The 57,671-nt window shown below is 71.3% G+C and carries 45 protein-coding genes and 1 riboswitch (1 of these 46 running past the window's edge); of the genes, 27 read left to right on the forward strand and 18 right to left on the reverse strand.

From position 1 onward, the window contains the following. Positions 1-178 precede the first annotated feature (178 nt). From EAO73_RS09625 to EAO73_RS09635, 3 genes are all read right to left on the reverse strand, one after another. Positions 179-1,573: a maltokinase N-terminal cap-like domain-containing protein gene (locus tag EAO73_RS09625; protein ID WP_147970958.1), complete on the reverse strand. Its 1,395-nt coding sequence runs from the start codon at positions 1,571-1,573 to the stop codon at positions 179-181. A gap of 228 nt (positions 1,574-1,801) precedes the next feature. Beyond that, positions 1,802-3,508, reverse strand: coding sequence for a maltose alpha-D-glucosyltransferase (gene treS, locus EAO73_RS09630; protein WP_147970959.1), 1,707 nt, complete (start codon positions 3,506-3,508; stop codon positions 1,802-1,804). Then, positions 3,505-5,538 (reverse strand): alpha-1,4-glucan--maltose-1-phosphate maltosyltransferase, encoded by a 2,034-nt coding sequence (locus EAO73_RS09635; RefSeq protein ID WP_147970960.1) that lies wholly within the window; start codon positions 5,536-5,538, stop codon positions 3,505-3,507. The genes treS and EAO73_RS09635 overlap by 4 nt, the downstream gene beginning before the upstream one ends. A gap of 710 nt (positions 5,539-6,248) precedes the next feature. Here EAO73_RS09635 and glgP point away from each other — a divergent pair. Together glgP and EAO73_RS09645 are read left to right on the forward strand one after the other, a co-directional pair. Then, positions 6,249-8,852, forward strand: coding sequence for an alpha-glucan family phosphorylase (gene glgP / locus EAO73_RS09640; RefSeq protein ID WP_191133975.1), 2,604 nt, complete (start codon positions 6,249-6,251; stop codon positions 8,850-8,852). Positions 8,853-9,056: 204 nt separating this feature from the next. Next, positions 9,057-10,274, forward strand: coding sequence for an alginate lyase family protein (locus EAO73_RS09645; protein WP_147970961.1), 1,218 nt, complete (start codon positions 9,057-9,059; stop codon positions 10,272-10,274). Positions 10,275-10,375: 101 nt separating this feature from the next. Here the strand turns inward: EAO73_RS09645 and EAO73_RS09650 are convergent, their stop codons facing one another. The 3 genes from EAO73_RS09650 to EAO73_RS09660 form a co-directional block, all read right to left on the reverse strand. Further along, positions 10,376-12,424 (reverse strand): M4 family metallopeptidase, encoded by a 2,049-nt coding sequence (locus EAO73_RS09650; protein ID WP_147970962.1) that lies wholly within the window; start codon positions 12,422-12,424, stop codon positions 10,376-10,378. 392 nt (positions 12,425-12,816) lie between these two features. Next, complete coding sequence (locus EAO73_RS09655) at positions 12,817-14,748, reverse strand: ABC transporter ATP-binding protein (RefSeq protein ID WP_147970963.1); 1,932 nt, start codon at positions 14,746-14,748, stop codon at positions 12,817-12,819. Beyond that, entirely contained in the window at positions 14,745-16,598 is a 1,854-nt protein-coding gene (locus EAO73_RS09660) for an ABC transporter ATP-binding protein (protein ID WP_147970964.1), read from the reverse strand. The genes EAO73_RS09655 and EAO73_RS09660 overlap by 4 nt, the downstream gene beginning before the upstream one ends. Positions 16,599-16,769: 171 nt before the next feature. On the opposite strand from EAO73_RS09660, the gene EAO73_RS09665 reads away from it, so the two are divergent. The 4 genes from EAO73_RS09665 to EAO73_RS09680 are packed head-to-tail and all read left to right on the forward strand — an operon-like array spanning position 16,770 to position 20,470. After that, positions 16,770-17,699 (forward strand): ATP-binding cassette domain-containing protein, encoded by a 930-nt coding sequence (locus EAO73_RS09665; RefSeq protein ID WP_191133976.1) that lies wholly within the window; start codon positions 16,770-16,772, stop codon positions 17,697-17,699. 1 nt (position 17,700) lies between these two features. After that, on the forward strand, positions 17,701-18,489 hold the full coding sequence (locus EAO73_RS09670) for an ABC transporter permease (RefSeq protein ID WP_147970966.1): 789 nt from the start codon (positions 17,701-17,703) through the stop codon (positions 18,487-18,489). Positions 18,490-18,521: 32 nt separating this feature from the next. After that, on the forward strand, positions 18,522-19,787 hold the full coding sequence (locus EAO73_RS09675) for a sensor histidine kinase (protein WP_147970967.1): 1,266 nt from the start codon (positions 18,522-18,524) through the stop codon (positions 19,785-19,787). Between the two features lie 32 nt (positions 19,788-19,819). Beyond that, positions 19,820-20,470: a response regulator gene (locus EAO73_RS09680; RefSeq protein ID WP_147970968.1), complete on the forward strand. Its 651-nt coding sequence runs from the start codon at positions 19,820-19,822 to the stop codon at positions 20,468-20,470. A gap of 7 nt (positions 20,471-20,477) precedes the next feature. On the opposite strand, the gene glgX is transcribed toward EAO73_RS09680, so the two are convergent. Then, positions 20,478-22,724 carry a glycogen debranching protein GlgX gene (gene glgX / locus EAO73_RS09685; protein WP_191133977.1) on the reverse strand — a complete coding sequence of 749 codons (2,247 nt, stop codon included), beginning with the start codon at positions 22,722-22,724 and terminating at the stop codon, positions 20,478-20,480. Between the two features lie 153 nt (positions 22,725-22,877). Between glgX and EAO73_RS09690 the strand changes: the two genes are divergently transcribed. From EAO73_RS09690 to EAO73_RS09720, 7 genes are all read left to right on the forward strand, one after another. After that, complete coding sequence (locus tag EAO73_RS09690; RefSeq protein WP_147970970.1) at positions 22,878-24,098, forward strand: L,D-transpeptidase; 1,221 nt, start codon at positions 22,878-22,880, stop codon at positions 24,096-24,098. A 203-nt stretch (positions 24,099-24,301) separates the two neighbouring features. Further along, positions 24,302-25,552 (forward strand): L,D-transpeptidase, encoded by a 1,251-nt coding sequence (locus EAO73_RS09695; protein WP_191133978.1) that lies wholly within the window; start codon positions 24,302-24,304, stop codon positions 25,550-25,552. Between the two features lie 131 nt (positions 25,553-25,683). Continuing rightward, on the forward strand, positions 25,684-26,451 hold the full coding sequence (locus tag EAO73_RS09700) for an enoyl-CoA hydratase/isomerase family protein (RefSeq protein ID WP_147970972.1): 768 nt from the start codon (positions 25,684-25,686) through the stop codon (positions 26,449-26,451). 251 nt (positions 26,452-26,702) lie between these two features. Continuing rightward, on the forward strand, positions 26,703-27,218 hold the full coding sequence (locus EAO73_RS09705; RefSeq protein WP_147970973.1) for an ATP-binding protein: 516 nt from the start codon (positions 26,703-26,705) through the stop codon (positions 27,216-27,218). 391 nt (positions 27,219-27,609) lie between these two features. Beyond that, positions 27,610-28,410 (forward strand): polysaccharide deacetylase family protein, encoded by an 801-nt coding sequence (locus EAO73_RS09710; RefSeq protein ID WP_147970974.1) that lies wholly within the window; start codon positions 27,610-27,612, stop codon positions 28,408-28,410. Then, positions 28,410-29,606, forward strand: a complete 1,197-nt coding sequence (locus EAO73_RS09715; RefSeq protein ID WP_147971489.1) for a YncE family protein — start codon at positions 28,410-28,412, stop codon at positions 29,604-29,606. The genes EAO73_RS09710 and EAO73_RS09715 overlap by 1 nt, the downstream gene beginning before the upstream one ends. Before the next feature lie 93 nt (positions 29,607-29,699). Further along, positions 29,700-29,909, forward strand: a complete 210-nt coding sequence (locus EAO73_RS09720; protein ID WP_147970975.1) for an EF-hand domain-containing protein — start codon at positions 29,700-29,702, stop codon at positions 29,907-29,909. Positions 29,910-30,114: 205 nt separating this feature from the next. On the opposite strand, the gene EAO73_RS09725 is transcribed toward EAO73_RS09720, so the two are convergent. The 8 genes from EAO73_RS09725 to gcvT all read right to left on the reverse strand — a co-directional run bounded on the left by EAO73_RS09725 (position 30,115) and on the right by gcvT (position 41,230). Further along, a complete protein-coding gene (locus EAO73_RS09725; RefSeq protein ID WP_147970976.1) occupies positions 30,115-31,575 on the reverse strand; it encodes a carboxylesterase/lipase family protein in 1,461 nt (486 codons plus the stop codon). 263 nt (positions 31,576-31,838) lie between these two features. After that, the gene (locus EAO73_RS09730) at positions 31,839-32,723 is read right to left on the reverse strand and encodes a terpene synthase family protein (protein WP_412074572.1); all 885 of its coding nucleotides are present in this window, start codon (positions 32,721-32,723) and stop codon (positions 31,839-31,841) included. A 747-nt stretch (positions 32,724-33,470) separates the two neighbouring features. Continuing rightward, entirely contained in the window at positions 33,471-34,799 is a 1,329-nt protein-coding gene (locus EAO73_RS09735; RefSeq protein ID WP_147970977.1) for an SGNH/GDSL hydrolase family protein, read from the reverse strand. Positions 34,800-34,995: 196 nt separating this feature from the next. Further along, positions 34,996-36,702, reverse strand: coding sequence for a methionine--tRNA ligase (gene metG, locus EAO73_RS09740; protein WP_147970978.1), 1,707 nt, complete (start codon positions 36,700-36,702; stop codon positions 34,996-34,998). A gap of 101 nt (positions 36,703-36,803) precedes the next feature. Then, positions 36,804-38,186, reverse strand: coding sequence for an L-serine ammonia-lyase (locus EAO73_RS09745; RefSeq protein ID WP_147970979.1), 1,383 nt, complete (start codon positions 38,184-38,186; stop codon positions 36,804-36,806). A 167-nt stretch (positions 38,187-38,353) separates the two neighbouring features. Beyond that, a complete protein-coding gene (glyA, locus tag EAO73_RS09750; protein ID WP_147970980.1) occupies positions 38,354-39,613 on the reverse strand; it encodes a serine hydroxymethyltransferase in 1,260 nt (419 codons plus the stop codon). Positions 39,614-39,633: 20 nt separating this feature from the next. Beyond that, on the reverse strand, positions 39,634-40,011 hold the full coding sequence (gcvH, locus tag EAO73_RS09755; protein ID WP_147970981.1) for a glycine cleavage system protein GcvH: 378 nt from the start codon (positions 40,009-40,011) through the stop codon (positions 39,634-39,636). A gap of 103 nt (positions 40,012-40,114) precedes the next feature. Further along, positions 40,115-41,230, reverse strand: coding sequence for a glycine cleavage system aminomethyltransferase GcvT (gene gcvT, locus EAO73_RS09760; RefSeq protein ID WP_147970982.1), 1,116 nt, complete (start codon positions 41,228-41,230; stop codon positions 40,115-40,117). A 140-nt stretch (positions 41,231-41,370) separates the two neighbouring features. Next, positions 41,371-41,464: riboswitch (glycine riboswitch) on the reverse strand. Positions 41,465-41,649: 185 nt separating this feature from the next. On the opposite strand from gcvT, the gene EAO73_RS09765 reads away from it, so the two are divergent. The 10 genes from EAO73_RS09765 to EAO73_RS09810 all read left to right on the forward strand — a co-directional run bounded on the left by EAO73_RS09765 (position 41,650) and on the right by EAO73_RS09810 (position 52,558). Then, the gene (locus tag EAO73_RS09765) at positions 41,650-42,342 is read left to right on the forward strand and encodes an AAA family ATPase (protein ID WP_147971491.1); all 693 of its coding nucleotides are present in this window, start codon (positions 41,650-41,652) and stop codon (positions 42,340-42,342) included. Positions 42,343-42,453: 111 nt separating this feature from the next. Continuing rightward, entirely contained in the window at positions 42,454-43,233 is a 780-nt protein-coding gene (locus EAO73_RS09770; RefSeq protein ID WP_147970983.1) for an enhanced serine sensitivity protein SseB, read from the forward strand. Between the two features lie 167 nt (positions 43,234-43,400). Beyond that, the gene (locus EAO73_RS09775; protein ID WP_147970984.1) at positions 43,401-44,180 is read left to right on the forward strand and encodes an enhanced serine sensitivity protein SseB C-terminal domain-containing protein; all 780 of its coding nucleotides are present in this window, start codon (positions 43,401-43,403) and stop codon (positions 44,178-44,180) included. A 441-nt stretch (positions 44,181-44,621) separates the two neighbouring features. Continuing rightward, the gene (locus tag EAO73_RS09780) at positions 44,622-45,620 is read left to right on the forward strand and encodes an ABC transporter permease (protein WP_147970985.1); all 999 of its coding nucleotides are present in this window, start codon (positions 44,622-44,624) and stop codon (positions 45,618-45,620) included. Positions 45,621-45,738: 118 nt separating this feature from the next. Beyond that, a complete protein-coding gene (locus tag EAO73_RS09785; RefSeq protein ID WP_318153260.1) occupies positions 45,739-47,457 on the forward strand; it encodes an ABC transporter substrate-binding protein in 1,719 nt (572 codons plus the stop codon). A 140-nt stretch (positions 47,458-47,597) separates the two neighbouring features. Then, positions 47,598-48,608, forward strand: a complete 1,011-nt coding sequence (locus tag EAO73_RS09790) for an ABC transporter permease (protein ID WP_147970987.1) — start codon at positions 47,598-47,600, stop codon at positions 48,606-48,608. Continuing rightward, positions 48,605-49,693 (forward strand): ABC transporter ATP-binding protein, encoded by a 1,089-nt coding sequence (locus tag EAO73_RS09795; RefSeq protein WP_147970988.1) that lies wholly within the window; start codon positions 48,605-48,607, stop codon positions 49,691-49,693. Before EAO73_RS09790 ends, EAO73_RS09795 begins: the two co-directional genes overlap by 4 nt. Before the next feature lie 23 nt (positions 49,694-49,716). Continuing rightward, a complete protein-coding gene (locus tag EAO73_RS09800; RefSeq protein WP_412074573.1) occupies positions 49,717-50,985 on the forward strand; it encodes an ABC transporter ATP-binding protein in 1,269 nt (422 codons plus the stop codon). 18 nt (positions 50,986-51,003) lie between these two features. After that, a complete protein-coding gene (locus EAO73_RS09805; protein ID WP_147970989.1) occupies positions 51,004-51,663 on the forward strand; it encodes a trimeric intracellular cation channel family protein in 660 nt (219 codons plus the stop codon). Between the two features lie 58 nt (positions 51,664-51,721). Beyond that, positions 51,722-52,558 (forward strand): thioesterase family protein, encoded by an 837-nt coding sequence (locus EAO73_RS09810; RefSeq protein WP_147970990.1) that lies wholly within the window; start codon positions 51,722-51,724, stop codon positions 52,556-52,558. Positions 52,559-52,618: 60 nt separating this feature from the next. On the opposite strand, the gene EAO73_RS09815 is transcribed toward EAO73_RS09810, so the two are convergent. Continuing rightward, positions 52,619-53,254, reverse strand: a complete 636-nt coding sequence (locus EAO73_RS09815) for a TetR family transcriptional regulator (RefSeq protein WP_147970991.1) — start codon at positions 53,252-53,254, stop codon at positions 52,619-52,621. 65 nt (positions 53,255-53,319) lie between these two features. Here EAO73_RS09815 and EAO73_RS09820 point away from each other — a divergent pair, with 65 nt between their 5' ends. The 3 genes from EAO73_RS09820 (at position 53,320) to EAO73_RS09830 (ending at position 55,268) form a co-directional block, all read left to right on the forward strand. Next, complete coding sequence (locus tag EAO73_RS09820) at positions 53,320-53,532, forward strand: hypothetical protein (RefSeq protein WP_147970992.1); 213 nt, start codon at positions 53,320-53,322, stop codon at positions 53,530-53,532. 50 nt (positions 53,533-53,582) lie between these two features. Then, positions 53,583-54,011 (forward strand): DUF4190 domain-containing protein, encoded by a 429-nt coding sequence (locus EAO73_RS09825; protein ID WP_147970993.1) that lies wholly within the window; start codon positions 53,583-53,585, stop codon positions 54,009-54,011. An 87-nt stretch (positions 54,012-54,098) separates the two neighbouring features. Further along, the gene (locus EAO73_RS09830; protein WP_147970994.1) at positions 54,099-55,268 is read left to right on the forward strand and encodes a cysteine desulfurase family protein; all 1,170 of its coding nucleotides are present in this window, start codon (positions 54,099-54,101) and stop codon (positions 55,266-55,268) included. Here EAO73_RS09830 and EAO73_RS09835 read toward each other — a convergent pair. Beyond that, a complete protein-coding gene (locus tag EAO73_RS09835) occupies positions 55,265-55,957 on the reverse strand; it encodes an N-acetylmuramoyl-L-alanine amidase (protein WP_147970995.1) in 693 nt (230 codons plus the stop codon). The genes EAO73_RS09830 and EAO73_RS09835 overlap by 4 nt on opposite strands. A gap of 61 nt (positions 55,958-56,018) precedes the next feature. Between EAO73_RS09835 and mnmA the strand changes: the two genes are divergently transcribed. Continuing rightward, entirely contained in the window at positions 56,019-57,149 is a 1,131-nt protein-coding gene (gene mnmA / locus EAO73_RS09840; RefSeq protein ID WP_147970996.1) for a tRNA 2-thiouridine(34) synthase MnmA, read from the forward strand. Between the two features lie 98 nt (positions 57,150-57,247). Here mnmA and EAO73_RS09845 read toward each other — a convergent pair whose 3' ends face one another. Next, positions 57,248-57,671 carry the 3' portion of an alpha/beta fold hydrolase gene (locus EAO73_RS09845; protein WP_147970997.1) on the reverse strand. It continues 377 nt past the right edge of the window, so 424 of the gene's 801 nt are visible here — the last part of the coding sequence; the start codon falls outside the window, past its right edge; its stop codon occupies positions 57,248-57,250.

Raw genomic sequence — 57,671 nt, forward strand, 5'->3', positions numbered from 1 at the left:
TACCTGGGCTTCATGTGGGCCCATCCGGGCAAGCAACTGCTGTTCATGGGGCAGGAGTTCGCGCAGGGCGCGGCGGGCTCGGACTTGCGGGACGGCTTGCGGGCGGTCACAGGGACAGCCTCCTCGGAGGTGTTGGCGGGGTGGGCGGAATCGGGCGGTACGGGGGAGCGCGGCATCTTCAGCGGGCGGAACCGGAGGCCAGGCGGTGGATCGCGGCCATCGGGACCGGGAGCCAGTCGGGCCGGTGCCGTGCCTCGTACAGCACCTCGTACACCGCCTTGTCGGTCTCGTGGGCGCGCAGCAGCTCCGGTTCGGCGCGTGGGTCGGCGTCCGCCGCCTCGGCGTAGCCGTCGCAGTAGGCGTCCCGGCAGCGGGCCGCCCACTCGGGCTTCCAGGGCCGGTGCGTACGGGCCGCGTAGTCGAAGGAGCGGAGCATTCCGGCGACGTCGCGCACCGGAGGCTGCGGGCTGCGGCGCTCAGGGAGCGGCCGGGCCGGCTCGCCCTCGAAGTCGATCAGCGACCAGAATCCGTCGGTGCCGCGCAGGGTCTGGCCGAGATGGAGGTCGCCGTGCACCCGCTGCGCGGCCCAGCTGCGTCCCCGGTGCCCGAGCGCGGCCACCGCGTCGAAGGCGGTGCGCAGTCCGGGGACGTACGGCACCAGTTCCGGCACCGCGTGGGCGGCCGCCTCCAGCCGCTCCACCATGGCGGCGGCCAGTTCGTCGGTCTGCGAGCGGCGCAGCACCGGGGTGGGCAGGGCGGCGGCGAGCGCGGTGTGCACCTCGGCGGTGGCGCGGCCCAGCGCCCTCGCCTCGGTCAGGAAGTCGTGCCCGGTGGCGAGGGCGCGCAGGGCGAGCTGCCAGCCGTCCTGGGCGCCGCGCAGGAACGGCTGGAGCACCCCGAGCGTCAGCCGCTCCGGCGTCGCCGCCTCGAACCAGGCGACCGGTGCGGGAACCCGGCCGCAGCCCTCGCGAGAGAGCGCGAGCGGCAGTTCGAGGTCGGGGTTGGTGCCCGGGAAGACCCGGCGGAAGATCTTGAGGATGTACGCATTGCCGTACACCAGCGAGGAGTTGGACTGCTCGGTGTCCAGCACGCGGGGCGGCAGGTCCTCCGGGATCGGCTCCGCGCCCCGGTCGAAGCGCACGGCGCCGAGCCGGCCGGGGGTGCGCAATCGTTCCAGCAGCAGCGAGGCCAGGCGCGGGTCGTGCAGACCGTCGTAGACCGCGAGCCCGGACAGCGGTCCGTCCGGCACCCGGCCGATGGCGGCGGGCGCGAGGTGCTGGGGCAGCGCGGAGCGGACCCCGAGCAGCAACTGGTAGCAGTCGACGGGCGGCTGGGCGGGCATGGTGGGCTGATGGACCCGCACCAGCAGGTGCAGCAGCCCGGGGGCGGAGTCGTCGCGGCCGTCCACCGGCAGTATCTCGGTGGCCGAGACGAGCGAGAAGGCGGTGATGGCCCGTCCCTTGCCCGCGAACCACCGCTGCCGGGGCAGCCATTCGTGGAGCAGCGGTCCGAGAGACGGAAGCAGGGCTGTGCTGTTCGCCAGGGTGACCTGAGCGGATGCAGCCTCCGACATGGCATCGCGTCCTTTCCCCGGGCACACCACAGGATGCGAAGAGTGTCCCGGATTGCGGCATTGGCTGTCCGGCTGTGCGGGACGTGTCGGGTCAGGATGATCCGTACGGACTCGACATGAGGGGATAGAAACGCCAGGAGGATCCAGGAAGCTTCCTGAACCACCCGGTATGGGTGCGAGTGCCCCGTGCGGGGCGGTGGAAACCGCCCCGCCGGTGGCCTGGAGGTGTCAGCTCGGCGGCGCGTCCTTGCGCAGCCGGAACCAGTAGAAGCCGTGTCCCGCGAGAGTCAGCAGGTAGGGCCACTGACCGATGGCGGGGAAGCGCACCCCGCCGATCAGCTCCACCGGATGACGCCCGTTGAAGGACCTGAGGTCGAGCTCCGTCGGCTGCGCGAACCGCGAGAAGTTGTGGACGCACAGCACGAGGTCGTCGCCGTGCTCACGGGTGAAGGCGAGCACGGCCGGGTTGGAGGAGGGCAGTTCGTTGTAGGTGCCGAGGCCGAACGCCGGGTTCTGCTTGCGGATCTCGATCATCCGCCGCGTCCAGTGCAGCAGCGAGGACGGGGAGGCCATCGACGCCTCGACGTTGGTGACCTGGTAGCCGTAGACCGGGTCCATGATCGTGGGCAGGTACAGCCGCCCGGGATCGCTGGAGGAGAAGCCCGCGTTGCGGTCGGGCGTCCACTGCATCGGGGTGCGTACGGCGTCCCGGTCGCCCAGCCAGATGTTGTCGCCCATCCCGATCTCGTCCCCGTAGTAGAGGATCGGGGAGCCCGGCAGCGACAGGAGCAGCGCGGTGAACAGCTCGATCTGGTTGCGGTCGTTGTCCAGCAGTGGGGCCAGCCGGCGGCGGATGCCGATGTTGGCCCGCATCCGGGGGTCCTTGGCGTACTCCGCGTACATGTAGTCGCGTTCTTCGTCCGTCACCATTTCGAGGGTCAGCTCGTCGTGGTTGCGCAGGAAGATGCCCCACTGGCAGTTCTGCGGGATCGCCGGGGTCTTGGCCAGGATTTCCGAGACCGGGTAGCGGCTCTCGCGCCGTACGGCCATGAAGATCCGCGGCATCACGGGGAAGTGGAACGCCATGTGGCACTCGTCGCCGCCGCTCCCGTAGTCGCCGAAGTAGTCGACGACGTCCTCCGGCCACTGGTTGGCCTCGGCGAGCAGGACCGTGTCCGGGTAGTTGGCGTCGATCTCCTTGCGGACCCGCTTGAGGAAGTTGTGGGTCTCGGGGAGGTTCTCGCAGTTGGTGCCCTCGCGCTGGTAGAGGTAAGGCACGGCGTCGACCCGGAAGCCGTCGATGCCGAGGTCCAGCCAGAAGCGGAGGGCGGAGATGATCTCCTCCTGCACCGCCGGGTTCTCGTAGTTGAGGTCGGGCTGGTGCGAGAAGAACCGGTGCCAGTAGTACTGCTTGCGCACCGGGTCGAAGGTCCAGTTGGACGTCTCCGTGTCGACGAAGATGATCCGGGCGTCCTGGAACTGCTTGTCGTCGTCGGCCCAGACGTAGTAGTCGCCGTACGGCCCGTCGGGGTCGGTCCGGGACTGCTGGAACCACTCGTGCTGGTCGCTGGTGTGATTCATGACGAAGTCGATGATCACGCGCATGCCGCGCTGGTGGGCGGCGTCGACGAACTCCACGAAGTCGGCGAGGTCGCCGAACTCGGGCAGCACGGCGGTGTAGTCGGACACGTCGTAACCGCCGTCGCGCAGAGGCGACTTGAAGAACGGCGGCAGCCAGAGGCAGTCGACGCCCAGCCACTGGAGGTAGTCCAGCTTGGCGGTGATCCCCTTCAGGTCTCCGATGCCGTCGCCGTTGGAGTCCTGGAAGGACCGGACGAGGACCTCGTAGAACACGGCACGCTTGAACCAGTCGGGATCGCGGTCCTTGGCCGGGGTGTCCTCGAACGTGTCGTGGACGGGCTCATTGACGATCATGGTGTGGGTGACCCTCCGGTCGGCGGGGACGGTCGCAGGACGGCGATGTGCGCGGGCGTCACGCCCGGCTCAAGGCGCACATAGAACGTCCTGCCCCAGTGATAGGAAGTGCCGGTGAGCTCGTCGCGCACCGGCACGCTCTCGTGCCGGTCGAGGCCGAGTTGCGGCATGTCCAACGAGACGGTCGCCTCCTGGGTGTGGTGCGGGTCGAGGTTGACGACCACCAGAAGGATGTTCGAACCGGAGCGCTTGCTGTACACGATCAGGGCGTCGTTGTCGGACGCGTGGAAGTGCACGTCACGCAGCTGCTGCAGGGCCGGGTGGCGGCGCCTGATCCGGTTGAGCGAGGTGATGAGCGGGGCGAGCGAACGGCCCTCGCGCTCTGCGGCTTCCCAGTCCCTGGGCCGGATCTCGTATTTCTCCGAGTCGAGGTACTCCTCACTGCCGTGGTGGATCGGGGTGTTCTCGCACAGCTCGAACCCCGCGTACACCCCCCAGGAGGGGGAGAGGGTCGCCGCGAGCACCGCCCGTGCCTCGAAGGCGGGCCGGCCGCCCTTCTGAAGGTATCCGGGAAGGATGTCGGGGGTGTTCACGAAGAAATTCGGCCGCATGAACGCGGCGGTGTCATGGGCCAGTTCGTTCACGTAGTCCGTGATTTCCCGCCGGCTGTCGCGCCAGGTGAAATACGTGTACGACTGCTGGAAACCGATGGCGGCGAGGGTGCGCATCATCGCCGGCCGGGTGAATGCCTCGGCCAGGAAGATCACATCGGGATCGGTGCCGTTGATCTCCGCGATCACCTTCTCCCAGAAGATCACCGGCTTGGTGTGCGGATTGTCGACGCGGAAGATCCGTACGCCCCGGTCCATCCAGAACCGCAGGATGCGTACGCTCTCCGCGACGATGCCCTCAAGATCCCTGTCGAAGGCGATCGGGTAGATGTCCTGGTATTTCTTCGGCGGATTCTCCGCGTAGGCGATCGAGCCGTCCGCCCGGTGCTGGAACCACTCGGGATGCTTCTCCACCCACGGGTGGTCGGGCGAGCACTGGAGGGCGAAATCCAGGGCCACTTCCATCCGCAGATTGCGGGCGGTCTCCACAAAATGGGCGAAGTCCTCCAGCGTGCCCAGGTCCGGGTGGACCGCGTCGTGCCCGCCCTCCGGCGAACCGATCGCCCAGGGCACGCCCACGTCGTGCGCGTCGGGGGTCAGGGAGTTGTTCGGACCCTTGCGGTGGGTCGTGCCGATGGGGTGGACCGGCGGCAGGTACACCACGTCGAAGCCCATCGCGGCGACCGCCGGCAGCCGCTCGGCCGCCGTCCGGAAGGTGCCGCTCACCAGCCGGGGCGCCTGCGGGGCGGCGGACTTGGCGCCGCGCCCCTTGCGCGGCTTCGCGGCCTCGAAGCGGGCGCCCTCGGAGCGCGGGAACATCTCGTACCAGGAGCCGTACAGCGCGCGCCGGCGCTCGACGACCAGCGGGTGCGGGCGGGAGGCGGTGACCAGTTCGCGCAGGGGGTGGCGGGCCAGCGCGTCCCCGGCCTCGGGGGCCAGGGCCGCCGCGAGCCGGGCCTCGGCCGGCCGGGACTCGTCGCGCAGCGCGTCCACGGCCGCCAGCACCGCCTCGCGGCCGTCGCGCTTGGGTACGCCCTCGGCGGCCCGCTCGTACAGCTCGGCGCCCTCGGTGAGCATCAGCTCGGTGTCGATGCCGGCCGGGATCTTGATCAGCGCCGCGTGGCGCCAGGTGGCGACCGGGTCGCTCCACGCCTCGACCGTGTACGTCCAGCGGCCCTCGGCGTCCGGTGTCACCTCGGCGCCCCAGCGGTCGGTGCCCGGGGCCAGTTCGCGCATCGGCGTCCAGGGGCCCGGCCGGCCGCTCGGGCCGTGCAGCACGACATTGGCCGCCACCGCGTCGTGGCCCTCCCGGAAGACGGTCGCGGTGACCTGGAAGGTCTCACCGGAAACGGCCTTGGCGGGCCTTCTGCCGCAGTCGACGAGCGGATGGACGTCGAGAACGGGAATGCGACCGATCATGGAATCACCTGGGGACTGGAGCGCGGACTCGGCAAGGTGGGCAGCGGGCGCCGAAGGCTGAACGCGCGCGCCGCGAGGATGGGGTTGCGTCCTTTGTAGCCGCTCGGTGGATGACTGGTGGGGTCTGGGCATGGCCGCTCCTGTCCGCGTTCACTCGAATGGCAGTCCAAACAGGTCGTATACGAATCGGGGACCGATCACCGGCGGCCAGGGAATGAATCACGCGCGTGCCGGGGATGAACCGTCATCGCTGTCATCCGAATACATTCGTTCCGGGTACCCGGGAAACCCTCCCCCACATCGCGGTGGGCCAATCCGGTGATATGTCATCTGCTCGGGCGTATGGGGGACGTAGCGAATGCGCCGGGCTCCGCCGCGCGCACGCGGGATTGCGCGGAACCGGCGCACGCGGGTGGGAAAGGGCGCCACACGGCAGCTTTCCTTGTGCCGCGAAGGCCCACAAGGCCGCACGAGGGGAAGGAATCGGCCATAACGCCTGTGACATATGAGCCCGGTGACGCACAGGGAGATGTGCGGGGCGTACGGGACAGCGGCGCACGGGCGCCCGGAACGCCCCGGTCGCACACCGCGCGGAATTTTTGCGCCGTGTCCGGCGAGGGGGACACCCGGCTACCGTCGAGGGTGACGGAGCGGCGCACATGGTGGTGCGTCCCGCTCGGATTCGTACGTCCCCTGTAAAGGTGGAATGCGTGAAGGCCATTCGTCGATTCACCGTGCGTCCCGTCCTTCCGGACTCCCTCCAACCCCTCAGCGACCTGGCGCGCAACCTGCGCTGGTCCTGGCACACCGAGACCCGCGAGCTCTTCCGGTCCGTCGACCCGGCGGCTGGCCCGGCGGCGGAGTGCGACCCCGTCCGCCTGCTCGGTTCCGTCTCCGCGGGGCGGCTCGCGGAGCTGGCTCGCGACGAACCGTTCCTGCAGCGGCTCGCCGAGGCGTCCGCCGACCTCCGGGACTACCTCCGAGGGCCCCGCTGGTACCAGGAGCAGCGCGAGCGGGGCGCCGACCTGCCCGCCGCCATCGCCTACTTCTCACCCGAATTCGGGGTGACCGCCGCCCTGCCCCAGTACTCCGGCGGGCTCGGCATCCTCGCCGGTGACCACCTCAAGGCCGCCAGCGACCTGGGCGTGCCCCTCGTCGGCGTCGGCCTGCTCTACCGCCACGGCTACTTCCGGCAGAGCCTGTCCCGGGACGGCTGGCAGCAGGAGCACTACCCCGTCCTCGACCCCAACGAGCTGCCCCTCACCCTGATCCGCGAGGCCGACGGCACCCCGGCCCAGGTCGTCCTGGACCTGCCCGGCGGCCGCTCCCTGCACGCGCAGATCTGGCAGGCCCACGTCGGCCGGGTCCCGCTGCTCATGCTCGACTCCGACGTCGAGGAGAACGCCCCCGGTGAACGCGAGGTCACCGACCGGCTGTACGGCGGCGGCAGCGAGCACCGGCTGCTCCAGGAAATGCTGCTCGGCATCGGCGGCGTCCGTGCCGTGCGCGCCTACTGCCGGCTCACCGGCCACCCCGCCCCGGAGGTCTTCCACACCAACGAGGGCCACGCCGGCTTCCTCGGCCTGGAGCGCATCCGCGAGCTGGCCACGACCGGCCTGGACTTCGACTCCGCGGTGGAGTCCGTGCGCGCCGGCACCGTCTTCACCACCCACACCCCGGTCCCGGCCGGAATCGACCGGTTCGACCGCGAACTGGTCGCCCGCCACTTCGGCGAGGACGGCGAACTGCCCGGCGTCCCCGCCGAACGCGTCCTGGAACTCGGCACCGAGACCTACACCGGCGGCGACCCGGGCGTCTTCAACATGGCGGTGATGGGGCTGCGGCTCGCCCGGCGCGCCAACGGCGTCTCCACGCTGCACGGAGCGGTCAGCCGGGAGATGTTCGCCGGGCTCTGGCCGGGCTTCGACGCCCCGGAGGTGCCGATCACCTCCGTCACCAACGGCGTCCACGCGCCGACCTGGGTCGCCCCCGAGGTCCTGCGGCTGCGCGCCGAGACGGGGGGCACCCCGGGCCGCTGGGACTCCGTCGCCGACATCCCCGCCCGCCGGCTCTGGGAGCTGCGCCGCACCCTGCGCGAACAGCTGGTCGGCGAGGTCCGGCAGCGACTGCACGCCTCCTGGCGCCACCGGGGCGCCCAGCCCGCCGAACTCGGCTGGATCGACGGCGTCCTCGACCCGGACGTGCTGACGATCGGCTTCGCCCGCCGCGTCCCCTCGTACAAGCGGCTGACGCTGATGCTGCGCGACCGCGACCGGCTGCGGGGGCTGCTGCTGCACCCCGAGCGGCCGGTCCAGATCGTCGTCGCGGGCAAGGCGCACCCGGCCGACGACGGCGGGAAGCGGCTGGTCCAGGAGCTGGTGAGGTTCGCCGACGACGCCCGGGTCCGCCACCGCATCGTCTTCCTGCCCGACTACGGGATGGCGATGGCCCAGAAGCTCTACCCGGGCTGCGACGTGTGGCTGAACAACCCGCTGCGCCCGCTGGAGGCCTGCGGGACGAGCGGGATGAAGGCCGCGCTCAACGGCTGCCTCAACCTGTCCGTGCTGGACGGCTGGTGGGACGAGTGGTTCGAGCCGGACTTCGGCTGGGCGATCCCGACGGCGGAGGGGAGCGCGCTGGACGAGGACCGGCGCGACGACCTGGAGGCCAATGCCCTGTACGAGCTGATCGAGGACCGGGTGGCGCCGCACTTCTACGACCGCCGGGACGAGGGGCTGCCGGGGCGCTGGATCGAGATGGTCCGCCGCACGATGGGCACCCTGGGGCCCAAGGTGCTCGCCGACCGGATGGTCACGGAGTACGTGGAGCGGCTGTACGCCCCCGCCGCGCTCGACCAGCGGTCCATGGATGCGGCCAGGGCCCGGGAGCTGGCGGGATGGAAGGCGAAGATCCGGGCGGCCTGGCCGCGGGTGGCCGTCGACCATGTGGAGGCGGTGACGCCGACCGCCTCCGGTACGACGGCGGAGCTGGGCTCCACGCTGGCGCTGCGGGTCCGGATCTCGCTGGGCGCGCTGGCGCCGGACGACGTGGAGGTGCAGGCGGTGGCCGGGCGGGTGGACTCGTCCGACGCGATCTTCGACGCCCAGTCCTTCCCGCTGAAGCCGGCGGGCGGCCAGGACCTGGAGGGCCACTGGCTGTACGAGGGCCCGCTCGCCCTGGACCGGACGGGCCCGTACGGCTACACCGTGCGCGTGCTGCCGGCCCACCGGCTGCTGGGAAGCGGCGCCGAACTCGGCCTGGTCGCCCAGCCGACGGGGACCACGGGTGAGGGCGCGGGTCTGCTGATGCGCTGAGGGGGCGCGGCCCCAGGGGCCCGGTGCCGGGAGGGATCTCCCGGCACCGGGCCCTTCGCTTTCTGAACACAGAACCTTGACGTGTTCATGGAATGCCTTTAGGTTCCTCACTCATTGCAGCGTTCACAACCCGACCCACCGTTCATGTATGTGAATATCCAGGGTCGGGTGGTGGACCTCCTCCGCACCGGAAGGCACCCCCACATGCGCACCGGAACCATCGCGCGCGGCCTCGGCCTCGCCGCCGCCCTCGCCGCACTGACCACCGGCCTGTCCATGGCCCCGGCCTCCGCCGGCGGGCCGGCCGSCCCGCCCGCCCCGGCGCGGGCCGCCGCCCCCGCCGCCTTCACCCACCCCGGCGTACTCGTCAGCCGCCCCCAGCTCGACTTCGTACGTTCCAGGGTCCAGGCGGGCGCCCAGCCCTGGAAGAGTGCCTACGACCAGATGATGGGAAGCAAGTACGCCTCGCTGACCAGGGCCGCGAAGCCCCGCGCGGTCGTCGAGTGCGGCTCGTACTCCAACCCCAACTACGGCTGCACCGACGAGCGCGAGGACGCGATCGCCGCGTACACCCTGTCGCTGGCCTGGTACATCACCCAGGACAGCCGCTACGCGCAGAAGGCGATCGAGATCATGGACGCCTGGTCGTCCGTGATCAGGGACCACACCAACAGCAACGCCCCGCTGCAGACCGGCTGGGCGGGCTCCTCCTGGCCCAGGGCCGCCGAGATCATCAAGTACACGTACGGCTCCTGGCCGAACTCCGGCCGGTTCGCCACCATGCTGCGCGACGTCTACCTGCCCAAGGTCATCAACGGCTCGAACAGCAACGGCAACTGGGAGCTGAGCATGACCGAGGCCGCGATCGGCATCGCGGTCTTCCTGGAGGACCGGACCTCGTACGACAAGGCGGTCGCGAAGTTCCGCGGCCGGGTGCCCGCGTACATCTATGTGAGCGCGGACGGCGCGCTGCCGAAGACGGCGCCCGGCAGCGGACTGGACACCAAGGACAAGATCATCAAGTACTGGCAGGGGCAGTCCGTCTTCATGGACGGGCTCTCCCAGGAGACCTGCCGCGACCTCACGCACACCGGATACGGCCTGTCGGCCATCTCGCACATCGCCGAGACCAGCCGGATCCAGGGGCAGGACCTCTATCCGGAGATCGCCGAGCGGCTGCGCCACGCGCTCGGGCTGCACGCCAAGTACCAGGTGGGCAACCCCGTCCCGGGCAATCTCTGCGGCGGAAGCCTCAAGGACAGCCTCGGCCCGGTCACCGAGGTCGGGTTCAACGCGCTGCACAACCGGATGGGCATCGCGATGACCAACACCCAGACGCTCACCGAGCGGCAGCGGCCCGCCGGGTCCAACAACCTGTTCGTCGCCTGGGAGACCCTGACCCACGCGGACAACCCGAACTGAGCGCACACGGACGAGCAGCCGCCCGGGAGAGAGGGTCCTCTCCCGGGCGGCTGCGTCGCGTCAGCGACGGGTCATGCGGTGGGGGGTGTGGCGGGGGTGGTTCAGAAGGTCAGCTTGAAGCTGTTGATCTTCCCGGTGTCCCCGCTGTAGACGTCCTGGACCTTGAGCTTCCAGGTGCCGTTGGCCGTCTCCGACGAGGCGTTGACCGTGTAGGTCGTCTTGACGTTGTCCGCCGAGTCGCTGGAGGAGGAGTTCTTCAGACGGTAGGTGCTGCCGTCCGGCGCGACGAGGTCGATGACCAGGTCACCGCGGTAGGTGTGGGTGATGTCCACGCCGACCTTGAGGGCGCTCGGGGCTTTGCCGGTGCGGCCGGTGACGGTGACCGAGCTGGTGACGGCGGAGCCGCGGTCCGGGATGGAGACGGCGGTCTTGTTCTCGAAGACCGTGCCGTCACCGGGGTCCGGGTCGGTGCCGCCGGAGCGCGCACCGACGTTGATCCCGGCCCAGGCGTCCTGGACGGCCTTGTACTCGGCGCTGGTCGTGCCGTACAGCTCACCGGCCACCGCGAGCGTGCCGGTGCGGGCCCCCGCGTAGTTGGTGGTGGAGGTGAACTTGGTGCTGAGCGCCTTGAACCAGATCTGCTCGGCCTTCGCGCGGCCGATGCCGGTCACCGGCAGGCCGTCGGAGGTCGGGGAGTTGTAGCTGACGCCGTTGATGGTCTTCGCGCCGCTGCCCTCGGACAGCAGGTAGAAGAAGTGGTTGGCCGGACCCGACGAGTAGTGCACGTCGATGTTGCCGATGCCCGAGTACCAGGCGTCGGGGGACGTGCCGTCGCGGCTCGGCTTGTCCTGGTAGCGCAGCGGGGTGCCGTCGCCGTTGATGTCGATCTTCTCGCCGATGAGGTAGTCGCCGACATCGGTGGAGTTGTTGGCGTAGAACTCGACGGCGGAGCCGAAGATGTCGCTGGTCGCCTCGTTGAGGCCGCCGGACTCACCGCTGTAGTTCAGGCCGGCGGTGTTCGAGGTGACGCCGTGGCTCATCTCGTGGGCCGCCACGTCCAGCGCGGTCAGCGGGTGCGCGTTGCCGCTGCCGTCGCCGTACGTCATGCAGAAGCAGCTGTCGTCCCAGAAGGCGTTGACGTAGTTGTTGCCGTAGTGGACGCGGGAGTACGCGCCGACGCCGTCGCCCTTGATGCCGTTGCGGCCGTGGACGTTCTTGTAGTAGTCCCAGGTCTCGGCCGCGCCGTAGTGGGCGTCCGCCGCCGCGGTCTCCGGGCTGGTGCCGTTGCCGTCTCCCCAGACGTCGTCGGCGCCGGAGAAGAGGGTGCCCTTGCCGGACGTGCCGTGGTTCAGGTTGTACGTCTTGTGGCTGCCGCGCGCGGTGTCGGTCAGGTTGTACGAGCCGGAGGACCCGGAGGTGCCCAGGGTGACCTGGCCGCTGTACTCGGTGTTGCCGACGCCGTTCTCGATGGCCTGCCACTCGTAGAGCTTCGCTCCGGTGGAGGCGTCCGTGATGACGTGCAGCGCGTTCGGGGTGCCGTCCTCCTGGAGGCCACCGACCACGGTCTCGTACGCGAGCTGCGGGGTGCCCGAGGCCATCCAGACGACCTTGCGGGGAGCCTTGTCCGCCTTGGCCCTGTCGGAGCCGGCCGCCTTCGCCGCGCCGAGCGCCTGCTTGGAGGCCGCCGCCGGGGTGATGTCCGCGACGGTGTCCACGGCCTTGAGCTGGGAGGTGGTCGCGCGGGACGCCTTGACGACGCTCTCGGTCGCGCCGGCCTTCGACTCCTGGACGACCAGGTCGCCGCCGAGGACCGGGAGGCCGTCTAGGGTGCGCTCGTAACGGGTGTGCGTGGTGCCGTCGTTGTCCTGGACGACGTCCTTGACGACGAGCTTCTCCTGGGACCCGAGGCCGAGCTTCTTCGCGGTGGCCGCCGTGCTCGCGGTGGCCTCGCGGATCAGCTCGGCCCGCTGCGAGGGGGAGAGCTGCTTGGCAAGGGCGCCGGGGTTCGCCTTGGAGGCGGTGGCGGTCCTTGCGGTGCCGCTGTCCGGGGCGGCCGAGGCCGCTCCGGTCTGGACTCCTACGGCGAGGAGGGCAGCTGCGGCTATCAGAGCGCCGGTCGCGGTGGTACGACGGCTGTGCGTGGATCTCACGCGGACTCCTTCTGCGAGGGGGGTACCGGCGGCTGGGTGAGCCGTCCGGGCAGAGCAAGCAGTGCGCAGAACGGGGTGAAGAGTGTCAGGAGTCGGCCATCCCTGTCAGGACCGCGTCAACAACTTGGCCGGAATTCGTTCGTTGCCGGAATGGTCATGTTCGTTAAGCGGACGTTTCACCGATCTTCACGGGGTGACCCCGAGGGGTCCGCGGAGGGCATCGGGGGCCCGAAGGCGCAGGGCGCGTCGGGGTTTCGTGCACGCGAGCGGAGTGCGACGCGAATGTGAACAAGCGGAAAGTTCCCACCTGTCGAGACAGAGCGGGAGCGTGGCTCGATCCCGACCGTCCGTCCCGGGATGAATCGGGCGGACGGCCGGGCCGGGCCGGGGCGTCAGGCCAGGCTCTCCCGCCAGGCACGGTGCAGCCCGGCGAACCTGCCGGTACCGGCGATGAGTTCGGCCGGTGCGCCGTCCTCCACGACCCGCCCCCGCTCCATCACCAGCACCCGGTCCGCCACCTCCACGGTCGACAGCCGGTGCGCGATCACCACCGCGGTGCGGCCGTGCAGCACGGTGCCCATCGCCTGCTGCACCGCGCGCTCGCCGGGGATGTCCAGCGAACTGGTCGCCTCGTCGAGGATCAGCACCGCCGGGTCCGCCAGCAGCGCCCGCGCGAAGGCCACCAACTGCCGCTGGCCGGCCGAGATCCGGCCGCCCCGCTTGCGGACATCGGTGTCGTAGCCGTCGGGCAGGCCGGTGATGAAGTCATGGGCGCCGATCGCCTTCGCCGCGCGCTCGATCTCCTCGCGGCTCGCCTCCGGACGGCCGATCGCGATGTTCTCCGCGACCGTCCCGGAGAACAGGAACGCCTCCTGGGTCACCATCACCACCCCGCGCCGCAGCTCGGGCGTGGCAAGGTCCCGCAGGTCGGTGCCGTCGAGCAGGACCCGGCCCTCGGTCGGGTCGTAGAACCGGGCCAGCAGCTTGGCCAGCGTCGACTTGCCCGCGCCCGTGGAACCGACCACCGCGACCGTCTGCCCCGCCGGGATCGTCAGGTCGAAGCGGGGCAGCACCTCGCCGCCCGTCCGGTACGCGAACCGCACCGCGTCGAAGACCACCTCGCGGCCCGGCTCGGCGCCCGTCCGGACGGGCAGCTCCCGGGGCTCCGGTGCCTCCGGGACGGTGGGCGTCTGGGCCAGCAGGCCGGCGATCTTCCCCAGGGAGGCGGCGGCGGACTCGAAGGCGTTGAGGAACATGCTGAGCCGGTCGATCGGGTCGTAGAGTCGCCGCAGATAGAGCACCACCGCGGCCAGCACCCCGAGCGCCAGGTCCCCCGAGGCGACGCGGTACGCGCCCCACAGCACGATTCCGGCCACGGCCGTGTTGGCGACGAGCCGTGAGCCGATGACGTACCGCGCGTTCTCCACCGTCGCGGCCCCGTTGGTGCCGCGGTGACGCGTGTTCAGCTCCCGGAACGCCGCGTCGTTGACCGGCTCGCGGCGGAACGCCTGGACCGGCCGGATGCCGTTCATCGTCTCCGCGAACTTCACGATGACCGCGGCGATCGCGGTCGAACGGGCGGCGAAGATCACCGATGAGCGCTTCCGGTAGAGCCGCACCAGCAGATACAGCGGCAGGAAGGACGCCACCGCCGCCGCACCCGTGGCCAGGTCGAGCCAGAGCAGGATCAGGGCGATGGAGGCGAACGAGAGGATGACGTAGATCAGTTCCTGGAGGCCCTCGTCCAGCAGCTCCCGCAGCGACTCCAGGTCGGTGGAGGACCGCGAGATCAGCCGCCCGGAGGTGTAGCGCTCGTGGAAGTCCACACTCAGGGCCTGCGCATGGCTGAAGATCCGGCCGCGCAGGTCGAGCAGGACGTCCTGGTTGATCCGCGCCGACTGCCGGATGAACGCGTACTGCAGGGCGCCCGCACCGGCCGAGAAGAGCGCGTAGCCCAGCGCGACCGCGATCAGCGGCCCGTAGTCGTCGTCTCGGAAGGCGGGCACCCCGCTGTCGATGGCATAGGCGACCAGCAGCGGACCCGCCTGCACCGCGGCCTGCTGCAACAGGACGAACAGGGCGGCGACGGCCACCCGCCCCCGCATCGGCCGCAGCAGCGAGCGGAGCAGCTGCCGGGTCGCCCCGTGCGGGGCCGGCAGGTCGTCCCGGTCGAAGGGGTCACCGGGATCCTCGGCGGACGCCTGCGGTGGGCCGGTCACCGGTGTGCCGTCCGCCCGGGCGTCCTGCGCCGGTACGCCGTGCGCCCGGCGTTCGTCCTCGCCGTCGCCCGGTTCCGCGGGCCGTCCGGTCGTCGTGCTGGTCATCGGGTGCTGCCCTCCTCGGCAGGGGCCTTCGCGCCCAGGGATTCGTTCGCGCCGGTCGCGGCGGCGGACGCGCCGGCCTCCGCTGCGGGCCCCGCGCCGGACATCAGCCAGGCGTACTCGGCGTTGGTGCGCAGGAGTTCCTGATGGGTGCCGACCGCGCTGATCCGGCCCTCCGACAGCAGTGCCACCCGGTCCGCGAGCATTACGGTGGACGGCCGGTGCGCGACCACCACCGCGGTGGTCTCCGCCAGGACCCGGCGCAGTGCCGTCTCCACCAGGGCCTCCGTGTGCACGTCGAGCGCCGAGAGCGGGTCGTCGAGCACCAGGAAGCGCGGCCGGCCCACGACCGCCCTGGCCAGGGCGAGGCGCTGGCGCTGACCGCCGGACAGGCTCAGGCCCTGCTCACCGACCTCCGTGCGCACGCCCTGCGGCAGGTCGTGGACGAAGTCGGCCTGGGCCACCGAGAGCGCCCGCAGCAACTCCTCCTCGCCCGCGTCCGCAGCGCCCATCAGCACGTTCTCGCCGACGCTCGCGGAGAACAGCGTCGGCTCCTCGAACGCCACCGACACCAGCTCCCGCAGCCGGGCGCGCGGCATTGTGGTGATGTCCTCGCCGTTCAGGGTGATCCGCCCGCCGGTGGCCTCGTAGAGCCGGGGCACCAGCGAGGTGAGCGTGGTCTTGCCCGAGCCCGTCGCGCCCACCAGGGCCAGCGTCTCGCCCGGCCGGATGTGCAGATCGATGCCGGCCAGGACGGGCGCCGAGCCCTCCTCCGCGTCGGGATAGCGGAACTCGACGCCCTCGAAGACCATGCCGTCCGCCTCGGCGGCCCTGCCCGCGTCCTGACGCCCGGCGTCCTCCTCCTCGGCGACGTCCATCACCTCGAAGAACCGCTCGGTCGCCGTCGCCGCCTCCTGGCTCATCGCCAGCAGGAAGCCGATCGACTCGACGGGCCACCGCAGCGCGAGCGCGGTGGAGAGGAACGCGACCAGCGTGCCCGCCGACAGATCGCCGTCCGCGACCTGGATCGTGCCGAACACCAGCGCGGCCCCGATCGCGAGTTCGGGCAGTGTGGTGATGAGGGCCCAGATACGGGCGAGCAGCCGGGCCTTGCCCAGCTCCGTGGTGCGCAGCCGCTCGGCGAAACCCCGGAAGGTGTCGGCCTGGCTGCGGTGGCGGCCGAAGCCCTTGACGATGCGGATGCCGAGCACGCTCTCCTCGACCACGGTCGTCAGGTCACCGACCTGGTCCTGGGCCAGGCGCGCGACCTTCGCGTACTTCGTCTCGAAGGCCGAGCAGATGATGACGAGCGGCACGACGGGGGTGAGCAGCACCAGACCGAGCGTCCACTCCTGGAGCAGCAGGACCACGAAACCGACGAGGATCGTGGTGGCGTTGACCAGCAGGAAGGTCAGCGGGAAGGCCAGGAACATCCGCAGCAGCATCAGGTCCGTCGTCCCGCGCGACAGCAGCTGCCCCGACGCCCAGCGGTCGTGGAAGGCCACCGGCAGCCGTTGCAGATGCCGGTAGAGGTCGGCCCGCATCGACGCCTCGACCCCGGCCAGCGGACGCGCCACCATCCATCGCCGCACCCCGAACAGCAACGCCTCCGCGATGCCCAGGAGCAGCAGGTACAGGGCGCCGAGCCAGACCCCGCCCGGGTCCCGGCCCGCGATCGGGCCGTCCACGATCCACTTCAGGACCAGCGGGATCACCAGGCCCAGACAGGAGGCGACGACCGCCACCAGGGCCGCGCTGAAGAGGCGGGTCCGTACCGGCTTCACATACGGCCACAACCGCAGCAGGGAGCGTACGGCGGAACGGTCCTTGGGCTCTACATGTTTCTGGGGCATCAGGGAGGAGCCTACGGTCCGTCCGGATATCGGTCCTCGGGTTTTATCCGGCCGCCGGGCGCACCGGCGGCGTGCCGCGGAGTCGTAGGGCGGTATCAACCGATCGGCTGATGCCGGTTCGAGCGCGATGGCCGATACCGCGGCGGAGCCGCCGCGCGGATGCTCGGTGCCATGGCAATCATCGAAGCGAACGGGGTGCGCAAGGCCTACGCCGGACGCCCCGTGGTCGACGGGATCACGTTCTCCGTCGACGAGGGGGAGATCTTCGGGATTCTCGGCCCCAACGGCGCGGGCAAGACCACCACCGTCGAGTGCGTCGCGGGACTGCGCGTCCCCGACGCCGGGACCGTCCGGGTCGCCGGCCTGGACCCGGTCGCCGACCGCGACCGGGTGACCGGACTGCTCGGCGCCCAGCTGCAGGAGAGCGAACTCCAGCCCAAAATCACCGTGCGCGAGGCCCTGGACCTGTACAGCGCGTTCTACCCCGAGCCCGCCGACTGGCGCCCGCTCGCCGAACGGCTCGGGCTGCACGACAAGCTGGACACCCGCTTCCACCGGCTCTCCGGCGGCCAGAAGCAGCGCCTGTCCATCGCGCTCGCCCTCGTCGGCCGGCCCCGCGTCGTCGTCCTCGACGAACTGACCACCGGGCTGGACCCGCGCGCCCGGCGCGACACCTGGCAGCTGATCCAGGACGTACGCGACGGCGGTGTCACCGTCGTCCTCGTCACCCACTTCATGGAGGAGGCCCAGCGCCTCTGCGACCGCATCGCCGTCATCGACCGGGGGCGCGTCGTCGCGCTCGACACCCCGGCCGGTCTCGTCGCCGGCGCCGACGGCTCCACCGTCATCTCCTTCACGCCCTCCGAGCCGCTGCCCGAAGCCGAACTCGCGGGCCTGCCCGGCGCGGTGTCGTACGAGACGCGGGACGGCCGGGTCGTCGTCCACGGCACCGACGAGACCGTCAACGCCGTCATCTCGCTGCTGGCCCGGCTCCGCGTCACCGCCCACCGCCTCCGCGTCGCCGAGGCCACCCTCGACGACGCCTTCCTCGACCTCACCGGCCCCGCCGAGGGGCGCGGACTCACAGAACGGGCAGCCTGAGATGGCCACAGCGCACACCGCACCCGCCCCCGCGCCCCGTACCGCCGTTCCCGGCGCGACGCTCGCCGTCCTCAGGGCGGAGACCCGGCTCTTCCTGCGGGAACCCGGCAGCCTCTTCTGGATCGTCGTCTTCCCGACCGTGCTCCTGACGATCCTGGGCTTCGTCCCGTCCTTCCGGGAGCACGACGACGGACTCGGCGGCCGGCGCGTCATCGACCTGTACGTGCCCGTCGCGGTGCTGCTCGCCCTGATCATGTCGGGGCTCCAGGCGATGCCGCCCGTCCTGACCGGCTACCGCGAACGCGGCATCCTGCGCCGCATGTCCACCACCCCGGTGCGGCCCTCCGCGCTGCTCGGCGCGCAGATCGCGTTGCACGGCGCCGCCGCGCTCGTCTCCGCCCTGCTGGTCGTGGCGGTGGGCCGGACCGCCTACGGGGTACGGCTGCCGGAGCAGCCGTTCGGCTATCTGCTCGCGCTGCTGCTCGCGGTCGCCTGCGTGCTGGCCATCGGCTCGCTGATCTGTGCGCTCTCGCGTACGACGAAGATCGCCGCCGCCGCGGGCTCGCTCGTCTACTTCTCCATGATGTTCACGGCGGGCGTCTGGGTCCCCGTTCAGGCCATGCCGGACGCGCTGCGCCGCGTCGTCCAGGCCACCCCCTTCGGCGCCGCTTCCCAGGCCCTGGACCAGGCGGCCCGGGGCGACTGGCCGGGCTGGGCCTATCTCGGCGCGGTCGCCGCCTGGGCGCTGGCGGCGGGGTGGACCGCGATCCGTACGTTCCGGTGGCAGTAGAAGGGGGCCCGGGTGCGGGGGAGACTGCCCGTATGAGTGAACAGGTGCCGACGGCCGAGCAGTGGTGGGGCCGGTTCTTCCGCTACGGGCCGTACGGGCTGCTCGCCCTCGCCACCATCGTCTCGGCCGTCTCCCGGGACCTCGTCATGTCCCCGGCCGACGTGCGCGCCGCCGCCGTGTTCCTCCCGGCAGCGCTCGTCCTCCAGCTCTGGTGGTCCCGGGCCCCGGCGAGCCCGGGAACGCGGGCCGGGCTCTGCTACTTCACCGTGCGCACCCTGCTGGCCTTCGGGCTCACCTGGTGCAACCCCTTCTTCTCGATCTACGCGGTGCTCGGCTACTTCGACGCCGGCCGGGTCCTCCCGAAGCGCGGCATCCGGCCCGGACTGCTGGCGGTCGCCGTCGTCATGGCGGGCGCGCAGAGCGGCAGCCCCCTGCCGCCCGCCACCCTCATGAACTGGATCGTCTTCGGTGTCGTGCTGGCCGTGCACGCCACCCTCACCATGGTCTTCGCGCAGATCGGCGACCGGGAGGCCGAACAGGACCGGGCCCGGACCGACACCATCAGCGCCCTGGAGTCCGCCAACGCCCGCCTCGAACAGGCCCTCGCGGAGAACGCGGGACTCCACGCCCAGCTCCTCGTCCAGGCCCGTGAGGCCGGGGTGGCCGACGAGCGGCGCCGGCTGGCGGCCGAGATCCACGACACCATCGCCCAGGGCCTCACCGGCATCATCGCCCAGCTCCAGGCCGTCACCTCCACCGCGGGCACCGACCCCGCGCTCGCCCAGGAACACCTCGTACGCGCCGCCGCCCTCGCCCGGCACAGCCTCGGCGAGGCCCGCCGCTCGGTCCACAACCTGCTGCCGGCCGCCCTGGAACACGACGACCTGCCCGGCGCGCTCAAGAAGACCGTCGCCACCTGGTCCCAGCGCACCGGAGTCCGCGCCGAGTTCACCGTCACCGGCACCGTCGAACCCCTCCACGACGAGGTCGGCGCCACCCTGCTCCGCATCGCCGAGGAGGCCCTGGCCAACGCGGACCGCCACGCGGAGGCCTCCCGGGCCGGGGTCACCCTCTCCTACATGGGCGACGAGATCACCCTCGATGTACGCGATGACGGACGCGGCTTCGACCCGGCCGCGCTGCCCCCGTACCGGGGCGCCGGCGGCTTCGGACTCGGCGGGATGCGCTCCCGCGCCGAACGCATCGCGGGCACCGTCGAGGTGGAGACCGGCCCCGGCCTGGGCACGGCGGTCAGCGCCCGCGTCCCGATGGTGCCGCACGCCCGGAACGCCGCCTGACGCCCCGGTAGCCGTCCCGTACGGTGTGCGTCATGGACCCGGAACCCGCGCGCGTCATCACCCTGATCGTCGTCGACGACCACCCCGTCGTACGGGACGGACTGCGCGGAATGTTCGCCGCCGCACCGGAGTTCCGGGTGCTCGGCGAGGCGGCCGACGGGGTCGAGGGCGTCGAGATGGCGGCCCGGCTCGACCCCGACGTGGTGCTGATGGACCTGCGGATGCCGGGCGGCGGCGGGGTCGCCGCGATCACCGAGCTGACCCGGCGCGGCGCCCGCTCCAAGGTCCTCGTGCTCACCACGTACGACACCGACACCGACACCCTGCCCGCGATCGAGGCGGGCGCGACCGGCTACCTGCTCAAGGACGCGCCCCGCGAGGAGCTGTTCACCGCCGTGCGGGCCGCCGCCGAGGGCCGGACCGTGCTCTCACCGGCCGTCGCCTCCCGGCTCGTCTCGGCGGTGCGCGCCCCGGCCGCCGGCGGCAACGAGACGCTGTCCGCCCGCGAGCGCGAGGTGCTGACGCTGGTCGCCCGGGGGACCTCCAACCGGGAGATCGCCGCCGGACTGTTCATCAGCGAGGCGACCGTGAAGACCCACCTCACCCACCTCTTCGCCAAGCTGGGCGTCAAGGACCGGGCCGCCGCCGTCGCCGCCGGCTACGACCGCGGCATCCTCGGCTAGCCGCCCCTCACTCCCGTACGCGCAGCAGGAGCACCGAACGCTCCGGCACCGTCAGCCGCTCGCCGCCCCGGTGGACCGTGCCCGGGGCCTCGGCCTGGTCGTCGCGCGAGGTGTCCAGGAGCAGTTCGTACGCCTGCGCCCAGGGCGGGCCCGGCAGTACGAAGTCCGCAGGGAGGTGGCCCGCGTGCAGGACGGCCAGGAAGCTGTCGTCGGTCACCTGCGCACCGCGCGCGTCCCGCCCCGGGATGTCCCGGCCGGAGAGGTAGAGCCCGACCGTCGCGGCCGGCGCGTACCAGTCGGACTCGGTCATCTCCGTACCCTCACCGGTGAACCACGCCAGGTCCCGCAGCCCGTCCGGGGCCTGCGGCCGGCCGGAGAAGAACGCCCGGCGGCGCAGCACCGGATGGCGGTGGCGCAGCGCGAGCACCCGGGCGGTCAGCGCGGTCAGCTCCCGCCACTCGGGCTGTTCGAGGAGGGACCAGTCCACCCAGCCGGTCTCGTTGTCCTGGCAGTAGGCGTTGTTGTTGCCGCCCTGGGTGCGGCCCATCTCGTCACCGGCCACCAGCATCGGCACCCCGGTCGACAGGAGCAGCGTGGTGAGCAGGTTGCGCAGTTGCCTGCGGCGCAGCGCGTTGACGTCCGCGTCGTCCGTCTCGCCCTCGGCGCCGCAGTTCCACGCCCGGTTGTCGGAGGTGCCGTCCCGGTTGTCCTCGCCGTTGGCCTCGTTGTGCTTGTCCTGGTAGCTCACCAGGTCGCGCAGGGTGAACCCGTCGTGCGCCGTGACGAAGTTGACCGAGGCGTACGGACGGCGCCCGCCCCACGCGTACAGGTCGCTGGAGCCCGTCAGCCGGTAGCCGAGATCCCGTACGTCGGGCAGCGCGCCGCGCCAGAAGTCCCGTACGGCGTCCCGGTAGTGGTCGTTCCACTCGGTCCACAGCGGCGGGAAGGCGCCCACCTGGTAGCCGCCGTTGCCGACGTCCCAGGGCTCGGCGATGAGCTTGACCCGGCGCAGCACCGGGTCCTGGGCGATCACCGCCAGGAACGGGGAGAGCATGTCCACGTCGTGCATGGAGCGGGCGAGCGCCGCCGCGAGGTCGAAGCGGAAGCCGTCGACGCCCATCTCGGTCACCCAGTACCGCAGCGAGTCCGTGATGAGCCGCAGCACGTTCGGCTGGACGACGTGCAGGGTGTTGCCGCAGCCCGTGTAGTCCGCGTACCGGCGGGCGTCGGCCTGGAGGCGGTAGTAGCCGCGGTTGTCGATGCCGCGCAGCGAGAGCATCGGGCCCAGCTCGCCCGCCTCCGCGGTGTGGTTGTAGACGACGTCGAGGATCACCTCGATGCCCGCGTCGTGCAGGGCGCGGACCATCCGCTTGAACTCGCCGACCTGCTCGCCCGCCGTACCGCTCGCCGAGTAGCCCGCGTGCGGGGCGAAGTAGCCGATCGAGTTGTAGCCCCAGTAGTTGCGCAGCCCGCGCCGCAGCAGATGGTCCTCGTGGGCGAACTGGTGCACCGGCAGCAGCTCCACGGCCGTCACCCCGAGGTGCTTGAGATGGCCGATCGCCGCCGGATGGGCGAGCCCGGCGTAGGTGCCGCGCAGCTCCTGCGGGATGCCCGGGTGTTGCCGGGTGAAGCCCCGCACGTGCAGCTCGTAGATGACCGAGTCCGCCCACGGCGTCTTGGGCCTGCGGTCGTCGGCCCAGTCGTCGTCGTCATGGACGACGACCCCCTTCGGGACGTACGGCGCGGAGTCGCGCTCGTCGCGGACGGTGTCGGCGACCTGTTGCTCGGGCCAGTCCCTCACATGGCCGTACACCTCCGCCGGAAGGGTGAATTCCCCGTCCACGGCACGGGCGTACGGATCGAGCAGCAGCTTCGCCGCGTTCCACCGGGCGCCCGTCCACGGGTCCCACCGGCCGTGCACCCGGTAGCCGTAGCGCCGGCCGGGCCGCACCCCGGGCACGAACCCGTGCCAGATCTCGTGGGTCAGCTCGGTCAGCGGCAGCCGGATCTCCGTGCCGTCCTCGTCGAAGAGGCACAGCTCGACGGCCTCCGCCCCGCCCGCCCACAGCGCGAAATTGGTGCCCGCCACCCCGTCGGGGCCGGTCCTGAAGCGGGCGCCGAGCGGCATCGGAGCCCCCGGCCACACCACCGGGTGCCGCTGCTCGACGTGGACCGCGGCGACCCGTTCCGGAGCGGCCCCGGCCGTCCCCGTATCCGTCCTCGGTACTGCCTGCTGCTCGGCTGCGCTCGACACCTGCTCGCCTCCCGCGGCTCGTGGGACCGGCACCGAAAGGGGGGCGCGCGGCGTCCCGGCCGCGGCTCCCCGAGTGTGGTCGTCCCCTGTGTTCTGCCCACCGGGCGGCCCCCACTCACGTTTCCCCCGACCGGCCCCCGTCGTTGGGGGGACGTGAATCACGTAGCGAAGAAGGCAGGGGCGAGCCCGGTGACCGCGCCGGGGCTGCTCGCCGTACTGGTCCTCCTGGCCGTTCTCACCGGCTGCTCGGGTGCCGGCTCGTTCATCGGCGGGAAGGCGGGGCCGCCGCAGGAGGCGATCCGGGTCACCCCCGCGGACCGGGCCGAGGACGTCCGGGCGGACAGCCGGGTGGCGGTCGAGGTCCCCGAGGGCCGGCTGGAGAGCGTCCGGGTGCGGCGGATCGAGGACGCCCAGGACGAGGAGGTACCGGGAGAGATCGCCGAGGACGGCCACTCCTGGGCGCCGAGGAAGGGCGCGCGGCTCGGGCTGGCCGCCAAGTACAGCGTGGACGTGGTCGCGGAGAACGGCGGCGGCCACCGCGCGGCGCGCCACACCACCTTCACCACCGCCGTACCCAAGGACCGCTTCATCGGGTACTTCAAGCCGGAGAACCGCTCGACGGTCGGCACCGGCATGATCGTCTCCTTCGAGTTCAGCCGCCCGGTCACCCGGCGCGCGGCGGTGGAGCGTGCCATCCGCGTGACCGCCGATCCGCCGGTGGCCGTGGCCGGGCACTGGTTCGGCACGAGCCGGCTGGACTTCCGCCCGGCGGTCTACTGGCGGTCCGGCACCGAGGTCACCGTGGACATCGGGCTGCGCGACGTGGAGGGCGCCCCGGGGGTGTACGGCAGCCAGCGCAAGACGGTGCGGTTCACGGTGGGCCGGGAGCAGATCTCCCGGGTCGACTCGGAGGCGCACACCATGGAGGTGCGCCGGGACGGGCAGCTCGTCTCCACGGTGCCGATCACCGCGGGCTCCCCGACGACCACCACGTACAACGGCAAGATGGTGGTCAGCGAGATGCACGAGGTGACGCGGATGGACGGGCGGACCGTCGGCTTCGGCGGCGAGTACGACATCAAGGACGTGCCGCACGCCATCCGGCTGACGAAGTCCGGCACCTTCCTCCACGGCAACTACTGGTCCGACGAAGAGGTCTTCGGCTCCACCAACGTCAGCCACGGCTGCATCGGGCTGCGCGACGTCCAGGGCGGCAGCGGCTCCACCCCGGCCGGCTGGTTCTTCGACCGCACCCTGATCGGGGATGTCGTCGAGGTCGTCAACTCCCCTGACAAGACGGTCGCACCGGACAACGGACTCGGCGGCTGGAACCTCGGCTGGGACCGGTGGCGGGCCGGATCCGCCCTTCGGTAGGGCGTCGGCCGGACACCTCCGGGCCGGGCGGCGTCAACCCCGGTGCCACTTGGGACGGAACGGTGACATTCCTGCGAGGATCTGCCCGCAGTCGGTGTGATTATCTCTTTGCTGAGCGCGCATTGTGCAGCGCGCGGGGGAGGGAACCCATGGGTTCCCGGGGCCTTGGGCGGGACCAGGCCGTGTGAGGGGAGACGACCACATTGAACGGGCAGCCGATATCGGGGACATCGGCCGGGGGCGGCAGGCGGCGCGTGCGGAGGGCGACCGGTCTGCTGGCCCTGGCGGTCGGCGCGCTGCTGCTGCTGGTGACGGCGTGCGGCGGGGGAGACGAGGGCGGCGCGGGCAAGGACGCCAAGGCCGGCGGGGTCAAGGACCAGGACACCAGCGCCTCGCAGGCCGTGGTGACCGTCGCGCCCAAGGACGGGACCGATGACGTCGCCACGAGCGGGGCGCTGAAGATCACGGCCGCCCAGGGGAAGCTGACGGTCGTCAAGGTCTCGGACCCCAAGGGCGCCGAGGTCGAGGGGAAGATCGCGTCGGACGGCGCGAGCTGGGTGCCCGACCAGCACCTGGCCTCCGCGACCAAGTACAAGGTCCACGCGGTGGCCAAGGACGCGAAGGGGCTCGAGTCCGCGAAGGACACCACCTTCACCACGCTCGTCCCGAAGAACACCTTCATCGGCCAGTACACCCCGGAGGACGGTTCGACCGTCGGCGTCGGCATGCCGGTCTCCATCCACTTCACCCGGGGCATCACCGACCCGGCGGCCGTCGAGAAGGCCATCAAGGTGACCGCCGAGCCGGCCGTCCCCGTCGAGGGCCACTGGTTCGGCAACGACCGCCTGGACTTCCGCCCCGAGGAGTACTGGGCCGCCGGCACCAAGGTGACCGTCAAGCTCAACCTCGACGGCGTGGAGGGGCGGCCCGGCGTCTACGGCAAGCAGGCCAAGACCGTCTCGTTCACCATCGGCCGCAGCCAGGTCAGCACCGTCGACGCGGACTCGCACAGGATGAAGGTCGTCCGCGACGGCAAGCAGATCAAGGACATCCCGATCTCGGCGGGCGCCCCGGCCACCACCACGTACAACGGCCAGATGGTCATCAGCGAGAAGCTGCGGGTGACCCGGATGAACGGCGACACCGTCGGCTTCGGCGGTGAGTACGACATCAAGGACGTGCCGCACGCGATGCGTCTGTCCACCTCGGGCACCTTCATCCACGGCAACTACTGGGGCGGCTCCGGGGTCTTCGGCCACGCCAACACCAGCCACGGCTGCGTCGGCCTCCAGGACCAGCGCGGCGGTGGCGACTCGTCCACGCCGGCCGCCTGGTTCTTCAACAGCTCGCTCATCGGCGACGTCGTGGTCGTGAAGAACTCCCACGACAAGACGATCAGCCCGGACAACGGCCTCAACGGCTGGAACATGAGCTGGTCGGAGTGGACCAAGTAGGTCCTCCCCTCGCACACCCCGGCGGGCCCGGCACCGAGATCCACGGTGCCGGGCCCGCCCGCGTCCGCCGTGACCAACGGCACCGGCCCCGGCCCCTGCGGGCCCGCGTTAGCGCCGGTTAACCTGCCCCCATGACCGTAACCCTCGAAGTGACCGACGGCGTCGGCACCATCCTTCTGGATCGCCCGCCGATGAACGCCCTTGACGTCGCGACCCAGGACCGGCTGCGAGAACTCGCGGAGGAGGCGTCCCGGCGTGACGACGTCAGGGCCGTGGTGCTCTACGGCGGCGAGAAGGTGTTCGCGGCGGGCGCGGACATCAAGGAGATGCAGGCGATGGACCACGCCGCGATGGTGCTGCGATCCAAGGCCCTCCAGGACTCCTTCACCGCGGTCGCCCGTATCCCCAAGCCCGTCGTCGCGGCCGTCACCGGCTACGCGCTGGGCGGCGGCTGCGAGCTGGCCCTCTGCGCGGACTTCCGGATCGCCGGTGACAACGCCAGGCTGGGCCAGCCCGAGATCCTGCTCGGCCTCATCCCGGGCGCGGGCGGCACCCAGCGGCTCGCCCGGCTGGTAGGCCCCGCCAAGGCCAAGGACCTCATCTTCACCGGCCGCCACGTCAAGGCCGAAGAGGCCCTGACCATGGGCCTGGTGGACCGCGTGGTGCCCGCCGCCGAGGTGTACGAGCAGGCGCACGCCTGGGCGGCCAGGCTGGCGAAGGGCCCGGCGCTGGCCCTGCGCGCCGCCAAGGAGGCCGTCGACGCCGGACTGGAGACGGACATCGACACGGGCCTCACGATCGAGCGAACCTGGTTCGCCGGTCTGTTCGCCACGGAGGACCGGGAGCGCGGAATGCGCAGTTTCGTGGAGGAGGGGCCGGGCAAGGCGAAGTTCCTCTGACCGAACGCCGTTTGAGAACTAAAACCGACGCGTTCATCCGTGCGGGCGGATTAGCGGAGCCTTAAGAAAACCTTGCGAGGCGCCGCGCGCGGTGCGGCGACGAACCCTGCCGAAGGCGTCGTCGCCGCAGGTCAGAAGGGGTATTCCGGCACGCTTCCTGCCCCTGGCATATGCCTACTCCCCCTCGGGGGGCACCTGATTACCGGTCGGGGATTCCCCCGGAACGGCCCCCAAGGGCCCGCCGTGCGGCCATGATGGTGGGCATGGCGGGCCTGGAGGGTGTGGAGCAGCCGCGACCGCGCAGCAGCGCGGCAGCGGCACGGAATTTACCGGCCGTCGCGGACGAACAGGCGTTCAAGGCGCTGGAGTTGTTCGGAAACCCGACGGAGGAGGAAGTCCGGCTGCCCTCCCGCCCGGAGTCCGCGGCCACCGCGCGCCGGCTCACCTCGTGCGTCGTCCTCCACCAGTGGGCGCTCTCCTCGCAGGCCGCCGAACACGCCGTCCTGCTCGTCTCCGAACTCGTCGGGAACGCCGTGCGGCACACCGGCGCCCGGGTCTTCGGACTGCGCATGCTCCGCCGTCGCGGCTGGATCAGGATCGAGGTGCGCGACCCCTCGCGGGGGCTGCCGTGCCTCATGCCGGTCCGGGAGACGGACATCAGCGGGCGGGGCCTCTTCCTCGTCGACAAGCTCTCCGACCGGTGGGGCGTGGACCTCTTACCCCGCGGCAAGACCACCTGGTTCGAGATGCGCATCTCCGACCGCTGACCTCCCTGGGCCCCGGGCATGCAGAAGCCCCCGTGTCGGCCGTGGTGCGGCGCCTCGGGGGCTTCTGTGGGGGACCGTGAAATGGGGGGTGTGTTCACGGCCGCTCGTGACGACCTGGCCCGGGTCAATGGGGGTCGTTCCCTCGACTATGGCAGACGGACGACTCCCCGGCCAAAGCCGCAAACAACTCTTCCTGTCCCATTTCCGGACATTTCAGCGAAGAAACGCAGGTGTGCTGGGTCACTTGCCTGTAAATCCATGAATATCCATGGGTATCCACGCATGATCCATTGATCGTCCACGATGTGGACGGCCCGCGCACTGACGGTCCGTCGGGGGAGTCGGTGGAGTCGGCCGGGATTTTCCGGTCATATCGCCCTACTGTGCAGCCATGAACGCCTCCCACGCACCGGTGCACCGCCGCCACGCCCTGCGGGCGGGAGCCGCGGCCGCCGTCGCCCTCACCGCCGGCTGCGGGGAGCACGACGCCGGTACGTCCGCCGGGGCCGTCACCCACGCGGCACCCAGGAAGCCCGCCGCCACCGCCGCCGGGGCCCACGCCCCCGCACCCGCCCCGCGCCGCTTCCCCGGGCAGCCGGTCCAGATCACCCACGGCCCMCGCGACCGCGCCCGCGTCGCCCTCACCTTCCACGGCCAGGGCGACCCCGCCGTCGCCAGGACTGTGCTCGGCGAGGCCGAACGCGCCGGGGCCCGGGTCACCGTCCTCGCCGTCGGCAGCTGGCTCGACGAACACCCCGAGATGGCCCGCCGCATCCTCGACGGCGGGCACGACCTCGGCAACCACACCCAGCACCACATCGACATCTCCGCGCTCGACGAGACCCGGGCGTACGCGGAGATCACCGGCTGCGCCCAGCGGCTGCGCCGGCTCACCGGCTCCATCGGCACCTGGTTCCGCCCCTCCCGCGCCCAGTCCGCCACCCCGCTCGTCCAGCGGCTCGCCGCACGGGCGGGCTACCCGCACGTCCTCTCGTACGACGTGGACTCCCTCGACTTCACCTCGCCCGGCGCCGCGGCCGTCACCCGCAAGGTGGCCGGGGAGATCCGCAACGGATCGGTGGTGAGCCTGCACTTCGGCTACGCGGACACGGTCGCCGCGCTGCCCCTCCTCCTCACCGAAATCGACCGCCGCGGACTGCGCGCGGTGACGACCACGGAGCTGCTGACGTGATGCCTCCCACCCTGCGCACGACCACCTCGTGCACCGCCGCCCTCCTCGGCGGCGTCCTGCTCGCCGCGCTCTCCGGCTGCGGCACCCCCGCGGAGAAGACGGCGGACGCCCCCGCCTCCGCGACCCCGAGCGTCCGGGCCCGGCAGGTCACCCCGCCCGAGCCCCCGGGCCTGGCCGGGATGCCGCCGGTGCTCGACCCGCGGAACGTGTACGCGGCCGACGCGCCCGGCAGGCTCTCCCCGGTCGTCAAGGACTTCCCGTCCCGCGTCTACGTGCCCAACACCAACTCCGACACCGTCTCGGTGATCGACCCCGCCACGTACAAGGTCATCGAGACCATCCCGGTCGGCCGGCAGCCGCAGCACGTCGTGCCGTCCTGGGACCTGAAGACGCTCTGGGTCAACAACGACCTCGGCGACAGCCTCACCCCGATCGACCCGGCGACGGGGAAGCCGGGGAAGACGGTCGCGGTCTCCGACCCGTACAACCTGTACTTCACGCCCAACGGGAAGTACGCCATCGTGATGGCCTCCATGGACCGCGAACTGGTCTTCCGGGACGCGCACACCATGAAGACCGCCAAGGCGGTGCCGGTCAGCTGCGCGGGCGTCAACCACGCGGACTTCTCCGCCGACGGCCGGTACTTCATCGTCTCCTGCGAGTTCTCCGGCGAACTCCTCAAGGTCGACACCGAGAAGATGAAGGTCGTCGCCCAGCAGAAGCTGCCCTTCGACGGCGCCATGCCGCAGGACGTGAAGCTCTCCCCGGACGGCGGCACGTTCTACATCGCGGACATGAAGGCCGACGGGATGTGGGTGCTGGACGGCAAGAAGTTCACCACCCCGAAGCTGCTGCCGACCGGCAAGGGCTGCCACGGCCTCTACGTCAGCCGCGACGCCAAGGAGATGTACATCTCCAACCGGGGCGAGGGCTCGGTCTCCGTCTTCGACTTCGCGCACAAGAAACTGGCGAAGAAGTGGCACCTGCCGGGCGGCGGCAGCCCGGACATGGGCGGGGTCTCCGCCGACGGCAAGGTCCTCTGGCTGGCAGGGCGTTACGACGCCGAGGTGTACGCCATCGACACCACCACCGGCAAGCAGCTCGCCCGTATCCCCGTGGGCAGCGGACCGCACGGTCTCGCCGTCTACCCCCAGCCCGGCCGCTACTCGCTCGGTCACACCGGCGTCTTCCGCTGACCACCGGTCCGCACGCCGACCGGCCGCCTCGGAGATCATCCGGGGCGCCGGTTAATCTGACCCTCGTCAGACAGTCATACGAAGGGGCAGACAGTGGCGGACATCGAGTCGGCGCGCAAGGCGTTCGAGCGGTACGACCTGAACGGCGACGGGCTGATCTCGGCCGCCGAGTACAAGAGCGTCATGGCCCAGCTGGGTGACCCCTACGTCACCGAGCCGGTCGCGCAGGCCGTGATCAACTCCCACGACGCCAACGGCGACGGGCTCCTCACGTTCGACGAGTTCTGGGCCGCGCAGAATTAGGGCTGTCGTTCGGGTCAGGCCGGATCAGGGAGCGGGCTCCGGTGCCGTGCATCGCAAGGCGGAGGATTGAGGCAACGCGGAGCGTTGTTGATTGACGACAACGCCGCGAGGTGCGGTGCCGGAGCCCGCGAGCCCGGCCTGGCCCGAACGACAGCCCTTGAGCCTGATCCCGGACGGGCGCCGGGCGCAGGCCCCGGCGCCTCTCCTACCGGTACGGGGGCCAGCCGCGCAGTTCGTCGTCGCGCGGGCCCCGTACCACCCCGGGTGCGCCCGGCCCGAAGCGCATCACCGGGCGCGAGGCGTCCCAGCCCGGCCAGCCCGGGTCGCCGAACGTGGCGAACCGCACCCAGGCGGCGTGCATCGAGTCGGCCAGCCCCTGCGGGGCGTCGTACCCGGCGAGCGCGACCGCGTCCGGGCCGCGCAGGGTGTCGAAGACGAAGCCGATCTCCAGCCCGTGGCAGGCGCCGAGCCCCTCGACGGGGGACGGCCAGCCGAACTCGTACAGATGCGTCGTCCCCGGGGCGCGGGCGTCGGCCAGCCGGTTCAGCGGCACCCGCAGCAGCACATCGGTGGCGAGCGCGCCCAGCAGTTCGCCGGGCGTGGCCCCGGGCCGGTTGGCGCGGTACGTACGGGCGGTGGCGCGCGGGACCCGGAACTTCAGGAGCGCGAGGCGCAACTTCGCCCGGGAGAGCCGTTCGGTCAGGCCGCTCGGTACGAACCACAGCCGGTACTCCTCGGTGTTGGAGCCCATCAGCAGCCCGACCCCGGACGCGGCCCCGTCGAGCAGGGCCTCCAGGGGATCGCGGGGCAGCAGGTCCCCGTCCACCACGAGCTGGAAGGAATGGCCGCCGGTCAGCGGGGAGCCGCCGGCCGTCACCTCGCTCTGCGCGGCCAGCAGCGCGGCCGGGTCCACCCCGGCCAGCTCCCTGGCCGTCGCCGTGACCCCGAGCCGCTTGGCGACGAGTGCGGTGGTCCGCCGGCCCTCGGCCACGGGCAGCGCGGCCGGCACCCCGCTCTGCAGCACCGCCCGCCGGAACAGCCCCCGGGCCCGGGGCGCGGCCAGCAGCGCCCCGACACCGATGGCGCCCGCCGACTCCCCGCACACGGTGACCCGGTCCGGGTCGCCGCCGAACGCCGCGATGTTGTCCCGCACCCAGGTCAGGGCGGCCAGCTGGTCGAGCAGGCCCCGGTTGGCCGGTGCGTCGGGCAGGACGCCGAACCCCTCCATGCCCAGCCGGTAGTTGAGCGACACGAGTACCACTCCGTCGCGAGCGAACGCCGTCCCGTCGTACAGCGGCAGGGCGGACGAGCCGTGCAGCAGGGAGCCGCCGTGGATCCAGACCAGGACGGGCAGGCCGGTTCCTGCGGGCGCCGGTGTCCACACGTTCAGGTTGAGACAGTCCTCGCCCGGCACCGAGGGGTCGGCCAGCAGCCGGTCGAGCGGCGGGGCGTAGGGCCGCTTGGGCGCGGTGGGCCCGAACGCGGTCGCCGCCCGCACCCCCGTCCAGGGCTCCGGCGGCGCGGGCGGGCCGAAGCGCCGGTCACCCACCGGGGCGGCCGCGTACGGGATGCCCCGGAACACGGTCACCCCGCCCTCGTGCGTGCCGCGGACGGTGCCGTGGACCGTCTCGGCGCGCGGGGCGGGCGGCGGGGGTGGCGCTGTCATGGCATTCCGGCCCTTCCGCGTGCGTCGGGCGTGTGCTCCAGCAGATCACGGACCCGGACGGGCGGCCAGGCGGGGGACGCGGGCGTGGGCGGCTTCCGGCACCCACGTGTTCCGGCCGCCGACGGGCCTCGGGGGCCCGTCGGGGCGCCCCGACGGGCCTCGGGGGCCCGTCGGGGCGGGCGGGGCGAGAAATGTCCGGAAATCGCTGACGTGGGCCCGCGCCCCTGTCCGGCCGCCGCCCCGCCTTCCCCGCCGGCGCCCGGTCAGGCGGCGAAGTTGCGGGACATCGTGTCGTCCTCGTCGATCTCCGTCAGCTCGGGGCGGGTGTAGCGCTCGGCCCGTGCGTGGTAGTCGAAGTCGCCGCGTACGAGCCCTCGGTAGTCGCGGACGCAGCGCTCCAGCGCGGTGCGCTCCGGGCCCTCGATTCCCGCCGCCTCGATCTCCTCGACGAGTTCCTTCTCGGCCCGCTGTACGCGGTCGGCGATGCGGCCCAGCAGAATTCCCGCCTCGTCCACCGCCTCCTGGAGCGTGCCGCCCCGGTCGCGCTGGATCAGCCGGACGGTGTTGTGCTCATAACCGAGCACGGCCTCCTTCTCGAACGAGCAGATGTCGTTGCAGAGCCCGGAATGGTCGGCGACCGCATTGCGCAGCGCGATGTACGCGGGAAGGCTGCGGGCGGATTCCGGCAGGTCGATTCCGGCGGTGATCTCATGCAGGTCGAGGAACGGCTGCATCGCCACGGAGTCGCGGCGGTGTTTCACGAAGTCGGCGGTGGTCGGCACATGGCCGGCGGCCCGGTCCACGGCCTCCGCGTAGTACGTCCACAGCCAGGCCGCGGTGTCCCGGCGGAACTGCCGTACCCAGTGCGCCGGACGGTCCACGCAGGTCCGGGCGAGCAGCTCGTCCAGCGCGTGCTCCATGCGGCCGACGGGGGCCTGGGCGCCGTCGAGCACGTCCACCAGGCGGCCGATCGCCCTCGCGCACAGCCGCGGGTCGCGCCCGGCCGGGCCGTCGTCGAACTCGTCGTCGACGAGAAAGGCCCAGAACAGCCACTGGCAGAACAGGTCCAGGTGTTTCTGCGAGGCCTCGGGGAATATCAGCGAGATCCAGAGTTCCGGGCGGGTCCTGGTCATTTTCTTGACGGCCACGGGTGACAGGACGAGATCACTGGCCTCCGCCCATTCCCAGGCGGCTCTCTTGGTCTGCTCAACTCCCGGATGACATCCCGCACTTTCGAACGGCATGTGGAATTCAGGAAGCGCGATCTTGCTCATGGTGCACCTCGTCGAGACGATAAGAACAGGGCAGGGGGATGCGCGAGACCGGTTCGCGCAGGCGGGAATTTCCGTGGCGAGCGGCGGACGTGCGGCCGGTCCACCGGGAACGGCCGCACGCTCCGGCTTAGCAGGCGCGCGGCGGTGTCGCGAGCCGGCCACGCCGGGGACCGCCGCGGCAGCGGACGGGGATCCGTGCGGTGGACGGTCACCGACGGGCACCCGCCCGCACCCGGCTGGCGCACCCGGCCGGTACGGCCGGATCACGCCTCGGGCGTACCGGGGGAGGGGCGGCTGTCATCGCTGTCCTCTTTCCTCCGCGCGGACCGGGCGGCCGGAGCCGGGCCCGGGGCAGCGGACCGCCTGACGTGCGCGGCGGTCGCGTCACCACTCGTCACGTCCAGTGAACTCCCCGTACGCGGGGGAGGGAAGGCGCGGGTGACCGAAAATGTGTGATCGGCAGGAACTCGTGCGCGGTTATGAGCAGTTGGCGCACTCCTGGGTCTGCCGGGAGGTGGGCCGGCGGATCACCCCGTGGCCGATTCGGTGAGGGACCGACGGAAACGGAGAAGGCGGGTCCGCGCACCCGGAACCGGTGCGCGGACCCGCCCGCCGTGCCCGTCAGTTGTAGCCGAAGCCCGCGGGGAGCGGGGACGGCTCGAACAGCCGGGCCGGGACGGCACCGGCGAGGGCCCGGTAGCCCGCCGGGTTCAGATGGAGGTGGTCGCCGACGTCCAGCGAGGGGCGCAGCGCGGCGGGGTGGAGCGGGTCGCGCACCGCCCGGTCGAAGTCGAGCACCGCGTCGAAACGGCCGCTGTCGCGTATCCAGGCGTTGACCGTCCGCCGGGCCGCCTCGTGGTGGCCGTCCGGATCGTCGTACCCGGTGTTGCCGCCGAAGGGCGTCAGGGTCGCCCCGTACACCCGGATGCCGAGGGCGTGGGCCCGGGTGATGATCTGGTCGTACGCGGTGATGACGGCCTCGGCCGTGCGCTTCCTGGCCGTCTCGGTGGCGTCCGCCGTGCCGATGTCGTTGACGCCCTCGAAGACGATCAGCCGGTCGGTCCCGCTCTGGGCCAGGACGTCGCGGTCGAGCCGGGCCAGCCCGTTGGGGCCCAGGCCGTCTTCGAGGAGCCGGTTGCCGCCGGCCGCCTGGTTGATGACCGAGGTCCGGGCCGTCAGCCGCTGCTGGAGCACGTCCGGCCAGCGGTCGTTGCCGTTGGTCGTCGAGCCCCGGCCGTCGGTCAGCGAGTCCCCGAGGACGGCCGTCGCCGATCTGGTGCCCCGGGACCAGACCTCGACCCCGCTGAGGAAGTACCAGTGGTCGGTGGTCGTTGCGGCGGGCAGGTCGCGGTCCCGCACGTGCTCGCCGCGCAGCAGGTACGAGGTGGTCCGGGAGCCGGGGTGCGAGGTGATGGCGGTGGACGCCTGGCCGGTCGCCAGATAGACGGTCGCCGTGAGATTGGAGCCGGGGGTGACCCGGAAGTCCAGCGGATCGGAGACGGCCTGCGCCCCGGCCGGCACGTCGATGGAGGAGGCGCCCCGGAAGGTCACCCGGTGCGAGGTCCCCGGCCGGATCGCCCCGGTCCCCGCCCTGCCGTCCAGCGGGAGTGCCACGGAGACCTCGGTGATCGGCAGCACCGCGCCGCCGAACGCGTTGGAGAACCGCAGCCGGATGTGGTCGCCGCCCGCCGAGACGTGGACGGTCTGCCGCAGGGTCGTGTCCGTGAGCACCGAGTCGTCGCCGGTGAAGGGGGCCGGGGGCATGTTGGACGGCTCCGTCAGCTGGGGCATCGACGTCCAGGTGCTGACCCAGTGCGCGCCCCTCTCCCGGGGGCCGGGGGCGCCGCCGGAGTGCGCGTCGCCGGCGCCGAGGGCCGGGGAGACGGCGGTGAGAGTCGCGCAGAGCGCCCCCGCGGTGATCAGGCTGAGGAGCGGCGTTCTTCGGTTCATGGCGGTGTTCCCTCTGCGTGGTGGGGTTCTCCATGCACACATGCGTGCCCCGGCCGGGCACGCGGCAGATTAGCGCCGCCGGAAGTTTCGGTCAACGGTTCGAAATGTTTCGAGCATCCGTCGGGTGGGAGTCCCCGAAACGCGAGTCGCCCGGCCGGGAAACCTCCCGGCCGGGCGACGACGTACTACGCGGGACCTACTGGGCGCCGAAGCGCGAGCGCCAGGCCTCCAGGTCCTCGTCCGTGATCTTGGCGAAGAGCACCGGCGGCACCGTGAACGCGGTCCCGGCAGGCACGGAGGCCAGGGCGCGGGCCTCGTCGGCGCTCACCCACGTCGCCGTGTCGTCCGTCAGGGCGAAGGCCTCGCGCATGGCCCGCGCGGACGACGGGATGAACGGCTCCGAGACGATCGCGTACAGGTGGATCAGGTTCATCGCCGTGCGCAGGGTGAGCGCGGCGCCCTCCTGGTCGGTCTTGATCTCCAGCCAGGGGGCCTTCTCCTCCAGGTAGGAGTTGCCCGCGCTCCACAGCGCACGCAGCGCCTGGGCCGCCTTGCGGAACTGGAGCGTCTCCATGTGGCCCTCGTGCTCCGCGAGCAGCCGCGCGATCTCCTCGCCCAGCTTCCGCTCGGCGTCCCCGGCCTCCTTGCCCGCCGGCACGGTGTCGCCGAACCGCTTGCGCGAGAAGGAGAGCACCCGGTTCACGAAGTTGCCGAGGGTGTCGGCGAGGTCCTTGTTCACCGAGGTGGCGAACAGCTCCCAGGTGAAGGACGTGTCGTCGGACTCCGGCGCCTGCGCCATCAGGAAGTAGCGCCAGTAGTCCGCCGGCAGCAGCTCCAGGGCCGTGTCGGAGAAGATGCCGCGCTGCTGCGACGTCGAGAACTTGCCGCCGTAGTAGTTCAGCCAGTTGAACGCCTTGACGTGGTCGACGCGCTTGACCGGCTCGCGGGTGCCGATCTGCATGGCCGGGAACATCACCGTGTGGAAAGGGACGTTGTCCTTGGCCATGAACTGCGTGTACCGGACGTCGGACGCCTCGTACCACCAGGACTTCCAGTCCCGGGTCTCCGGCTCCTGGTCCGCCCACTCCTTCGTCGCCCCGAGGTACTCGATGGGGGCGTCGAACCAGACGTAGAAGACCTTGCCCTCGGCCGCCAGCTCCGGCCAGGTGTCGGCCGGGACCGGCACGCCCCACTCCAGGTCACGGGTGATCGAGCGGTCGTGCAGGCCCTCGGTGAGCCACTTGCGGGCGATCGAGGAGGCCAGGTGCGGCCACTCGTCGCTGGTCTCGTCGATCCACGCCTCGACCTCGCCGGACAGCTTCGACTGGAGGAGGAACAGGTGCTTGGTCTCCCGGACCTCCAGCTCGCTGCTGCCGCTGATCGCGGAGCGCGGCTCGATCAGGTCGGTCGGGTCCAGCACCCGGGTGCAGTTCTCGCACTGGTCGCCGCGCGCCTTGTCGTACCCGCAGTGCGGGCACGTACCGACGATGTAGCGGTCCGGCAGGAAGCGGTCGTCGGCGATCGAGAAGACCTGGCGGATCGCCCGCTCCTCGATGAAGCCGTTCTCGTGGAGCTTGCGGGCGAAGTGCTGCGTGATGTCGCGGTTCTCGGCGGAGGAGCTGCGGCCGAAGTAGTCGAACGCGAGCCCGAAGCCGTCGTAGACCGCCTTCTGCGCGTCGTGCTGCTGCGCGCAGAACTCCGCCACCGGCAGGCCGGCCGCCTTCGCGGCCAGCTCCGCCGGGGTGCCGTGCTCGTCGGTGGCGCAGATGTACAGCGCCTCCTCGCCCCGCTGCCGCAAGTACCGCGTGTACACGTCCGCCGGGAGCATCGACCCGACCAGGTTCCCCAGGTGCTTGATCCCGTTGATGTAGGGAAGCGCGCTGGTGATCAGGTGTCGAGTCATCGTCGGATGCTCCCAGTTTCTAAGGTGCCGGTGCCTCTGTCGCAGGCCGTTTGCATCCTATCGAACGGGGGACACCCCCCTTTACCGGATTTCCGGCACCCTCAGCACTCGATGATGTTCACCGCGAGACCGCCGCGGGCCGTCTCCTTGTACTTGACGCTCATGTCCGCGCCGGTCTCCTTCATGGTCTTGATGACCTTGTCGAGGGAGACCTTGTGGCTGCCGTCGCCGCGCAGGGCCATCTTCGCCGCCGTGACCGCCTTCACCGCGGCCATGCCGTTGCGCTCGATGCACGGGATCTGGACGAGGCCGCCGACCGGGTCGCAGGTCAGGCCCAGGTTGTGCTCCATGCCGATCTCGGCCGCGTTCTCCACCTGCTCGGGGCTGCCGCCCAGAACCTCGGCGAGGGCGCCGGCGGCCATGGAGCAGGCGGAGCCGACCTCGCCCTGGCAGCCGACCTCGGCGCCGGAGATGGAGGCGTTCTCCTTGAACAGCATGCCGATGGCGCCGGCGGCCAGCAGGAAGCGGACGATGCCGTCCTCCTTCTCGGCCTCCGTGCAGCCGCCGGCGGCGAAGTTGATCCAGTAGTGCAGGACGGCGGGGATGATGCCCGCCGCGCCGTTGGTGGGGGCGGTGACGACACGGCCGCCCGCCGCGTTCTCCTCGTTGACCGCCATCGCGTAGAGGGTGATCCACTCCATGGCGTGGGCCTGGGGGTCGCCCTCCGCGCGCAGCTGGCGGGCGGTCTTCGCGGCGCGGCGGTGGACCTTGAGGCCGCCGGGCAGGATGCCCTCGCGGGACATGCCGCGCGAGACACACGCCTGCATGGCGCGCCAGATGTCGAGGAGGCCGGAGCGGATCTCGTCCTCGGTGCGCCAGGCGCGCTCGTTCTCCAGCATCAGCGAGGAGATCGACAGACCGGTCTCGCGGGCCAGGCGCAGCAGCTCGTCGCCGGTGCGGAAGGGGTGCTTCAGGACCGTGTCGTCGAGCACGATCCGGTCCTCGCCCACGGCGTCCTCGTCCACGACGAAGCCGCCGCCGACCGAGTAGTACGTCTTCTCCAGGAGCGGGGCGCCCTCGGCGTCGTACGCGAAGACGGTCATGCCGTTGGCGTGGTACGGGAGCGCCTTGCGGCGGTGCAGGACCAGCTGCTCGTCCGCGTCGAAGTCGATCTCGTGCATGCCGAGGAGGTTGATCCGGCCGGTGGAGCGGATCGCCTCGACGCGGTCGTCGGCCGTCTCGACGTCGACGGTGCGGGGGGACTCGCCCTCCAGGCCGAGCAGGACCGCCTTGGGGGTGCCGTGGCCGTGGCCGGTGGCGCCGAGGGAACCGTACAGCTCGGCCCTGACCGAGGCGGTGTGGGCGAGCAGGCCCTCGTTCTTCAGCCGGCGCGCGAACATACGGGCCGCGCGCATGGGGCCGACCGTATGGGAGCTGGACGGGCCGATGCCGATCGAGAACAGGTCGAAGACCGAGATGGCCACGGGTGACTCCTAAGGGTTGGTAGACGCCGTTGTCTGCCGGGTGGTGCGGTACGGGCGGGGGTGGGCCCGGAGAGCATGAGACAAAGCGGAGGACATGGGATGGGGCACCGCGCTCACTGTCCAGTGTGCGCGGTGCCCCTTCCGGAGACGCAAATGCGCCGGTCCGGCTACTTCAGGCCGGGGTACAGCGGGAACTTCTCGGCGAGCTTCGTGACCCGGGCCTTCAGGTCGTCCGCGTCGTAGGACGGCTTGAGGGCCGAGGCGATGATCTCGGCGACCTCGGTGAAGTCCTCGGCGCCGAAGCCGCGGGTGGCCAGGGCCGGGGTGCCGATGCGCAGGCCGGAGGTGACCATCGGCGGGCGCGGGTCGTTGGGGATGGCGTTCCGGTTGACCGTGATGCCCAGCTCGTGCAGCCGGTCCTCGGCCTGCTGGCCGTCCAGCTCGGAGTTGCGCAGGTCGACGAGGACCAGGTGCACGTCCGTACCGCCGGAGAGGACGGAGACGCCCACCTCGGTGACGTCCGGCTGCACCAGGCGCTCGGCCAGGATGCGCGCGCCGTCCAGGGTGCGCTGCTGGCGCTCCTTGAACTCCTCGCCCGCCGCGACCTTGAACGAGACCGCCTTGGCCGCGATCACGTGCTCCAGCGGGCCGCCCTGCTGGCCCGGGAAGACCGCCGAGTTGATCTTCTTGGCGAGTTCCTGGGTGGAGAGGATCACGCCGCCGCGCGGACCGCCGAGGGTCTTGTGCGTGGTGGTGGTGACGACGTGGGCGTGCGGCACCGGGTTGGGGTGCAGGCCCGCGGCGACCAGACCGGCGAAGTGCGCCATGTCGACCATCAGGTACGCGCCGACCTCGTCCGCGATGCGGCGGAAGGCGGCGAAGTCGAGCTGACGCGGGTACGCGGACCAGCCGGCGACGATCAGCTGCGGCTTGGACTCCTTGGCCAGGCGCTCGACCTCGGCCATGTCCACGACACCGGTGTCGTCGACGTGGTACGGGACCACGTTGTAGAGCTTGCCGGAGAAGTTGATCTTCATGCCGTGGGTCAGGTGACCGCCGTGGGCCAGGTTCAGGCCCATGATCGTGTCGCCCGGCTTCAGCAGCGCGAACATCGCGGCGGCGTTGGCCTGCGCACCGGAGTGCGGCTGGACGTTCGCGGCCTCGGCGCCGAAGAGCGCCTTGATGCGGTCGATCGCGATCTGCTCGACCACGTCGACGTGCTCGCAGCCGCCGTAGTAGCGGCGGCCGGGGTAGCCCTCGGCGTACTTGTTGGTCAGGACGGAGCCCTGCGCCTCCATGACGGCGACGGGAGCGAAGTTCTCCGAGGCGATCATTTCGAGCGTGGACTGCTGGCGCAGGAGCTCGGCGTCGACGGCGGCGGCGACATCCGGGTCCAGCTCATGGAGGGAGGAGTTGAGAAGCGACATCAGGTGGTCCCTTGGGGTCTTTAGTTGCCGGAGAACTCGGTGTACTCGTCGGCGGAGAGCAGGTCCTTCGGCTCCTCCGCGACGCGTACCTTGAACAGCCAGCCGCCTTCGAACGGAGCGGAGTTCACCAGCGACGGGTCGTCGACGACGTCCTGGTTGGAGGCGGTGACCTCGCCGGTCACCGGCGAGTACAGGTCGCTGACCGACTTGGTCGACTCCAGCTCGCCGCAGGTCTCGCCCGCGGTGACCGTGTCACCGACCTCGGGGAGCTGGGCGTAGACGACGTCACCGAGCGCGTTGGCCGCGTGCTCGGTGATGCCGACCGTGGCGACACCGTCCTCGGCGGCCGACAGCCACTCGTGCTCCTTGCTGTACCGCAGCTGCTGGGGGTTGCTCATGACCTGAATTCTCCTGTACGCGGGGGAGTGCTGATGAACGGTGGTCTTACGGTGTGAGACGGGAGTGCGTCACGTTGTGCGGGCGCCTTCGCACCCCACGGTGCTACTTCCGGCGCTTGTAGAAGGGGAGCGCCACAACCTCGTACGGCTCGTGGCTGCCCCGGATGTCGACGCCGACGCCCTCGGTGCCCGGCGCGGCGTGCGCCGCGTCGACGTACGCCATGGCGATCGGCTTCCCCAGCGTCGGGGAGGGCGCGCCGGAGGTGACCTCGCCGATGACCCGGCCGTCCGCCACGACCGGGAAGCCGGCGCGCGGCACCCGGCGGCCCTCGGCGACCAGGCCGACGAGCTTGCGGGGCGGGGCGGTCTCGGCGCGCTCCGCGGCGGCCTCCAGCGCCTTGCGGCCGACGAAGTCGCCGTCCTTCTCGAACTTCACTACCCGGCCGAGGCCGGCGTCGAACGGGGTCAGCGAGGTGGTCAGCTCGTGCCCGTACAGCGGCATGCCCGCCTCCAGGCGCAGCGTGTCGCGGCAGGAGAGGCCGCACGGGATCAGGCCGTGCGCGGCGCCCGCCTCGGTGAGTGCCTTCCACAGCTGCTCGGCGTGGCCGGGCGCGACGAACAGCTCGAAGCCGTCCTCGCCGGTGTAGCCGGTACGGGCGATCAGCGCGGGCACCCCGGCGACCGTGCCGGGCAACCCGGCGTAGTACTTCAGGCCGTCCAGGTCCGCGTCGGTCACGGCGGCGAGGATCGCCGGGGACTCGGGGCCCTGCACGGCGAGCAGCGCGTACGCGTCGCGGTCGTCGCGCACCTCGGCGTCGAAGCCGGCGGCGCGCTCCGTGATCGTGTCCAGGACCAGCTGGGCGTTGCCGGCGTTGGCGACGACCATGTACTCCGTGTCCTGGAGGCGGTAGACGATCAGGTCGTCCAGGATGCCGCCGTCCTCGGCGCAGATCATCGTGTAGCGGGCGCGGCCCGTGGAGACGGTGCCGATGTTGCCGACCAGCGCGTGGTTCAGCAGGTCCACGGCCTGGGGGCCGGTGACGGTGATCTCGCCCATGTGGGAGAGGTCGAACAGGCCGGCCTTCGTGCGGACGGCGTTGTGCTCGTCGCGCTCGCTGGCGTAGCGCAGCGGCATGTCCCAGCCCGCGAAGTCGGTCATGGTCGCGCCGAGCGATCGGTGCAGGGCATCGAGGGCGGTGAGACGGGGGGTGGTGCTCATGGACGGGGCTCCCAGGGCATGACGACGAGGACGATCCTCCCCATCTGTCATCGGAACCTGAGAGGTTCGCCGAGAGACCCCGCAGGGGTTCGGCTTGCACCTTGGGTGGAGTCGCCGGGCGACTCGCTTTTCAGATCTGCCTCATCCACGCGGTACGGGGCCTGAGAGATTCAAGGGAGGATCTTGCTCCTTCGGCGCCCGGCACGGTGGCCGGGACTCTCCCGCGCGGATTCAAGCGGCCTGTATGCAGTTGGCGGGGTCATCATCGCACGCATCGCGGGGGAGTGGGGCGCCGGGACCGATGCGGTTCCTCACGGGATTCCGGCGGGTCGGACGGTTGTGCCGCATTACCTTTTCTTTACACTTCGGGGGTAGGTACCCGTCCAGGCATGCGTCGGCCTTACGGCCAGGGGGAGGCGATGACGTTGCGCTACGCGGGACCCGTACCGGGCGCGCCGTCCGCACAGGGCGTGCTGCCCGCGCAGTCCGGCTCACCGCCCCGGCAGGCGGCCGGCGCCGGCCCGCCCCTCGTCCGGGATCTGCGCGGCCGGGCCGGACACGGCCCGCGCGTCCTGGGCTTCCCCGCCGGGGACGTCGTGGTGGTCTCCGGACTGCCCGGAAGCGGCAAGTCCACCCTGATCGCCCGCGCCGCACCGGCGCACGCGGTCGACTCCCAGGACACCCGGGACCGCTGGGCCCGCCGGATGCCCCGCTCCCTCCCCTACGTCCTGTACCGCCCGCTCGTCCGGCTCGCCCACTACTGGGGGCTGTGGCGGGTCCTGCGCTCGGACGCACCCGTCGTCGTCCACGACTGCGGCACCCAGACCTGGGTCCGCGCCCGGCTCGCCCGCCATGCCCGGCGGCGCGGCCGCGGCCTGCACCTCGTCCTGCTCGACGTCTCCGCCGAAACCGCGCGCGAGGGCCAGCGCGAGCGCGGCCGGGGCGTCTCCGCGTACGCCTTCGCCCGGCACCGCAGAGCCGTGGGGCGGCTGCTGCGCGACACCGAGGCGGGAGTGCTGCCGCGCGGCTGCGCCTCGGCGGTGCTGCTGGACCGCGAGGCGGCCGGCGCGCTCGCCCGGATCGCGTTCGCGAACGCACAGAGCGACGGCTGAGCGCGGACCGTCCAAAGGCCGGACAGTAGCCGGAGGCCGGGGGCAAGGGGTGGCGACGGCCGGCCGAGGCCTTAACCTCTTGCTGCACGGCACCGGGGCGAGAGGGAAGCAGTGGACATTCCGGCACAGGCCGGGAGCCAGCCGCAGGGCGGATGGCCGGCCAATGAACTCGAAGAGGTGCTCGGCGCCTCGCTCGGCATCCCGGAGGCGGGCGGCCGCCTGCTGGAGGTGCTCGGCCGCAGCCATGTCTGGGTGCCGCTGCCGGGCGGCGGCGGGCCCGACGCCCGGGACCTCGACCTGCCCACGCTGGAGATCGACGGCGGCGCGTACGTCCCCGTGTTCAGCTCGGAGCACCAGTTCCTCACCTGCGTGGGCACCCAGATGTCCTTCACGGTCGCCCCCGCCCGCGACTTCGCCCGCGGACTGCCCCCGCAGCTCGGCATCGCGGTGAACCCGGGCGGCGCCGTCGGCATGCCGCTGCCCCCGCCCGCCGTCGCCGAGCTGTCCCGGGCCGGGCGCACCCCGCTCGACGGCCCGGCCACCGGCGGCCGGGTCCGGCTGTACGAGCCGGACTGGAAGGAGGAGCCCGTCGACTTCCTGGCCGCCGCGGCCGGCGAGTTCGAGGACAGCGGCGTAGTCCTCACCGCCCGCAGGGCCCTGGCCAGCATCGAGGGCGGCGACCCCGTCCTCTTCGTCGGCGTCGAGTTCTCCACCTGGGACGGTGCCGGACAGAGCGCGCCCATGGACGCCCTGGGCCGGGCGCTCGGCCGCGTCCAGCTGCCCTGGCCGGTCAATCTGGTGCTGCTCGACGTGGCGCAGGACCCGGTCGCCGACTGGATGCGCGAGCGGGTGCGGCCCTTCTACACGCGCGCCGGGGCCCTGCCCACGTGACGGGGCGGGCCGTGGCGTCAAGCCGGTGACAGTACGGCCGCATAAGCTGGTTTGATGGCTGAAGGCCGACGCCCGGTGGCCGAAGGCGGGCGGCTCGGCACCGCGCCGTACCGAGTGCCCCGGGACGGCGGGCCGACACAGAGGATCTACGAGGGGCGGGACCCAGGGTGAGTGCGTCAGGCACCGCAGCGGCCGGTCAGGTCGAGCACATGCTGCGCCAGGTCGCCCCCGGGCGCTACGACGCGTTCGAGGCTCTGCTCCAGGCCCTGGCGGCCGGCCGGGTCTGGATGCTCCTGTGGCACGGCCGCCCCGGCGCCCCCGACGCCCAGTACGGCAACATGGAGGTCGACGGCCTCGGCTACGCCCCGTGCGTCACCTCCCCCCAGGAGCTGACCGCCAGCGGCTGGAACCGGGACCACGAGGTCGTCGCCGGCCTCGACATCGCCCGCGCCCTCTACCCCGATCGTTGGGGCCTCTGGCTCAACCCGCACGCCCCCGGCGGCGGCGTCGGCATCCCCTGGCTGGATCTGCGCCGCATCGCCACCGGCCTCGACCGGATGCCTGCCGGGCCGCTGCGCATCGGCGAGCCCGCCATCGAGATCCCGCAGTTCTACGCCCAGCTCGCGCAGAACGCCCACCACACCCCCGCGATCCGCTCGCTGCGCCGCGCCTGGGTGCAGCCCGCGCTCGGCGCCCCGTACCTCGCCGTCGGCCTCGACCTGTACGACACGAGCAGGCCGTCCGTCGACGCGGTGCGCGCGATGATGCGCCAGTCGGTCGGCGCCGTCCCCGACGGGCTGCCGGTCTCCACGGTCGCGATGTCCGACGAGTACGACCCGGTCGCGATGTGGCTGCGTGCCAACGCCCGGCCCTTCTACGACCGCGAGGCGCACGCCGCGCCCGGTTACGGCTACCCCCAGGCCGGCCCCGCCCCGCACGCCTACTGAGACGCGCGCCCGGCCCCGTACCGCTCCCTGCCATAGCCGGACAAGGCATGCCCCGGCCGGACAAGTCGTGCCGAAAGGCTGCCCAAATCACCACCGCATCAACCGGGTTGGGCGCCATGTCCGTTCTGGTGGATTAGCGGCCGAGTGGTCCGCTCATGCGGCCGGACTGTCCGGATAACGGAAGGCCACTGACCGCATCACGGTTGAGCAAACATTCCCCGTCAGGTCTGGCGGGTGATCACAGCCGCATTGAAGACTCCCCGCAGATGAGGATCGTCCGCCATTTGTACGGGGTTGCCCCGGCGGGCACCTCGCGGACGCTTTCGACGCGTCCACCGCACCAGAACGCCGGCCGCAACCGACCACCGCAGCCGGCACGCGCCAGGCCGTCACCGCGGCGAACAGGGCCGGTTACCGCCGGCGGGAGGGGTCGAAGGCACTGTGACCGCACCGATCGAGACCACCGGTTCGGCTGCCGAGGCGCAGCCGGAGGCTGTACTCACGGGGGCCAAGCAGAGCCAGATCGAGGGCCGTTCACTCGGCCGCATCGCCTGGACACGCTTCAAGCGCGACAAGGTCGCGGTGGCGGGCGGCATCGTTGTCATCCTGCTGGTCCTCCTCGCCGTGCTCTCCAAGCCGATCCAGGCCGTCTTCGGTCTGGACCCCAACGAGTTCCACCAGGACCTCATCGACCCCGCGCTGCTCGCGCCCAAGGGCGACTGGGGCGGCATCAGCTGGAGCCATCCGCTGGGTGTCGAGCCGCAGTACGGCCGCGACATCATGACCCGCATCATCGAGGGCTCCTGGGTCTCCATGGTCGTCGCCGTCGGCGCGACCCTGCTCTCCGTGGTGATCGGCGTCTTCTTCGGCGTTGTCTCCGGCTTCTACGGCGGCTGGGTGGACACCGTGATCAGCCGCATGATGGACACCTTCCTCGCCTTCCCGCTGCTGCTCTTCGCGATCTCCATCTCGGCGGCGCTGCAGGACGGGGCGTTCGGCCTGGAGGGACTGCCGCTGCGCATCGCGGTGCTCATCTTCGTGATCGGCTTCTTCAGCTGGCCGTACATGGGCCGCATCGTGCGCGCCCAGACGATGAGCCTGCGCAATCGCGAATTCGTCGAGGCCGCGCGGTCGTTGGGCGCCCGGGGACCCTTCATCCTCTTCCGGGAGCTGCTGCCGAACCTGGTGGCGCCCATCCTCGTCTACTCGACGCTGCTCATCCCCTCGAACATCCTCTTCGAGGCCGGGCTGAGCTACCTCGGTGTCGGCATCGCACCGCCGCAGGCCTCCTGGGGCGGGATGCTCACCAACGCGATCGACTTCTACCAGAACGACCCGATGTACATGATCGTGCCGGGCGTGGCCATCTTCGTCACGGTCCTGGCGTTCAACCTGCTGGGTGACGGGCTGCGTGATGCCCTCGACCCCCGTAGCAAGTAGGAGTCCGGGCGCTCGCCACCACGGCGGGCGGCAAGTCACGGCAACCATCGATTGAGGGGAATGTCCTCAGGTGAAGACCAGAAAAACGACAGCGGTGGTCGCCACAGCTGTGGTCCTGATGCTGGGAGCGTCCGCGTGCAACGGCTCCAAGGATGACAACGGGGGCGGCAAGGGCAGCGGCGGCGGCGCGGGTGCCACCGACGCCGCGCTGACGTCGATCGTCAACAAGTCGGACAAGAAGGGCGGCACCCTCAAGCTGGAGATGTCGGACGAGCCCGACTCGCTCGACCCCGGCAACACGTACTACGGCTGGGTGCAGAACTTCGCCCGCCTGTACGGCCGCACCCTGACGTCCTTCAAGCCGGCCGCCGGCAAGGAGGGCCTGGAGATCGTCCCGGACCTCGCGGAGGGCCTCGGCAAGCCGAGCGCCGACGCGAAGACCTGGACGTACACCCTGAAGAAGGGCCTCAAGTACGAGGACGGGTCCCCGATCACCTCGAAGGACATCAAGTACGCCGTCGAGCGCTCCAACTTCGCGCCCGAGGCCCTGTCCAACGGCCCGACGTACTTCAAGGCCCACCTCATCGGCGGCGACAAGTACAAGGGTCCGTACAAGGACAAGAACCCGAACGGCATCGCCTCCATCGAGACGCCGGACGACTCCACGATCGTCTTCAAGCTGAAGGACGCCTTCGCGGACTTCGACTACCTGGCGACCTTCTCGCAGACGGCCCCCGTGCCGGCCGCGAAGGACAAGGGCGCCGACTACGTCAAGAACATCGTGTCCTCGGGCCCGTACAAGTTCGAGTCGTACGAGGAGGGCCGCGGCGCGACCCTCGTCCGCAACGACAACTGGGACCCGAAGACCGACACGATCCGCCCGGCGCTGCCGGACAAGGTGACGGTCCGCTTCAAGGTGAAGCAGGAGACGGTCGACAACAACCTGATCGCCGACAACATCACCGTCGACGGTGCCGGCACCGGTGTCGCCCCGGCGACCCAGCCGAAGGTCCTCACCAAGCCGGACCTGAAGAAGCAGACCGACAACTCGTACGCGGGCGCCACCTCGTACATCGGTCTGAACGTCAACGTGAAGCCGTTCGACAACATCCACTGCCGCAAGGCCGTGCAGTGGGGTATCGACAAGGCGTCGGTCCAGGCCGCGCAGGGCGGTGACCCGAAGGGCGACGTCGCCACGACGCTGCTGCCCCCGACGGTCAACGGCTACTCGAAGTTCGACCTGTACGAGTCCGCCGGCCACAAGGGCGACGAGGCGAAGGCCAAGGACGAGCTGAAGCAGTGCGGCAAGCCGAACGGCTTCGACACCAAGATCTCGGCCCGCTCCGACCGCCCCGCCGAGATGGCCATGGTCACCGCGGTGCAGGCCTCGCTCAAGAAGATCGGCGTCAACGCCGAGATCAAGAGCTACCCGGCCGGCAAGTACTTCCAGAACTTCGCGGGCAACCCGAGCTACGTGCACTCCAACAAGCTCGGCATGATCATGAGCGCCTGGGGTGCCGACTGGCCGACCGGCTTCGGCTTCCTGGACCAGATCATCAACGGCTCGGCCATCAAGCCGTCCGGTGGTAACAACGTCCAGGAGCTGAACGACCCGAAGGTCAACAAGATGCTCAACGACGGCATCGCCAACACCGATGACGCCGCCCGTGCCAAGGCCTGGGGCGACATCGACAAGGCTGTCGCCGAAGGCGCCACCGCCGTGCCGCTGATCTACCGCAAGAACCTGCTGCTGCGCCCGGTCTCCGCGACGAACGTCACGGTCACCCAGGCATACCTCGGCATGTACGACTACGTGCTGATGGGCTCCGCCAAGTAGGAACGGCCCCGTCCCCGGGCCGCGCAGGCGGCCCGGGGACGGCCTCCGGACCCCCCAGAATTGTCCCGAAAGGCAGGTGAAGGCACGGTGTCGGACCGCTCGGGCCACCCCCGGCGAGCCGGTACCGGCGCCGGATAGCTGTGGCTGCGTACATCATCCGACGCGTCTTCGGCGCGGTACTGCTGCTGTTGATCGTCAGCGCAGTCACCTTCGCGATCTTCTTCCTCGTCCCCCGGCTGGCCGGGCAGACGATGGACCAACTGGCCGCCCAGTACGTGGGCAAGGACGCCAACCCGCAGTCCATCCTCGCGGTCAAGCAGAACCTCGGCCTCGACCAGCCGCTGTACGTCCAGTACTGGCACTTCATCAAGCAGCTGTTCGTCGGCGCCGACTTCCAGTTCGGCCCCGAGGCCACGCACTGCGGTGTGCCGTGCTTCGGCTACTCCTTCAAGCGGCACGTCGAGGTGTGGCCCGAGCTGACCGCGCGTATCCCGGTCACCTTCTCGCTGGCCATCGGCGCGGCCGTGATCTGGCTGATCAGCGGTGTGGCGATCGGCGTCGTCTCCGCCCTGAAGCGGGGCTCGATCCTCGACCGCTTCTTCATGGGCGTCGCGCTCGCGGGCGTCTCGCTGCCGATCTTCTTCACCGGCATGCTCGCCCTGGGTGTGTTCACCGTCCAATGGCCGGTGTGGGACGGCATCACCTACGTACCCTTCACCGACAGTCCGCTGGACTGGGCGTGGAACATGCTCATTCCCTGGTGTTCGCTCGCCTTCCTCTACTCCGCTCTCTACGCCCGCATCACCCGGGCCGGGATGCTGGAGACGATGGGGGAGGACTACATCCGTACGGCCCGTGCCAAGGGCGTGCGCGAGAGCCGCGTCATCGGCAAGCACGGGCTGCGGGCGGCGCTCACTCCCATCGTGACCATCTTCGGCATGGACTTCGGTCTGCTGGTCGGTGGCGCGGTGATCACCGAGACCGTGTTCTCGTTCCCCGGGCTGGGCCAGTACGCCATCAAGAGCGTCCAGGAGAACGACCTCCCGATCGTCATGGGCGTGACGCTTGTCGCCGCCTTCTTCATCGTTGTCTGCAATCTGCTGGTGGATCTGGTGTACGCCGCCATCGACCCCAGGGTGAGGCTCTCGTGACCGACGTTTCCAAGACCGGGACGACGGGCGGGCCGGCGGCCGGCCGGCGCGTCGGCGACGACGAGGCCTTCCTCTCCGTGAAGGACCTGCGCATCCACTTCCAGACCGACGACGGACTGGTCAAGTCGGTGGACGGCGTGAGCTTTGACGTGAAGCCCGGGAAGACGCTCGGCATCGTCGGCGAGTCCGGTTCCGGCAAGTCCGTCACCTCGCTCGGCATCCTGGGTCTGCACCGCACGGCCGCCAACGCCCGTATCTCCGGCGAGGTCTTGCTGGACGGCGAGGAACTGCTCAGCGCGTCCGACAACCGGGTGCGGGAGCTGCGCGGCCGCAAGATGGCCATGATCTTCCAGGACCCGCTGTCCGCGATGCACCCGTACTTCTCGGTCGGTTCGCAGATCGTGGAGGCCTACCGGGTCCACCACAAGGTCAGCAAGAAGACCGCCCGCACCCGGGCGGTCGAGATGCTCGACCGGGTGGGCATCCCCGAGCCGCACAAGCGGGTCGACTCCTACCCGCACGAGTTCTCCGGCGGTATGCGCCAGCGCGCGATGATCGCGATGGCGCTGGTCAACAACCCGGAACTGCTCATCGCCGACGAGCCGACCACCGCCCTGGACGTCACCGTCCAGGCGCAGATCCTGGACCTGATCCGGGACCTGCAGAAGGAGTTCGGCTCCGCCGTCATCATGATCACGCACGACCTGGGCGTCGTCGCCGAGATGGCCGACGACCTGCTGGTCATGTACGGCGGCCGGTGCGTCGAGCGCGGTCCGGCGGAGAAGATCTTCTACGAGCCCCAGCACCCGTACACCTGGGGCCTGCTCACCTCGATGCCGCGCATCGACCGTGAGGAGACCGAGCGGCTGATCCCCGTCAAGGGCCAGCCCCCGTCGCTGATCAACGTCCCGAGCGGCTGCGCCTTCAACCCGCGCTGCCCGTACGCGGACATCCCCAAGGACAACCTCACCCGCACCACGCGTCCCGAGCTGGAGCAGGTCGGCGCGGGTCACTTCTCCGCCTGCCACATGGCACCGGAGGAGCGGACCCGGATCTGGAACGACGAGATTGCGCCGAAGCTGTGAGCGAGGCGAGTGAGGTGAGCGACGTGAGCGAGAAGAAGGACGCCCCGGTGCTGGAGAAGGACGTCAGGATCCCGGCGCAGGCCACCGACTCGCGCGAGCCGCTGCTTCGGGTCGAGGGTCTTGTCAAGCACTTCCCGATCCGCAAGGGCCTGTTCCAGCGGCAGTCCGGCGCGGTCAAGGCCGTGGACGGCATCGACTTCGAGGTGTACCCGGGGGAGACCCTGGGCGTCGTCGGCGAGTCCGGCTGCGGCAAGTCGACGATGGGCCGGCTCATCACCCGGCTGATCGAACCGACCGGCGGCAAGGTCGAGTTCGAGGGCCGCGACATCACGCACCTGTCCATGGGACAGCTGCGCCCGATGCGCCGCGACGTCCAGATGATCTTCCAGGACCCGTACTCCTCGCTGAACCCGCGCCACACGATCGGCACCATCGTCAGCGCGCCGTTCCGGCTCCAGGGCGTCGAGCCCGAGGGCGGTCTGAAGAACCATGTGCAGGAGCTGCTGTCGCTGGTCGGGCTGAGCCCCGAGCACTACAACCGCTACCCGCACGAGTTCTCCGGCGGGCAGCGCCAGCGCATCGGCATCGCCCGCGCGCTGGCCCTGCGCCCGAAGCTGGTCGTCGCCGACGAGCCGGTCTCCGCGCTCGACGTGTCGATCCAGGCCCAGGTGGTCAACCTGCTCGACGACCTCCAGGACGAGCTGGGCCTCACCTACGTGATCATCGCGCACGACCTCTCCGTCATCCGGCACGTCTCGGACCGGATCGCGGTGATGTACCTGGGCAAGGTCGTGGAGCTGGCCGACCGCAAGTCCCTGTACTCGGCGCCGATGCACCCGTACACCAAGGCCCTGATGTCGGCGGTGCCGGTGCCGGACCCGCGCCGGCGGGGGGTCAAGAGCGAGCGCATCCTGCTCAAGGGCGACGTGCCCTCGCCGATCTCGCCGCCCTCCGGCTGCCGGTTCCACACCCGGTGCTGGAAGGCCACGGAGATCTGCAAGACGCAGGAGCCGCCCCTCGTCGCGCTCAAGACCGACCACCAGGTGGCCTGCCACCACCCGGAGAACGCGCCGGACCAGGTGCCGGGGGAGCAGATCCTGGCGGGCGCGCGGGAGGCGGTCGAGCTGGTGACGGTGAAGGTGGCGGAGCCGGAGGCCGTGAAGGCGGCGGAGCCGGAGCCGGAGGTCACGGAGCCTGCCGAGGCCCCGAAGGCTCCCGAGGCCGCCGACGCGCCGGAGCCTGCCGAGGCATCCGACGCCCCGGAATCGTCCACGGACAGCGCGAAGGAGTAGTACGGGCACAATTGCCCGGTGCTCAACGAACTGTTCACGCCCTCCGTCCAGCATGCGCTCGATATCGTCGGGATCTTCGTCTTCGCGATCTCGGGCGCCCTGCTCGCCGTACGCAAGAACTTCGATGTCTTCGGCATCGGGGTCCTCGCCGAGGTGACCGCGCTGGGCGGAGGGCTCTTCCGTGACCTGGTCATCGGCGCGGTGCCGCCGGCCGCCTTCACGGACCTGGGGTACTTCACGACCCCGCTGCTCGCCGCGGGGCTGGTCTTCTTCCTGCACCCGCACGTGGAGCGCATCCAGGCCGGGGTCAACGTCTTCGACGCCGCCGGGCTCGGCCTGTTCTGCGTCACCGGCACAGTGAAGGCGTACGACTACGGCCTCGGGCTCACCGCGTCGGCGGCGCTCGGGCTGGCGACCGCGGTCGGCGGCGGTGTGCTGCGGGACGTCCTGGCCAACGAGGTGCCGTCCCTGCTGCGCTGGGACCGGGACCTGTACGCGGTGCCCGCCATCGTCGGCGCCACCATGATCGTGCTCTGCATCCGCTTCGACGCGCTGAACGCCCTGACCAGCGGTGCGGCCGTGATCGCCGCATTCGTCCTGCGGCTCCTCGCGCTCCGTTTCCACTGGCGGGCCCCGCGCGCCTACAACCGGCGTTCGGCGCGGGCGGACGAGGGGTGACCGACTCCGTTCAACAAAAAGCTACCGCTCAGTAATACAATCGGTGTACGGTGCGTCCATGGCACAGGCAACCATCGGGGACAGCGAGTTCGACCGGGACACCGCGGTCACCCTGCGCGAAGAGGGCGTCTACGACGCGGAGCTCTCGGCGGGCTGGACGATCATCCACGCCGTCAACGGCGGCTACCTGCTGGCGATGCTCGGCCGGGCGCTCGGGGAGGCCCTGCCCCACGCCGACCCGTTCTCCGTCTCCGCGCACTACCTGACCGCCTCCGTGCCCGGTCCCGCGGTGATCCGCACCGAGACCGTCCGCACCGGCCGCACCCTCTCCACCGGACAGGCCTCGCTCTTCCAGTACGCCGAGGACGGCACCGAGGTCGAGCGCATCCGCGTCCTCGCCACCTACGGGGACCTGGACACGCTGAGCGACGACATCCGCACCTCGGCCAAGCCGCCGGCCATCCCGCCCCGCGAGCACTGCCTGGGCCCGAGCGACGGCCCGGCGCCGATCCCCGGCAGCTCCGCCATCACCGAGCGGCTGGACATCAAGCTGGACCCGGCGACCATCGGCTGGGCCATCGGGCAGCCTTCGGGCAAGGGCGAGATGCGCGGCTGGTTCGGGCTCGCCGACGGCCGCGACCCCGACCCGCTCTCCCTGCTGCTCACCGTGGACGCGCTGCCGCCCACCTCGTTCGAGCTGGGGCTCAAGGGCTGGACGCCGACCATCGAGCTGACCACCCACGTCCGCTGCCGCCCGGCCCCGGGCCCGCTCCGCGTCTCCATCACCACCCGCAACCTGGCGGGCGGCTTCCTGGAGGAGGACGCGGACGTCTGGGACAGCGCCGACCGCCTGGTCGCCCAGTCCCGCCAGCTGGCCCGCGCCCCGCGCAGCTGACACGGGACGTGTTTTCGGGCCGCGCCCGGACCCGTTCCCTTCCCTCGGGCTTTCCCTTCCTCAGGCGCCCTGTGCCGGCTCGTCGAGCCAGTGCAGGGCGCCGAGTGCGATCAGGCGAAGCCGGCGCCGGGCGACCCGGGCCACCTGCTCGTCGCCCGCCGGGCCCGCGTCGAGCAGCGCCGACGCGGTGATCACCATGTGGTCCACATAGAGACCGCCCAGCATCAACAGGTCCTCCTCGGCCCAGCCCTGGGACTCCGGCTCCGCCGCGAGCGCCGCCGCCACCTCCTCGGCGAACCGGTGGAGCTGGGCCGCTATGGCCTCGCGAACGGGGCCGACCCCGCCGTGCTGTTCGCGGGCGATGAAGCGGAAGTGGGCGGGCTGCTCCCGTACATGACGCGTGATCAGGTCCACGCTGCGGTCCAGCCGGACCTCGCTGTCGCCCGTCTCGGCGAGTATCGCGCCGATCATGCCGTGCAGGCTGCCCAGGGTCTGTTCGACCAGAGCCACCCCGAGCGCGGGGACGCTCTCGAAGTGCCGGTAGAAGGCCGTGGGCGTGACACCGACCGCCCGGGTCACCTCGCGCAGGCCCAGGCTGCTCAGGCTCTGGTGCTCCAGCAGCCCGAGGGCGGCGTCCAGCAGCGCCTGGCGCGTGCGCAGCTTCTGGTTCTGGCGGATGCCGACGGTGTGACTCATGCCATTCAGTAAACAACTGTTCTCCGGGGCGGGGAAGGGTCGTGCAGGTTTAGACTCAAGAGTCAGTGAACACTCGTACTCTGAATGCTCCGCCCGAGAAGTCCGTCCGCACGGAAAGGCCGAACATGATCGTCCTCGTCGCCGCCCTGCTCCTGCTGGGGATCGTGCTGGGAGCGGTGGCCCAGATCCCTCTTCCGCTGACGCTCGTCCTCGGCGCCCTCATCGGCTGCTGGCTGCTCGTCTTCGCCGTACGCGAGCGCACCCGCCGCTCGCACTGACCCCGCCGCCCGCCGCCCACCGCAACCTCGCACCCGAAGGAGTCCGCACCATGAGCCACACCGTGTACGCCCGCCGCACCGCTTCCGAGGCCGCTCACGAGCACGGGGCGGCGCCCGGGGCCGGGACCGGCCACGAACAGGGAACGGACCGCGAGTCCGAGACGGCGGCGGAGACCGGGACCGCCCCCGAGCGCGAATCCGTGCACGGGACCGGGGCCGCTCGGCAGCCGGTGGCCGCCGGCCGCCGGGACGCCGACGGTCTCGCCGTCGCCTCCTTCGTGCTGGGCCTGGTCGGGCTGCTGGTGATGAACATCCTGCTCGGCCCGGCGGCCATCGTGATGGCGCTCATCGCCCTGGCCCGGTCCACCAACCGGCGCGGCCGTGCCTTCCTCGGCCTCGCGCTCGGCGTCGCCGACCTGGTGATCCTCGCCTTCCTGGTCACCGGAAACGGCACCGTCGCCTGGAGCTTCACGGGCTGACCGGCCCCGCCAGGCGCGGTGCGCGGTCCACGGGACCCCATGCGCCCGGCGTACGCCCCGTCGCGGCCTCGTAGAATCGAGCCCACCATGGCTTACCTCGACCACGCCGCGACCACGCCGATGCTTCCCGAGGCGATCGCGGCGATGACCGCGCAGCTCGCCGTCACCGGCAACGCGTCCTCACTCCACGCCGCCGGGCGCCGGGCCCGCCGTACCGTCGAGGAGTCCCGGGAATCCCTCGCCGACGCCCTCGGCGCACGCCCCAGCGAGGTGGTCTTCACCTCCGGCGGCACCGAGTCGGACAACCTCGCGGTGAAGGGTCTGTACTGGGCCCGCCGCGACGCCGACCCCCGCCGCACCCGGGTCCTGGCCAGCCCCGTCGAGCACCACGCGGTGCTCGACGCCGTCGACTGGCTCGCCACCCACGAGGGCGCGACCGTCGAATACCTCCCCGTCGACCGGTACGGGCGCGTCCACCCCGAGGCGCTGCGCGAGGCCGTCCTGCGCGACCCCGACGACGTCGCGCTGATCACCGTGATGTGGGCCAACAACGAGATCGGCACCATCCTGCCGGTCCGCGAACTGGCCGAGGTGGCCCGTGAGTTCGGGGTCCCCATGCACGCCGACGCGGTCCAGGCGTTCGGACAGCTCGATGTGGACTTCGCCGCGTCCGGGCTGGCCGCGATGACCGTCAGCGCGCACAAGATCGGCGGCCCCACCGGCGTCGGCGCGCTGCTGCTCGGCCGCGAGTACACCCCGGTGCCCGTGCTGCACGGCGGCGGGCAGGAGCGCCACGTCCGCTCCGGCACCCTGGACGTGCCGGGCGTCGCCTCGTTCGCCGTCGCCGGACGGCTCGCCGCCGACCGGCGCGAGGACTTCGCCCGGGAGACCGGCGCCCTGCGCGACCGGCTGGCCGATGCCGTCCTGGCCCAGGTCCCCGACGCGATCCTGGGCGGCGACCCGGCTCCGGGCGGGCGGCTGCCGAACAACGCGCACTTCACCTTCCCCGGCTGCGAGGGCGACTCCCTCCTGCTGCTGCTGGACGCCCAGGGCATCGAGTGCTCCACCGGCTCCGCCTGCACGGCCGGGATCGCCCAGCCCAGCCACGTCCTGCTCGCCACGGGCACCGACCCCGACCTGGCCCGGGGCACCCTGCGCTTCTCGCTCGGCCACACCTCCACCGAGCAGGACGTCGAGGACGTGGCCCGCGCGATCGGCCCGGCGGTGGAGCGGGCGAGGTCGGCGGGGCTCAGCTAGGGCGGGCCCTGGGCCGTGCTGTGCTTTCCGGCTGTCACCGCGCGCCGGACCAGCTCCATGTAGCGGTCCCAGTCCCAGCCGCGCCCCGGGTCCGTGTGGTCGGCGCCCGGCACCTCCACATGCCCGATGATGTGCTCCCGGTCCACCGGTATCCCGTACCGCCCGCATATCGCCGCGGTGAGCTTCGCCGACGCCCCGTACATCGCGGCGGTGAAGTCCTGCGGGCGCTCCACGAAGCCCTCGTGCTCGATGCCCACGCTGCGTTCGTTGTACGAGCGGTTGCCCGCGTGGAACGCCACGTCCAGCTCGCGGATCATCTGCGTCACATGCCCGTCCTTGCGCACCACGTAGTGGGCCGCCGCCTGGTGCCCGGGGTCCTGGAAGGCGCGGACCGCGCTGCTGAAGCTGCCCTGGGTGACATGGATGACCACCCGGTCGATCCCGTAGTCGTCGGGGCGGTCCGCCCGCCGCCAGTTCGCATCCGCCGCCGCCACCCAGCGGGCACGCGCGTAGTCCACCGCGCCCGGTGTGCGCGGCTTCTCCACGCCCGGCAGCCGCCACCAGGCGCGCTTCAGTCGGTCCCGCGCCAGCGCCGCCGTCCCCACGGCCGTGACGGCGCCGCCGATCAGCACCGAACGCCGGCTGATCCCCGTCCCGGTGCCCGCCCCGTCCGTCCCCTTGGTCCCCATGAGACGGACAACGCTTATCCGCGAGCTTTCGGTTCCCGCCCCCACGTACCCTGGTGGAGCTATGACTGAGACTCCCCAGCGCCCCCTCCGTGTGCTCGCCGCCATGTCGGGCGGCGTCGACTCCGCCGTCGCCGCGGCCCGCGCCGCCGAGGCGGGCCACGACGTGACCGGTGTGCACCTCGCCCTCTCCGCGAACCCGCAGTCCTTCCGGACCGGCGCCCGGGGCTGTTGCACCATCGAGGACTCCCGTGACGCCCGCCGCGCCGCGGACGTCATCGGCATCCCCTTCTACGTCTGGGACCTGGCCGAACGCTTCCGCGAGGACGTCGTGGAGGACTTCGTCGCCGAGTACGAGGCGGGGCGCACACCCAACCCGTGCCTGCGCTGCAACGAGAAGATCAAGTTCGCCGCGCTGCTCGACAAGGCCCTCGCGCTCGGCTTCGACGCGGTGTGCACCGGCCACTACGCCACGGTGGTCACCGGCGCGGACGGCAACCGCGAGCTGCACCGCGCCTCCGACATGGCCAAGGACCAGAGCTATGTGCTCGGCGTCCTGGACGAGCGCCAGCTCGCCCACGCGATGTTCCCGCTCGGCGACACCCTCACCACCAAGGACGAGATCCGCGCCGAGGCGGAGCGCCGGGGCCTCGCGGTCGCCAAGAAGCCCGACAGCCACGACATCTGCTTCATCGCCGACGGCGACACCCAGGGCTTCCTGGCGAACCGCCTCGGCGGCCCGGCCGAGGGCGACATCCTGGACGAGTCCGGGGCGAAGCTCGGCACCCACGAGGGCGCCTTCGGCTTCACCATCGGCCAGCGCAAGGGCCTGCGCATCGGCCACCCCGCGCCCGACGGCAAGCCGCGCTACGTCCTGGACATCTCCCCGGTGAACAACACGGTGACCGTCGGCCCCGCCGAGGCCCTGGACGTCACCGCGCTCACCGCGATCAAGCCCCGCTGGTGCGGAACGCCTCCGGCCGGCCCGGGGACGTACACCGCGCAGCTGCGCGCCCACGGCGGCGAGACCGAGGTGACCGCCGAGCTGACCGACGGCGCCCTGCACGTCACGTTCACCGAGCCGGTCCGGGGCGTGGCCCCCGGCCAGGCGGTCGTCCTGTACGACGGCACCCGCGTGGTCGGCTCAGCGACGATCGCGACGACGGTACGCCGGGAGCGCGCGGCAACGGGCTGAGCCCCGTACGCACTAAGAAGCCCCGCGCGGCAACGCCCGACCCCAGTACGGGCGTGGCCGCGCGGGGCGTTTTCGGCCCCCGGCCCGCCCGGCGCCCGTCAGGACGCCCGGCGGGCGTACACGTCGCGGCCGAAGAACTCCGCCAGCACCGGGGCGAGAACCTGCGGGGCCGGCTCGCGGGTCTGGCCCGTCAGGGTGCGGTGGCGGCCTCGGGGCAGCGCGTCCGCCAGCTGCCTGGTCGCCGACCGTGCGGTGGCCGAGCTGAAGCCGCCGCAGACCACCAGGGTCCGGGCCGTGACCGAGGCGAACCGGCCGACCGGTACCGAGCCGTCACCCAGCAGCGCGTCGTCGTACGCCAGTGTGTGCGCCACGGACTCAAGGGTCCGCCACAGCGGCGCCCGCCGCATCCTGGCGACCGTGGAGGCCGGGACCCCGGTGACGGTCAGGAACAGCTCCACCGCCCCGCCCCGGTCCCCGGCGGCCAGCAGCCGGTGCAGCCGGGCCGTGCAGTCGGCCTTGAAC

It is taken from the genome of Streptomyces sp. col6 (genome assembly GCF_008042035.1).
Taxonomy (GTDB): Bacteria; Actinomycetota; Actinomycetes; order Streptomycetales; family Streptomycetaceae; genus Streptomyces.

Coding starts and splice junctions, on each gene's coding strand:
- EAO73_RS09625 (WP_147970958.1), bottom strand. CDS start 1,573: ATGTCGGAGGCTGCATCCGCTCAGGTCACCCTGGCGAACAGCACAGCC.
- treS (WP_147970959.1), bottom strand. CDS start 3,508: ATGATCGTCAATGAGCCCGTCCACGACACGTTCGAGGACACCCCGGCC.
- EAO73_RS09635 (WP_147970960.1), bottom strand. CDS start 5,538: ATGATCGGTCGCATTCCCGTTCTCGACGTCCATCCGCTCGTCGACTGC.
- EAO73_RS09655 (WP_147970963.1), bottom strand. CDS start 14,748: ATGACCAGCACGACGACCGGACGGCCCGCGGAACCGGGCGACGGCGAG.
- EAO73_RS09660 (WP_147970964.1), bottom strand. CDS start 16,598: ATGCCCCAGAAACATGTAGAGCCCAAGGACCGTTCCGCCGTACGCTCC.
- EAO73_RS09665 (WP_191133976.1), top strand. CDS start 16,770: ATGGCAATCATCGAAGCGAACGGGGTGCGCAAGGCCTACGCCGGACGC.
- EAO73_RS09670 (WP_147970966.1), top strand. CDS start 17,701: ATGGCCACAGCGCACACCGCACCCGCCCCCGCGCCCCGTACCGCCGTT.
- EAO73_RS09675 (WP_147970967.1), top strand. CDS start 18,522: ATGAGTGAACAGGTGCCGACGGCCGAGCAGTGGTGGGGCCGGTTCTTC.
- EAO73_RS09680 (WP_147970968.1), top strand. CDS start 19,820: ATGGACCCGGAACCCGCGCGCGTCATCACCCTGATCGTCGTCGACGAC.
- EAO73_RS09700 (WP_147970972.1), top strand. CDS start 25,684: ATGACCGTAACCCTCGAAGTGACCGACGGCGTCGGCACCATCCTTCTG.
- EAO73_RS09705 (WP_147970973.1), top strand. CDS start 26,703: ATGATGGTGGGCATGGCGGGCCTGGAGGGTGTGGAGCAGCCGCGACCG.
- EAO73_RS09715 (WP_147971489.1), top strand. CDS start 28,410: ATGCCTCCCACCCTGCGCACGACCACCTCGTGCACCGCCGCCCTCCTC.
- EAO73_RS09725 (WP_147970976.1), bottom strand. CDS start 31,575: ATGACAGCGCCACCCCCGCCGCCCGCCCCGCGCGCCGAGACGGTCCAC.
- EAO73_RS09735 (WP_147970977.1), bottom strand. CDS start 34,799: ATGAACCGAAGAACGCCGCTCCTCAGCCTGATCACCGCGGGGGCGCTC.
- metG (WP_147970978.1), bottom strand. CDS start 36,702: ATGACTCGACACCTGATCACCAGCGCGCTTCCCTACATCAACGGGATC.
- glyA (WP_147970980.1), bottom strand. CDS start 39,613: ATGTCGCTTCTCAACTCCTCCCTCCATGAGCTGGACCCGGATGTCGCC.
- gcvH (WP_147970981.1), bottom strand. CDS start 40,011: ATGAGCAACCCCCAGCAGCTGCGGTACAGCAAGGAGCACGAGTGGCTG.
- gcvT (WP_147970982.1), bottom strand. CDS start 41,230: ATGAGCACCACCCCCCGTCTCACCGCCCTCGATGCCCTGCACCGATCG.
- EAO73_RS09765 (WP_147971491.1), top strand. CDS start 41,650: ATGACGTTGCGCTACGCGGGACCCGTACCGGGCGCGCCGTCCGCACAG.
- EAO73_RS09785 (WP_318153260.1), top strand. CDS start 45,739: ATGCTGGGAGCGTCCGCGTGCAACGGCTCCAAGGATGACAACGGGGGC.
- EAO73_RS09810 (WP_147970990.1), top strand. CDS start 51,722: ATGGCACAGGCAACCATCGGGGACAGCGAGTTCGACCGGGACACCGCG.
- EAO73_RS09815 (WP_147970991.1), bottom strand. CDS start 53,254: ATGAGTCACACCGTCGGCATCCGCCAGAACCAGAAGCTGCGCACGCGC.
- EAO73_RS09825 (WP_147970993.1), top strand. CDS start 53,583: ATGAGCCACACCGTGTACGCCCGCCGCACCGCTTCCGAGGCCGCTCAC.
- EAO73_RS09830 (WP_147970994.1), top strand. CDS start 54,099: ATGGCTTACCTCGACCACGCCGCGACCACGCCGATGCTTCCCGAGGCG.
- EAO73_RS09835 (WP_147970995.1), bottom strand. CDS start 55,957: ATGGGGACCAAGGGGACGGACGGGGCGGGCACCGGGACGGGGATCAGC.
- mnmA (WP_147970996.1), top strand. CDS start 56,019: ATGACTGAGACTCCCCAGCGCCCCCTCCGTGTGCTCGCCGCCATGTCG.